General features: G+C 63.3%; 47 protein-coding genes, 2 tRNA genes and 1 pseudogene (1 of these 50 running past the window's edge). 24 read left to right on the top strand and 26 right to left on the bottom strand.

From position 1 onward, the window contains the following. From QQ658_RS00250 to QQ658_RS00235, 4 genes are all read left to right on the top strand, one after another. Positions 1-643, top strand: the 3' portion of a protein-coding gene (locus QQ658_RS00250) for an ABC transporter substrate-binding protein (RefSeq protein ID WP_286025689.1). 437 nt of this gene lie to the left of the window's left edge; 643 of the gene's 1,080 nt are visible here — the last part of the coding sequence; its start codon lies off the left edge, out of view; its stop codon occupies positions 641-643. Positions 644-836: 193 nt separating this feature from the next. After that, positions 837-1,412: a hypothetical protein gene (locus QQ658_RS00245; protein WP_286025688.1), complete on the top strand. Its 576-nt coding sequence runs from the start codon at positions 837-839 to the stop codon at positions 1,410-1,412. 393 nt (positions 1,413-1,805) lie between these two features. After that, complete coding sequence (locus tag QQ658_RS00240) at positions 1,806-2,990, top strand: cobaltochelatase subunit CobN (protein WP_286025687.1); 1,185 nt, start codon at positions 1,806-1,808, stop codon at positions 2,988-2,990. A 385-nt stretch (positions 2,991-3,375) separates the two neighbouring features. Beyond that, complete coding sequence (locus QQ658_RS00235) at positions 3,376-4,290, top strand: ABC transporter substrate-binding protein (RefSeq protein WP_286025686.1); 915 nt, start codon at positions 3,376-3,378, stop codon at positions 4,288-4,290. Between the two features lie 32 nt (positions 4,291-4,322). Here the strand turns inward: QQ658_RS00235 and QQ658_RS00230 are convergent, their stop codons facing one another. From QQ658_RS00230 to QQ658_RS00220, 3 genes are all read right to left on the bottom strand, one after another. Next, positions 4,323-5,123, bottom strand: a complete 801-nt coding sequence (locus QQ658_RS00230; RefSeq protein ID WP_286025685.1) for a hypothetical protein — start codon at positions 5,121-5,123, stop codon at positions 4,323-4,325. A gap of 236 nt (positions 5,124-5,359) precedes the next feature. Next, complete coding sequence (ppdK, locus tag QQ658_RS00225; protein WP_286025684.1) at positions 5,360-8,005, bottom strand: pyruvate, phosphate dikinase; 2,646 nt, start codon at positions 8,003-8,005, stop codon at positions 5,360-5,362. Between the two features lie 253 nt (positions 8,006-8,258). Then, positions 8,259-9,158: a pyruvate, water dikinase regulatory protein gene (locus QQ658_RS00220; RefSeq protein WP_286025683.1), complete on the bottom strand. Its 900-nt coding sequence runs from the start codon at positions 9,156-9,158 to the stop codon at positions 8,259-8,261. 25 nt (positions 9,159-9,183) lie between these two features. On the opposite strand from QQ658_RS00220, the gene QQ658_RS00215 reads away from it, so the two are divergent. The 6 genes and pseudogenes from QQ658_RS00215 to scpC form a co-directional block, all read left to right on the top strand. After that, positions 9,184-10,179, top strand: coding sequence for a class I SAM-dependent methyltransferase (locus QQ658_RS00215; protein WP_286025682.1), 996 nt, complete (start codon positions 9,184-9,186; stop codon positions 10,177-10,179). A 33-nt stretch (positions 10,180-10,212) separates the two neighbouring features. Next, positions 10,213-11,376 carry an alpha/beta hydrolase gene (locus QQ658_RS00210; RefSeq protein WP_286025681.1) on the top strand — a complete coding sequence of 388 codons (1,164 nt, stop codon included), beginning with the start codon at positions 10,213-10,215 and terminating at the stop codon, positions 11,374-11,376. After that, positions 11,373-14,702 carry a bifunctional lysylphosphatidylglycerol synthetase/lysine--tRNA ligase LysX gene (gene lysX, locus QQ658_RS00205; RefSeq protein ID WP_286025680.1) on the top strand — a complete coding sequence of 1,110 codons (3,330 nt, stop codon included), beginning with the start codon at positions 11,373-11,375 and terminating at the stop codon, positions 14,700-14,702. The genes QQ658_RS00210 and lysX overlap by 4 nt, the downstream gene beginning before the upstream one ends. 44 nt (positions 14,703-14,746) lie before the next feature. Beyond that, complete coding sequence (locus QQ658_RS00200) at positions 14,747-15,556, top strand: YwiC-like family protein (RefSeq protein ID WP_286025679.1); 810 nt, start codon at positions 14,747-14,749, stop codon at positions 15,554-15,556. A gap of 10 nt (positions 15,557-15,566) precedes the next feature. Next, positions 15,567-16,784 carry a DUF1015 family protein gene (locus tag QQ658_RS00195; protein ID WP_286025678.1) on the top strand — a complete coding sequence of 406 codons (1,218 nt, stop codon included), beginning with the start codon at positions 15,567-15,569 and terminating at the stop codon, positions 16,782-16,784. Between the two features lie 81 nt (positions 16,785-16,865). Further along, a pseudogene (scpC, locus tag QQ658_RS00190) lies at positions 16,866-18,371 on the top strand (succinyl-CoA:acetate CoA-transferase ScpC); the annotation flags it as partial. 360 nt (positions 18,372-18,731) lie between these two features. Here the strand turns inward: scpC and QQ658_RS00185 are convergent. Beyond that, positions 18,732-19,385, bottom strand: a complete 654-nt coding sequence (locus QQ658_RS00185; protein WP_286025677.1) for an HAD family hydrolase — start codon at positions 19,383-19,385, stop codon at positions 18,732-18,734. A gap of 283 nt (positions 19,386-19,668) precedes the next feature. Between QQ658_RS00185 and QQ658_RS00180 the strand changes: the two genes are divergently transcribed. The 3 genes from QQ658_RS00180 (at position 19,669) to QQ658_RS00170 (ending at position 21,328) form a co-directional block, all read left to right on the top strand. Further along, complete coding sequence (locus QQ658_RS00180) at positions 19,669-20,520, top strand: NfeD family protein (protein WP_286025676.1); 852 nt, start codon at positions 19,669-19,671, stop codon at positions 20,518-20,520. Further along, positions 20,520-21,194 (top strand): type II toxin-antitoxin system PemK/MazF family toxin, encoded by a 675-nt coding sequence (locus QQ658_RS00175; RefSeq protein ID WP_286025675.1) that lies wholly within the window; start codon positions 20,520-20,522, stop codon positions 21,192-21,194. The genes QQ658_RS00180 and QQ658_RS00175 overlap by 1 nt, the downstream gene beginning before the upstream one ends. 63 nt (positions 21,195-21,257) lie before the next feature. Next, positions 21,258-21,328 (top strand) — tRNA-Gly (locus QQ658_RS00170). A 4-nt stretch (positions 21,329-21,332) separates the two neighbouring features. Here the strand turns inward: QQ658_RS00170 and QQ658_RS00165 are convergent. Next, on the bottom strand, positions 21,333-21,845 hold the full coding sequence (locus QQ658_RS00165) for a hypothetical protein (RefSeq protein ID WP_286025674.1): 513 nt from the start codon (positions 21,843-21,845) through the stop codon (positions 21,333-21,335). 144 nt (positions 21,846-21,989) lie between these two features. Here QQ658_RS00165 and QQ658_RS00160 point away from each other — a divergent pair, with 144 nt between their 5' ends. From QQ658_RS00160 to QQ658_RS00135, 6 genes are all read left to right on the top strand, one after another. Continuing rightward, positions 21,990-22,304 (top strand): type II toxin-antitoxin system RelE/ParE family toxin, encoded by a 315-nt coding sequence (locus QQ658_RS00160; RefSeq protein WP_286025673.1) that lies wholly within the window; start codon positions 21,990-21,992, stop codon positions 22,302-22,304. Then, entirely contained in the window at positions 22,295-22,588 is a 294-nt protein-coding gene (locus QQ658_RS00155) for an addiction module antidote protein (protein ID WP_286025672.1), read from the top strand. The genes QQ658_RS00160 and QQ658_RS00155 overlap by 10 nt, the downstream gene beginning before the upstream one ends. 73 nt (positions 22,589-22,661) lie before the next feature. After that, the gene (tpx, locus tag QQ658_RS00150; RefSeq protein ID WP_286025671.1) at positions 22,662-23,159 is read left to right on the top strand and encodes a thiol peroxidase; all 498 of its coding nucleotides are present in this window, start codon (positions 22,662-22,664) and stop codon (positions 23,157-23,159) included. Positions 23,160-23,195: 36 nt separating this feature from the next. Then, positions 23,196-23,705, top strand: a complete 510-nt coding sequence (locus tag QQ658_RS00145) for a LiaF domain-containing protein (protein ID WP_286025670.1) — start codon at positions 23,196-23,198, stop codon at positions 23,703-23,705. Further along, positions 23,706-24,245 carry a PH domain-containing protein gene (locus QQ658_RS00140; protein WP_286025669.1) on the top strand — a complete coding sequence of 180 codons (540 nt, stop codon included), beginning with the start codon at positions 23,706-23,708 and terminating at the stop codon, positions 24,243-24,245. It abuts the gene before it with no gap. 158 nt (positions 24,246-24,403) lie between these two features. Further along, positions 24,404-25,837 carry a PH domain-containing protein gene (locus QQ658_RS00135; protein ID WP_286025668.1) on the top strand — a complete coding sequence of 478 codons (1,434 nt, stop codon included), beginning with the start codon at positions 24,404-24,406 and terminating at the stop codon, positions 25,835-25,837. Here the strand turns inward: QQ658_RS00135 and QQ658_RS00130 are convergent. The 6 genes from QQ658_RS00130 to QQ658_RS00105 form a co-directional block, all read right to left on the bottom strand. Continuing rightward, on the bottom strand, positions 25,797-26,348 hold the full coding sequence (locus tag QQ658_RS00130; RefSeq protein ID WP_286025667.1) for a hypothetical protein: 552 nt from the start codon (positions 26,346-26,348) through the stop codon (positions 25,797-25,799). The genes QQ658_RS00135 and QQ658_RS00130 overlap by 41 nt on opposite strands. Then, positions 26,345-26,791 carry a heat shock protein transcriptional repressor HspR gene (locus QQ658_RS00125; protein WP_286025666.1) on the bottom strand — a complete coding sequence of 149 codons (447 nt, stop codon included), beginning with the start codon at positions 26,789-26,791 and terminating at the stop codon, positions 26,345-26,347. Before QQ658_RS00125 ends, QQ658_RS00130 begins: the two co-directional genes overlap by 4 nt. Then, on the bottom strand, positions 26,788-27,954 hold the full coding sequence (dnaJ, locus tag QQ658_RS00120) for a molecular chaperone DnaJ (RefSeq protein WP_286025665.1): 1,167 nt from the start codon (positions 27,952-27,954) through the stop codon (positions 26,788-26,790). The genes QQ658_RS00125 and dnaJ overlap by 4 nt, the downstream gene beginning before the upstream one ends. A gap of 30 nt (positions 27,955-27,984) precedes the next feature. Next, positions 27,985-28,644, bottom strand: a complete 660-nt coding sequence (locus QQ658_RS00115; protein WP_353057931.1) for a nucleotide exchange factor GrpE — start codon at positions 28,642-28,644, stop codon at positions 27,985-27,987. A gap of 6 nt (positions 28,645-28,650) precedes the next feature. Further along, entirely contained in the window at positions 28,651-30,510 is a 1,860-nt protein-coding gene (gene dnaK / locus QQ658_RS00110) for a molecular chaperone DnaK (protein WP_286025664.1), read from the bottom strand. 646 nt (positions 30,511-31,156) lie between these two features. Continuing rightward, complete coding sequence (locus tag QQ658_RS00105; RefSeq protein WP_286025663.1) at positions 31,157-32,593, bottom strand: MFS transporter; 1,437 nt, start codon at positions 32,591-32,593, stop codon at positions 31,157-31,159. A gap of 285 nt (positions 32,594-32,878) precedes the next feature. Here QQ658_RS00105 and QQ658_RS00100 point away from each other — a divergent pair, with 285 nt between their 5' ends. Next, positions 32,879-33,934: a CPBP family intramembrane glutamic endopeptidase gene (locus tag QQ658_RS00100; protein WP_286027136.1), complete on the top strand. Its 1,056-nt coding sequence runs from the start codon at positions 32,879-32,881 to the stop codon at positions 33,932-33,934. Between the two features lie 52 nt (positions 33,935-33,986). Here QQ658_RS00100 and QQ658_RS00095 read toward each other — a convergent pair whose 3' ends face one another. From QQ658_RS00095 to QQ658_RS00075, 5 genes are all read right to left on the bottom strand, one after another. Then, positions 33,987-34,964 (bottom strand): tripartite tricarboxylate transporter substrate binding protein, encoded by a 978-nt coding sequence (locus tag QQ658_RS00095; protein ID WP_286025662.1) that lies wholly within the window; start codon positions 34,962-34,964, stop codon positions 33,987-33,989. Positions 34,965-35,003: 39 nt separating this feature from the next. Then, positions 35,004-36,464, bottom strand: coding sequence for a tripartite tricarboxylate transporter permease (locus QQ658_RS00090; RefSeq protein ID WP_286025661.1), 1,461 nt, complete (start codon positions 36,462-36,464; stop codon positions 35,004-35,006). Positions 36,465-36,512: 48 nt separating this feature from the next. Beyond that, positions 36,513-37,064, bottom strand: coding sequence for a tripartite tricarboxylate transporter TctB family protein (locus QQ658_RS00085; protein WP_286025660.1), 552 nt, complete (start codon positions 37,062-37,064; stop codon positions 36,513-36,515). Then, a complete protein-coding gene (locus QQ658_RS00080; RefSeq protein WP_286025659.1) occupies positions 37,057-38,037 on the bottom strand; it encodes a 4-hydroxythreonine-4-phosphate dehydrogenase PdxA in 981 nt (326 codons plus the stop codon). The genes QQ658_RS00085 and QQ658_RS00080 overlap by 8 nt, the downstream gene beginning before the upstream one ends. Positions 38,038-38,354: 317 nt before the next feature. Next, complete coding sequence (locus QQ658_RS00075; protein WP_286025658.1) at positions 38,355-39,047, bottom strand: GntR family transcriptional regulator; 693 nt, start codon at positions 39,045-39,047, stop codon at positions 38,355-38,357. Positions 39,048-39,346: 299 nt separating this feature from the next. Here QQ658_RS00075 and ppgK point away from each other — a divergent pair, with 299 nt between their 5' ends. Next, the gene (gene ppgK, locus QQ658_RS00070; protein WP_286025657.1) at positions 39,347-40,114 is read left to right on the top strand and encodes a polyphosphate--glucose phosphotransferase; all 768 of its coding nucleotides are present in this window, start codon (positions 39,347-39,349) and stop codon (positions 40,112-40,114) included. Positions 40,115-40,279: 165 nt separating this feature from the next. Here ppgK and argS read toward each other — a convergent pair whose 3' ends face one another. From argS to QQ658_RS00030, 8 genes are all read right to left on the bottom strand, one after another. After that, positions 40,280-41,923, bottom strand: coding sequence for an arginine--tRNA ligase (argS, locus tag QQ658_RS00065; RefSeq protein ID WP_286025656.1), 1,644 nt, complete (start codon positions 41,921-41,923; stop codon positions 40,280-40,282). Between the two features lie 214 nt (positions 41,924-42,137). Further along, complete coding sequence (locus QQ658_RS00060; protein WP_286025655.1) at positions 42,138-42,782, bottom strand: SanA/YdcF family protein; 645 nt, start codon at positions 42,780-42,782, stop codon at positions 42,138-42,140. A gap of 110 nt (positions 42,783-42,892) precedes the next feature. Beyond that, positions 42,893-44,563, bottom strand: coding sequence for a glucose-6-phosphate isomerase (gene pgi / locus QQ658_RS00055; RefSeq protein ID WP_286025654.1), 1,671 nt, complete (start codon positions 44,561-44,563; stop codon positions 42,893-42,895). Positions 44,564-44,702: 139 nt separating this feature from the next. Then, positions 44,703-45,758 (bottom strand): C40 family peptidase, encoded by a 1,056-nt coding sequence (locus QQ658_RS00050; protein WP_286025653.1) that lies wholly within the window; start codon positions 45,756-45,758, stop codon positions 44,703-44,705. Between the two features lie 32 nt (positions 45,759-45,790). Next, a complete protein-coding gene (locus tag QQ658_RS00045; RefSeq protein WP_286025652.1) occupies positions 45,791-46,783 on the bottom strand; it encodes a VldE C-terminal domain-containing protein in 993 nt (330 codons plus the stop codon). Positions 46,784-47,050: 267 nt separating this feature from the next. Then, on the bottom strand, positions 47,051-47,731 hold the full coding sequence (locus QQ658_RS00040; protein WP_286025651.1) for a beta/alpha barrel domain-containing protein: 681 nt from the start codon (positions 47,729-47,731) through the stop codon (positions 47,051-47,053). A gap of 396 nt (positions 47,732-48,127) precedes the next feature. Continuing rightward, on the bottom strand, positions 48,128-49,231 hold the full coding sequence (locus tag QQ658_RS00035; RefSeq protein ID WP_286025650.1) for a YeiH family protein: 1,104 nt from the start codon (positions 49,229-49,231) through the stop codon (positions 48,128-48,130). Positions 49,232-49,413: 182 nt separating this feature from the next. Further along, positions 49,414-49,563 (bottom strand): hypothetical protein, encoded by a 150-nt coding sequence (locus QQ658_RS00030; RefSeq protein WP_286025649.1) that lies wholly within the window; start codon positions 49,561-49,563, stop codon positions 49,414-49,416. A gap of 386 nt (positions 49,564-49,949) precedes the next feature. On the opposite strand from QQ658_RS00030, the gene QQ658_RS00025 reads away from it, so the two are divergent. From QQ658_RS00025 to QQ658_RS00015, 3 genes are all read left to right on the top strand, one after another. Beyond that, the gene (locus QQ658_RS00025; RefSeq protein WP_286025648.1) at positions 49,950-52,529 is read left to right on the top strand and encodes a DEAD/DEAH box helicase; all 2,580 of its coding nucleotides are present in this window, start codon (positions 49,950-49,952) and stop codon (positions 52,527-52,529) included. 426 nt (positions 52,530-52,955) lie between these two features. After that, positions 52,956-53,888 carry a type IV toxin-antitoxin system AbiEi family antitoxin domain-containing protein gene (locus QQ658_RS00020; RefSeq protein ID WP_286025647.1) on the top strand — a complete coding sequence of 311 codons (933 nt, stop codon included), beginning with the start codon at positions 52,956-52,958 and terminating at the stop codon, positions 53,886-53,888. A 590-nt stretch (positions 53,889-54,478) separates the two neighbouring features. Beyond that, positions 54,479-54,562, top strand: a tRNA-Leu gene (locus QQ658_RS00015). Positions 54,563-55,356: 794 nt separating this feature from the next. On the opposite strand, the gene QQ658_RS00010 is transcribed toward QQ658_RS00015, so the two are convergent. Continuing rightward, a complete protein-coding gene (locus QQ658_RS00010; protein ID WP_286025646.1) occupies positions 55,357-56,118 on the bottom strand; it encodes an enoyl-CoA hydratase/isomerase family protein in 762 nt (253 codons plus the stop codon). Next, positions 56,115-57,671, bottom strand: a complete 1,557-nt coding sequence (locus tag QQ658_RS00005) for a CaiB/BaiF CoA transferase family protein (protein WP_286025645.1) — start codon at positions 57,669-57,671, stop codon at positions 56,115-56,117. The genes QQ658_RS00010 and QQ658_RS00005 overlap by 4 nt, the downstream gene beginning before the upstream one ends.

The following is a 57,671-nucleotide window of genomic DNA, read 5'->3' as shown; positions in this document are numbered from 1 at the left end:
CATCACCATGGCGGGCTCCCAAGACACCCAGCTGAAGGCAATGCAGGGCCTCGACATGACGACGCTGTCGGTCAAGGTGCGCTCTTTCGAGGATCTCGTCACCACCTACCAGCTCTTCGGAGCCATCAACGGCACTCAAGATATCGTCGATCAGCGAATATCCGACATCTCGTCCCAGCGCGACGAGGTCATAGCGAAGTGGCCGGGCGACGACATATCGGTGGCAATTCTCTATGTCACGGCCCAGTCCCTGGCCGTGAAACTCGACAATTCGATTGCCGGAGAAATGGCCACCACCCTCGGCGTCACGAATATCGCCTCTGAGCTGGCGCCGGATAATCCGGGTTCGGAGACCACCAATCTCGACATCGAAGCGATAGTCGCGGCCCAGCCCGATTATGTGCTGGTGACCTCCATGATCGAGAACAACGATGAGGCCAAACAGAAACTGGACGAGCAGTTCGCCTCCAACCAGGCCTGGCAGGCAGTCGATGCGGTACGCGACGGCAAGGTGATCTACCTGCCGCAGCAGTACTTCTTGTTCAACGCCGGGCCTTACTATGCGGACGCCCTGGAGTATTTCGCAGCCAGTCTGCGTCCGGATGTCTACGGGCAGCCGGTTGATCCCACGGACGCAAAGTAGATGCTCTGTTCAGTACCTCGAACAGACGTGCATCGAGTGCCGGGGTTCAGCAGAAAAAGAGGGGGCAACAGACGCCCTCTCAAAACCGATCCTGTTCACAACCAAGCCGCGATTGGTCGGCGTCGCAGATCAGCCGATAAGGGTCGGTTGCGGTCATTCACGATGTTCCACAAACAACAAGGAGAAAAGAAGAATGAAGCGCACTATCGCCATTGTCGCTGCGGCAGTACTCGGCCTGGGCATGGCCGGATGCTCGTCCGATAGCACGGAGACCGCCGCCGGCACTCCCGAGACGCCGGCCAGCAGCGCACCCGCTGCCTCCGCAAGCGCGAATGCTCCCGCGGCAGAGCACACCCTGACCAGCCAGGACGGCATGCTGACCGACACCGATAAGGACGCCACCGCCGTCGAGGATTCCGGTTTCGAGATCACCATCGATCAGCAGGCCAAGACCGCCACCTTCCAGTTCATCGATCCGGCCAGCGGCGAGGCCTTCCAAAACTACGGCGAGTTCAACTACGCCGACAACACCTACCTGCGCCATCTGGTCAGCTCGGCGATGGGCAAGACCTACAACTACACCTACGACCTGACCAGCAATGCCTTGGTTTCGGTATTCGATGACGAGGGCAACGACCTCAGCCAGTCGACCAAGGACAATGGACGCTGGGAGAAGGCCGAGACCGAGACCGGCGACCAGGTTCAAGCGATCCAGGACTACTTCCAGACCCGCTACGGCATGAGCATCGAGGACGCCACGCTCGGCTGACCACGCCGTGCAAAAGCCACGCCTTTAAAACGAAGGCGTCAGAAGGCGCAACTGGCTGCATCGTCCTCCGGCGAGCCGTTCACCATGCCACGCGGCCGCGCAGAGTATCGTCAAGCCTGTCGCTTCGAGCGGCGAGCCCGGCTGGTGCAGGCCTAGCCGAGACGGGCAAATGTGATAAAGTATCACATGCCACAGCAAGGAAGCCTGTGCGTACCTGTTGGTATCAGCGAAATCCGGTGTGACTCCGGTGCTGGCCCGCAACGGTAATGCCTCAGGCCTGGTTTCAGGCCCAAGGATGAGCCCGGTCGACTGCAGCAGGTACGCGCCGTTCTCGTTGGACAGGACCGGGGCAGTGACTGCTGTCTCCGCTCCCAAGGAAGGGATTGCGTAGTCGTGGCTACTATCTGCTATTACTCCGCTGCCGGAGATGATCTTGCGCTGCTCGCCGAAGCCGCCGGACGCCTGAGTCATGCGTCCCATACGGTCGTCGGCCGATCGGGAAACCAGCTGAACGATCCCGCCGAGGCGGCCTGGTTCGCCTCGACAGCTGCTCGCGCCAGCGCGATCATCTGGCATGGCGAGACCGCGGACGCCTACGCATGGCAACTCATCGAGCGGACCCTGGACGATCGCCGCGCACAACATCTGCCGCTGCCGTGGGTCCACCTGCAACCGGCTTCCGGCGCTGCCTGCGTCCCGCCCGCCGGCAACCCCTACGCCAGTGGCGTGACCGATGGCAGTTGGGCCCGGTTAGCAGAACTCTTGGCCACCGGAGGTTTGGAGAACCTCATCACCGCGCTCGCCATCATCGTCAACCGCGCCAACGACGGCTGCTGGCCCGTCCCCCTTCCGCTTCCCATGCCCGCCTGGGCTCTCAGCCATCCGGACGCCGGGACTTTCACTTCACTCGCCGGGTACCGCCCTCGCCTGCTTCCGGAGCGTCCGACCGTGGCCGTCGCCTACCCTCGAAGCCACTGGCTCAGCCACAACACCGCCCACATCGATTCGCTCGTCCACGAATTGGAGTATCGGGGCGCCAATGTGCTGCCGTTCTTCTATCCCGGCGAGCCACAAAGCGGCCGAGATCAGCAGAACATTCAGCAGGCTTTCGACCGGCTCTGTTCCGATCACGATCAGCCGGTCGCCGATGCCATGATCAGCGTCAACGATACGGTCGATCCCACCGATGATGACTGGGCAAGCCTGCCGTACCCGCAGATCGGCGTCCCGGTGTTGCGTGCCGTCACCAGCACGATTCCACGCGAGAAGCTGAGCTCGACCTCAGCGGACGGCCCGTTGGCCGACAGCGTTCCGTGGGGTGTATCCGCCTGGCCCGGACGCGACGGCCGGCTGGCCACCCCGGTCATTGCCTGCCAGGAGACGATCGACGCCGACGCGCTGACCGGCGCTCGCGTGCCCCGGCTCGTGCCGATCACCGGCAGCGCCCAGGCTTTGGCGGTCTCCGCGCTGAGTTGGGTGGGTATGTCCCAGTCCGGACGCCGCCTTCGCGCGCTGCACCCGGCGTCCGGCCCGCAAACCGACCATACGTACTCGCGAACCGAGCAGCTGGCCGGATGAAAGCTTTGGCCGGCAGGTCGCTCGCCCAGGGTAGCGACTCCTCCGGTTACCAACCTCTGCGGTGACCTGCCGGCTGAAGGTGCCTTCGCTCAGAAACCTGTAGCGCTGACCCTGATCCATCGGGCTTCAACTCCGCCGGCACGGGCTGGAAGCCACGTCTGGCGGACAGCCGTGTATCGTTCGCGATACGAAATCTTTTCAACCCGTCCGTTCAAACCCGGACTTAGGAAGAGCTACGTTGAAGAACAGGGCCCTTGCTGTCGTCACTCGCGTCATGGGTGTCTTGACAGCACTCACATTGATTACCGGCTGTGGTGCATCTAGTGAGGCACCCGGCCCCTCGGGTGGCATTTCTTCGGCCACTCCTTCATCAAATACGCAGGCTGTGGCCAGCACTTCCGGAACCGGCTTCCCGATGACCGTCACGGATTTCACCGGACACAGCGAGACCTTCGAAGAAGCTCCGCAGCGTATTGCGGTCGTTTCGGGGACTCCGCTCAATATCTTCTACGATGCCGGCGGCACAGCGATCGCCGCGTCCGATCTGACAGAGAACATCCGGCTGGTCGAAGACCGCGCAACTGAGATGCAGCAGCTGCCGCAGCTCGGGCTGCCCCGCGGCATCGACTCCGAAGCGCTCATCGGTCTCAACCCTGACCTGGTCATCACTCAGGCCCGCGCCCAAACCGAACTCACCGCCCAGTTGCAGAAGATGGGCATCCCGACCTTCACCACCGAGGTCAAGAACCTGGACGATCTGGCTGCGGCCTATCAGATCTTCGGAGCTATCTCGGGCACCAGCGACCGGGCGTCCGAACGCATCACCGAGATCACCTCGGGCACTCAGGCCGTCGTCGACAAGTGGCCCGCGGACGACGACACCTCCGCGGTGATCCTTTTCGCGAGCTCGCAAGCGCTCAGCGTCAAGCTCGATAATTCGATCGCCGGCCAGATGCTCACCCAACTGGGTATCGAGAACATCGCCGAGGGCTCGGTGCCCGACAACCCGGGTTCTGAGACCACCACCCTCGACGTCGAGGCCATCGTCGCCGCCCAGCCCGACTACGTGCTGGTGACAAGCATGTTCGACAGCAACGACGAGGCAAAGACCAACATGGACGAGCAGTTCGCGTCAAATGCGGCCTGGCAGGCCGTGGACGCCGTTCGCGAAGGCCGGATCATCTATCTGCCTCAGCAGTACTTCCTGTACAACCCCGGCCCCTACTACGCGGACGCCACCCAGTACCTGGCTGCGAGCCTTCGTCCGGACATCTATGGGACGCCGCAGGAGTTCGCCTGACGGCTCGCCCATGGTGATGCCTGTCAGCATCTTTAGGGAAGGAAATGACCGGACGCCGCGAGCAATACGGCATCAACGAGCAGCAATGCGGCAACGATGACGATCAGCGTCGTGCCGGCGACCCAGAGCGGACGACGAGACTGCGATATCCAGTTCGTGAGTAAGGCGCTCGCCTTGCTGGTGGCCCCGCAACCGGACGCCACGCACAATAACACCAGCGGCGACATGGCGATCAGATACCAGAGAGTCAGTCCTATCACCTGCCACGACACCGGCCGGGAACCTGCCGCCAGCACGGCCCCTGTATAGCCGGGGTCGGCGAACGCCGCTACCGCGATTCCGGCGGAGATGACGATCAGCAGCCACCAATGCGGCGTCCGGATTGTTGGTCCAACTGCAGAACCTGCCTCGGCCGATGGCCCAGGGCTCCCATGCTTCAAATCGCCAAGGTCACCACAGCCCGGCGACGGAGGTCGCGTCACCCAGGCATCGCGGGGATGAAGACGCTGGCCGACACTGTGATGGCTGGAGGCCCCGGTCCGCATCCGCACAACCGCCCATGTCGTCAATGCAACCGCGCATACGATCTCGGCCACGATCCAGGCCCATCGGGGCACCAGTTGCAGCCAGTGCGGTAGCTCGGCGATGACTGGCACGAGGGCGGTGCCCGCGGTGACACCCAGCACGACGATCAGCACCCAGTTCAGTACGGTGAAAACGACCGTATGAACAAACCGTGCTCCGCCGGCGATGAAGCTGAGCATGATGATCGCGCCCAGCGGATCGAAGCCGACCAGACCCAACCCGGCCATCTCCGACAAGTACACGAACACAAGACCATTCTCATCCGTGCCGCACGTTGCAGCGAGAACCAACTATCGAAGAGATAGATCTGACCGCAGAACCCAAGCAGGGACCGTAGGGATTGGCGGCCCCTACCTCAACGACCTCACCGCCATCGATCCAGTGACCTCCAATAAGAACGTGAAGGAAGAGGCCCCGGACCGTGATGGGACCGGGGCCTCTTCGCCTATTCAGACAAGCTAAATCGACAGCAGTGATCAGCGCATCACTTCTGGTCCATGGCAGCCTTGGCGGCCGCGAAGCGGGCGATCGGCACCCGGAACGGCGAGCAGGACACGTAGTTCAGCCCGACGGTCTGCAGGAACTCGATCGAATCCGGATCGCCACCGTGCTCGCCACACACCCCGCACTTCAGCTTCGGGTTGTGGCTGCGGCCCTTGTCGACACCCATGCGCACCAGCTGGCCGACACCGTCGGCGTCGATGGTCTGGAACGGGTTGCGCGGCAGCACTCCGTCGGCAACATAGGCACCGAGGAAACCGTTCTCGGCGTCGTCACGACTGATGCCCAAGGTGGTCTGGGTCAGGTCGTTGGTGCCGAAGCTGAAGAAGTCGGCATGCTCGGCGATCTTGTCGGCGATCAGGGCGGCACGCGGCAGCTCGATCATGGTGCCGATGGTGTAGTCGAGCTGCTTGCCGGCTGCCTCCAACTCGGCCTTCACGGTGCGGTCGACAATGTCGCGCTGGGTGACGATCTCGGTCTCCAGCCCGACCAGCGGGATCATGATCTCGACACCGACGGTCTCGCCCTCGCGCTCCAGCACCGCAAGAGCCGCACGGATGATGGCGCGAGTCTGCATCTCGGGGATCTCCGGGTACAGCATCGCCAACCGGCAGCCACGGGTGCCGAGCATCGGGTTCTGCTCGTGCAGCTTCTTGACCTGGGCGAGAGTCTGACGCTCACGCGCCAGTTCGTCCGCGTTGCCGCCGGTGAGCTCGAGCTCTTGCACCTTGAGCGCCTGGTCGAGGTAGTTCGGCAGGAACTCGTGCAGCGGCGGGTCGAGCAGCCGGACGGTGACCGGCAGTCCCTTCATCGCGGTGAAGATGCCCTCGAAGTCGGCCTGCTGCATCGGCAGGATCTTCTCCAGCGCGGTGGCCCGCTGTTCGGGGGTCTCGGCGAGGATCATCTCGCGCACGGCCGGCAGCCGGTCGGAGGCCATGAACATGTGTTCGGTGCGGCACAGCCCGATGCCCTCGGCGCCCAGCTCGCGGGCCTTCGAGGCGTCCTCGAAGTTGTCGGCGTTGGCGCGCACGCCCATCGTCCGCACCTCGTCGGCCCAGGTGACCACACGCTGGAAGTCCTCGTTGATCTGCGGCGGGATGAGCTTGAGAGCTTCGCCGAAGACCTCACCGGTCGAACCGTTCAGGGTGACCACGTCGCCCTCGTTGAAGGTCTGGCCCTCGATCGTCAGCGTCTTGTTCTCGAGATCGATCTTGATGGTGGTGGCGCCGGCGACACAGGGCTTGCCGAAGCCACGCGCCACAACCGCCGCGTGGCTGGTCATGCCGCCATGGGCGGTCAGCACGCCCTGGGCCTGCAGCACGCCGTGGATGTCGTCCGGAGTGGTCTCGAAACGAACCAGGACGACGGCCTCGCCCTTCTCGCCCTTCGCGGCGGCGGTGTCGGCGTCGAAGACCAGGCCACCGACGGCAGCACCCGGAGATGCCGGGAGGCCCTTGGTGATCGGCTTGGCGGTGTTCGACGGGTCGATGGCCGGGTGCAGCAGCTGGTCGAGCTGTGCGGGTTCGATACGGCTCAACGCCTCGTTCTTGTCGATGACCCCTTCGTCCACCAGATCGGACGCGATCTTCAGCGCGGCGGCAGCGGTGCGCTTGCCGTTGCGGGTCTGCAGCATGAACAGCTTGCCGTTCTCGATGGTGAACTCGAGATCCTGCATGTCCTTGTAGTGGCCCTCGAGCCGGGACATCGTGTCGAGCAGTTCATGGTAGGCCTCGGGGAGAACGTCTTCCATTTCCGAGAGGTGACGCGGGGTGCGGATACCGGCGACGACATCCTCGCCCTGAGCGTTGGTCAGGAACTCGCCGTAGACGCCCTGCTCGCCGGTCGATGGGTTGCGGGTGAAGCAGACGCCGGTTGCCGAGGTGTCGCCACGGTTGCCGAAGACCATCTGCATGACGTTGACCGCGGTACCCAGCTCGCGCGAGATGTTGTTCGCCTTGCGGTAGACCTCGGCGCGCGGGTTGCCCCAGCTGCGGAACACGGCGTCCACTGCACGGTGCAGTTGCTCGACCGGATCGGAGGTCCAGTCGCCGCCCAATGCCTCGTTGGAGATCTGTTTGAACTCGGCGACCAGTTCCTTCAGATCGTCGGAGGTGAGGTCGGTGTCCTGTTCGACGCCCTTGGCGGCCTTCTTGGCGGTCAGCGCGTCCTCATAGAGATGCGAGGAAACGCCCTCGACGACCTCGCCGTACATCTGGATGAAGCGGCGGTAGCAGTCCCAGGCGAAACGCTCATTGTTGGCTTCGGCGGCGACGGCCTCGACGGTGTCGTCGCTGATGCCGAGGTTGAGGATGGTGTCCATCATGCCGGGCATCGACACGACGGCACCCGAGCGAACCGACACCAGCAGCGGCTTGTCCTTGCCGCCCAGTGTGCGTCCGGTGCGTTCCTCGAAGCGGCGCAGACCTTCGGTGATCTGATCGCGCAGACCATCGGGCCAGTGGCCGTCGTTGTGCATGGTCTCGACACATGCGGTCGTCGTGACGGTGAACCCGTCGGGGACCGGAACACCAAGCCGCATCATTTCCGCGACGCCGGCGCCCTTACCACCGAGGATGGGCTTCATCGACGCGTCGCCCTCGGAAATGTCGTAGATGTACTTTTCAGTCACTGCTGAGTTCTCCTTTGACTAGCAAACTCGTGCGGGACGGGGGTCCATGACACGCGATCGGTGCACCATCTGTGGTGAACGCACCCCTCTATTGTGCATGGTCGATGCGACAACCGGAAACCGGGTCCTATATTTTTCGAGCGCCCTAACCGGCCCGGACAAGGCGGAGTATTGTGCCAACTCGGTATGCCGGTTTCGGCCGGCGTCCGATTCCCCCGTTCGGCACGGTCGAAACCCTTCGGCACGTGCACGATCACGGCTTCAGCCGCAGGCTCCCCGGCACCTGTCGCAGCCGGGCACCGGCTTTGCGGGCGCGTTCCTCGACGATGTCGGTGACTCTGGCGGCGGCCTCTTCCAGCGCCAGGCCGGTGGTGTCGATCACCGGGCAGCCCAGCTGCCGCTGGATGCGTCCGACCTCATCGAGCTCGTCGTAGATCTTCGCCAGATCGGCGTATCCGCCGTCCTTGGTGCCATAACCGCCCAGAGTCCGCACCCGGCGGCTGCGGATCTGCAGCAACCTTTCGGCGTCGATCGTCAGCCCGACGATGCGCCAGCGGTCGATCTGAAAGAGTTCGTCGGGCGGTTTGATGCCGGGCACCAGCGGCACGTTCACCGTCTTGTAGCCGACATAGCCCAGATATAGGGACAGCGGGGTCTTGCCAGAGCGCGACGCCCCGACCAGGCAGATATCGCATTCGCCCAGTGCGGTCGGCATGATGCCGTCGTCGTTGCGCACAGCAAATTCCATCGCCGAGATCCGGTCGAAATAGTCGGCCTCGACCGCAACCGGACGCATCACGACCTCATCTGCCTCCGACCCGGTGGTCTGGCCGATGGCCCGCAGGGTCTCGCTCATCAGATCGGCGCAGTGCAGCTGCTTGTCGTCGCAGTAGCGCTTGACCATGCCCGCCATTTCCTGTTTGACCAGGGTGAACAAGATGACGATCGGCAGTTTCGGATCGTCGGTGTGGGCAGCAGTGATGCGGTCGAAGACGCGCAGCAGGGCGTCCGCGTCCTTGACCCTGGGGTGCCGCACGATCGAAAAATGCGTCTGGGGGAACTGTGCCTGGGCCGCTCTGGCGAGCCTGGCCGCAGTCTCTCCCGAGCTGTCGGCAATGACGTGGATGCTCAAGCTCTGCTGGTTGTCCGGCATGGCCGACACGTTATCGTACAAAGATATGGACTCCGTCGACCGCATCATCGCAGCCAACTCCCCCGACCATTGCTCTCACCTGCTCATCGTCGACGCTCCCGAGCTGGTCGCCGATGCCGGGCGGCGGGCGGACCGAGTGAGCGTGTGGTGCGATGACATTCGCGACCGTGCGCTGGTCCCTGATGAGCTTCTTGTTTCACAGTTGGACGCCGCGACGCTCGCCGGTGCCGATCTGGTCTGGATGCGGCTGCCTCGCTCACTGGGTGCCCTGGACGAATACGCCGAACTGGTCGCCAGTTTCGCGTCCGAGCAGGTCAAGGTCGTGGCGGCCGGACGAGAGAAGCATCTGAATCGCTCGATGAACACCACCTTGGCCAAGCATTTCTCGCATGTCTCGGCATCGCTCGGCCAGCAGAAATCGCGTGCGTTGATGGCCCGCGGGCCACTCGCCCCCGCCAGGCTGAGCTGGCCGAAGCACAAGATCTTCGACATCGGCGGTGAGCGAATCGAACTGGCCTGGCACGGTGACACCTTCGCCGCCGGACGCCTGGACGACGGCACTCGGCTTTTGGTCGACCACCTCGATCAGGTGGCCGACGCCGACCGCTACCTCGACCTCGGCTGCGGGTCCGGGATTCTCGCCACCTTGGTGGCCCGCATGCACACCGATTCCACGGTGCACGCGGTGGATTCCAGTTGGTCGGCTGTCGACGCCACCCGGCGCACCGCCGCCGGAACCCAGGTGCAGACGCACTGGGCGTCCGATCTCGATGATTTCGGCGATGGCGAGATCGATGTGATCGTCTGCAACCCGCCCTTCCACCGCGGCAACGCCAAGGACTCCGATTCGGCGCTCGAGATGTTCACCGAAGCCGCGCGGGTGCTGGGCGAAGGCGGCGAGTTCTGGTGCGTCTTCAACTCGCATCTGCCCTGGAAGGCACGGTTGTCCGGGCTGATCGGACCGACCAGACTGGTCGCCCAGAATCGTAGCTTTACGCTTACCCGCAGCAGGCGGGGCTGAGGGCCCACCAGAATCAAGGAGCATCATTGATTCATGCCATCTTGGATTCAGCCGGTTTCGCCCGTGGTCGTCGGCGCAACCGGTGTTCTTCTGCTCGCAGCACTGGGCTGGACGCTGATCTGGGTGCCCACCCACCGGGCAAACCGGCGAATCAAGGCAATCGCCCAGCAGGCGGCCTCGGTCGTCCTGAGCATTGTTTTGTCGTTGGCGCTGGTCTTTCTCGTCCTCAACATGAAAAGCCTGTGGTACGCCACGTGGTCGAGCATGCGCGGAACCGGCGCAATCACCGAGACCGATTCTGCGGGCGCCCAACTCGATCCGGACCAGCCGGCCAGCGGATGGCAGACCGGCACACCAACCAGCCTGCAGGCAGATCCCCGGGCCAATCCGGCCTTCGGTGACCAAGACTGGAGCACCACCACCTCGGGGGGCCACTACCTCACGGTATCGATTCCAGGAACGGCCAGCGGCCAGGCCGAGTCGGCCGGGGTCTGGCTGCCCAGCTCGTACCTCGATCATCCCGAACGGTTCTATCCCGTGCTTGTCGGATTCTCCGGAGTGCCAGGCTCCATCCAGGCCATGTTCGACGGCATCCACCCAGATCAGGCACTGGTTTCAGGAAACATCAATCACCAGGTCCGTGAGGCCATCATCGTGATCCCCGACGCCTACCCCGACAATCTCGACACTGAATGCGTAGACGCCACCGACGGCTCCGTCAAAATGGAGACCTTCATCACCTCCGATGTCGTGAACTGGATCACCGCCAATCTGCGGGCCGACCCTGATCACAGCGCTTGGGCGACTTTCGGGTACAGCGCCGGCGGGTTTTGCTCGACCATGATCACTATGCGCAACCCCGATAAGTTCGCCGCGTCCATCAACCTTTCCGGATACTTCACCGCCGACTTCGAAGGCCCGAAACTGCGTCCCGATGGCGACACCACCTATGACATGGCCGTGCTCGCCCAAGCTGCCCCGCCCGATGTCGATTTGTGGTTCCTTACTGCAAAGGACGATCCGATGCCCTACCAGGCATGGCAGCAATTCAATCCCTTGGTAACCGCTCCCACCTCCCTGACCAGCCAGCTCGTTGACACCGGCGGGCACACCAATCCGGTGTGGATCCCCGGGCTCGTCGCCGCGTTCGCCTGGCTGGGACAGACCCAGCCACGATTCGGATGGGTGACGCCATGAGCACACCGCTGGCGGGCGGCCGCCACGCAGACCGTTCCACCGGCCCGAACATCACCCAGCGCCGGATGGGGCGCATCATCATCTGGACCTATGCGATCGCCACCTTGGTTGCGGTGCTGCTGTGGCTGAGCCGGCGAGTCTTCGCAAGTCACCTGCACATCAGCTGGGCCGAATCGTTCTTCTGGATCATCAACGTGCCGGTATCGCCCTCGTTGGTCTCCATCGCGGGGATGGCGCTGCTCACCCTGGGGTTGATCTATCACAAGCGCATCGCCTTGTGGATCGTCACATTGATGCAGATTCTCGGTGGACTGTGGGCCTGTTGGGCGATCGTGGCCTATCTCGTGGCGAACAATCCTCAGATCGAAGCCCGGCGCGGCGAGCAGCTGCCGGCGTCCATCGTCTCGGCCGTCTTCGCCGGGCTGGCGGTCTGGACGCTCATCAGGGTGCGGCAGATCTTTCCGGCGAAGGTTCCGCCCGGATCCTGGGCGGCGGCCATCGGTGTGTTGGCCGGCGGTGTGCTCGTCGCCATCGGGGTGAGTGCGCTACTCGTCCACATTCAGCCCGATAACGACGGGCCGGCCTGGCAGCAGACATTGTTCGTGATGCTGCACGCGCTGGGCATCGCTCCCCCACGCGATTGGCATTCGCAAACCAGTCATCTGGTCTCGCAAGGGGTATCGCTCATCATCGCGCTGGCGTTGATCGCCGCCGCGCTGATCTTTCTGCGTTCCCGTCCGTCTCAGGACGCCTGGCATCCGGCGTCCGCTCTTGATGCCCGGCGATTGCTCGCCAACTTCGGCGGCAATGATTCGCTCGGCTACTTCAACACCCGAGCCGACAAGCTGCTGCACTTCTCGGACGACGGCAAGGCCGCCGTCGCCTACCGCGTCGTCGCCGGTGTCTGCCTGGCGTCGGGCGATCCGCTCGGCGACCCTCACTCGTGGCCGGCGGCGATCACCGGCTGGGACGCCGAGGCCCGCCGCTACGGCTGGATTCCCGCGGTGCTGGCGTGCAGCGAGGCCGGAGCCCGCAGCTTTAACAAAGTGCTGGGATACGGTGTGCTGCGGCTCGGCGACGAGTCGGTGCTGGCACCGCAGCGTTTCCGTCTCGATTCGACATCGATGACCGAGGTCAGAAAGGACGTCAACCGAGCACGCCGCGACGGGCTCACCGCCGAGATCCGCCGATCGGATGAGCTGAACGAGAAGCAACTGGACACCATCGCGCAGGCCGCCGACCGTTGGCGCGAGGGCGACGAACGCGGCTTCTCCATGGCACTGGGGCGCCGCCCGGGCGACCCGGCCGACGGCAAGATCGTGGTCGCCACCGTGCACGATGCCGCCGGCACCATGGTGGCCTTGCAAAGCTTCGTGCCGTGGGGCAGGCGTGGTCTGTCGCTCGATCTGATGCGGCGCAGCCCCGATGCGCCGAACGGTACCAACGAGTTCTTGACCAGCGAGCTGATGGCCTGGTGCCGCGACCATGGCATCGAGCGGGTCTCGCTGAACTTCGCCTTCTTCCGTCAGGTTTTCGCCGAGGCCGAGGACGTCGCCGCGCCTGTCTACCGCAAGATGAACTCGCAGGTGCTCGGCATGCTCGACCGCTTCTGGCAGATTCAGAGCCTGTACCGTGCGAACGCGAAGTACGGGCCCAGCTGGTCGCCCCGCTATGTGGCCTTGGCCAGCCCGCTGACTGTGCTGCAGGTGGGGCTGGCATGCCTGATCGCCGAGGGCTTCCTGCATCTGCCCTTCAGGCCGGGCATCGCCGATCACGGGTGGCTCGAGTTCACCGGCGATCAGCTCGCCGAGTTGGCCGTTATCGACGCGCCACCTGTTCCGGCAGACGAGCCACATTCGCGGGGTTCCGATCAGGCCCGGCAGCGGCTGATTCATCTGGAGGCGCTGAAAGCCGCCGGACGCCCCGGGTACCCGGTGGGCCATCGCGATGCCGTCCGGTTGTCGGAGCTCGGAGTGGGCCTTGAACTGGCAACGAATGCCGGGCGTCCGATAGTTGGCAGGTTGCGCCGCACCCGCAACTTCGGCGGGGTTTGCTTCGCCGACCTCACCGACCGAAGCGGGAGCATCCAGTTACTGCTCGACGCAGCGACGCTTGGCCGCGATCAGGTTCACCAATTCGCCCGGCTCACCGACTCCGGCGACCTGCTCGAAGTCACGGGCGAGCCCGGCCGATCCCGCAACGGGACGCCATCACTGCTCGTCAGCAACTGGACGATGCTCGCCAAGGCCGTGCGTCCGGTGCCCTGGCAAGGATTGAACGATCCGCAGACCAGAACCCGCAACCGCTCGTTGGATCTGCTGATCAACCCTGGTGAGCTCGACATCTTGCGGGCGCGCAGCCAGGCCATCGCGGCAGTACGGCAGACCTTCCTGGACGAAGGCTTTCTCGAGGTGGAGACACCGATTCTCGGCACCACCAATGGGGGCGCGACCGCCCGGCCGTTCCGCACCCACATCAACGCCTACGACACCGATCTGGTGCTGCGGATCGCTCCGGAATTGCAACTGAAGCGGCTGCTCGTGCCCAGCCTGGACCCGATCTTCGAGCTCGGACGCAACTTCCGCAACGAGGGCGCCGACAACACCCACAATCCGGAGTTCACCGTGGTCGAGGCCTATCTGCCGCTGGCCGACTACAACGACATGCGGCTGCTGACCCAGCGAGTCATCCAGAACGCCGCGACCGCGATTCATGGCCGCCCGGTTCTGCCGCTGCCCGATGCGTCCGGTCGCCTCGTGCTGACCGACATCGGCGGTGACTGGCCGGTGGTCGACGTCACCTCCGCGGTCTCCGAGAAGCTCGGACGCGAGGTGAGTATTCACACCGATACCGACGAACTGATCGAGATCGCCCGTGACCTCGGTATCGAGCTCAAGGAGGGCATGGGGCCGGGCGCGGTGCTGGAGGAACTCTACGGCGAGCTGGTCGAGTCGTCGACCGTGCTGCCCACGTTCTACTGCGACTTCCCAGAGGAGAGCTCGCCGCTGACCGCGCCGCACCGGACGAAGCCCGGCCTGGTCGAACGCTGGGATCTGGTGTCGAACGGCACCGAGCTGGGCACCGCCTATTCGGAGCTGGCTGATCCGATGATTCAGCGCAAGCGGCTCGTCGAGCAGTCCTGGCGGGCCGCTCAGGGCGACCCGGAGGCGATGGAGGTCGACAACGATTTCCTCAACGCCCTCGAACTGGGCATGCCGCCCACCGGTGGACTCGGCATCGGGCTGGACAGGCTGATCATGGCGATCACCGGCACGAACATCCGCCAGGTGCTGACTTTCCCGTTCGTGAAACCGATCGGTAAATAGGGCCGGCCATTTCACACCGTTTAGGCAGCCCTAAAGTAGAGGCGATGACTGGGCAACACAAGAAGAAGTCTCTGGCGGCGCGGGGTTGGCTGCCCAACCAGCACGGTGCGTGGGCAATGTTGACCGTGCCGCTGGTTGTCGGAGCGGTACTGGCCGGCCGATCGTCCGTGGGCCCGGCGGCCTGGCTGATTCCGCTGGCCATTGCCGAGTTCGCTGGATACTTCGCCTTCAATGCGTTGGGGCTGTGGCTGCATGCCAGGCCCGGACGCAGAGCAGTGTTTCGTCCGCCCATGATGGTCTATGGCGTGCTCACCGGGCTGGCGGCGATCGCTGTGTTGGCGCTCGGCGGCATGCCGCTGCTCGGCTGGCTTCCGGCGGCTGTCGTGCTCGCCGGATCGGCGATCTGGCTGTCGTCCCGGAAGCAGGATCGTTCGGCGGCGAGCGGGCTGATCACCACGGCCATGGCCGTGGGGGTCGGCCTGGTCGTGCGGTTCCCTGCACCTGCGTTGATCGTCGGGGACCGGCTCGCCACAGGTGCCGATCTCGCGAGCTTCATCGCCCTGTTCGGCTACTACGGGGGCACCGTGTGGCATGTGAAGTCGCTGATCAGGAAGTGGGGAGATCCGGTGGCCAGACGGAATTCGACGCTTTGGCATCTGGTCTTTCTGGTGCTGGCGGTCGCCGCGTCCATCACGCACCTGCTGAGCGTCGGGTGGCCGGCCTTCTTCGCGCTCTGCCTTGCCCGCACCTGGTGGTTGTCGTCGCCGAACCGGATGAAACGTCCCAGGCCGCTTCAGATCGGACTCCTCGAGATGGGGATGAGCGTCCTCGCGTTGGTCATCGCCATCGTCTAGCGTAGGGGACGTGCCACGCTTCGAACCGTTCAACGCCATTCGCTACGCCTCGGACGCCAATTGGGACGAGGTGATTGCGCCGCCTTACGACGTGCTCTCCGACGACGACGTCACAGAGCTGGGAAACCGCAGTCCCCACAACATCACCTGGATCGATGTGCCCCGCGGCGGCGACGACCGCTACGAGATCGCCGCCTATCTGCTGCATGAGTGGCTTGACAAGGGGGTCCTCCTCCACGAACAGGTGCCTTCGTTCACCATCTACCGGATGGACCTTACTGATGCGTCCGGCACACCCCGCACCATCTCGGGTGTGCTCGGCGGGCTCGAAGTCGTTGACGAGGGCGCCGGCGGCGTACTGCCGCACGAACGCACGACCAAGAAGGCCAGCACCGACCGGCTCGACCTGACCATCGCCACCGCAGCGAATCTGTCGCCGGTGTGGGGACTGTCGCTGGCCAAGGGCCTCACCGCGGCCTTGGCCGAACCGGGTGAGCCGATCGGCGAGTTGACCACAGAAGGCGTCACCCACCGGGTCGAACGCGTCACCGACCCGGACCGCATTGCGCAGATCGCCAAGATCATCGGCTCCGACGACGTGTTGATCGCCGACGGGCACCACCGCTACGGCGTCTCCCGCAGCTACCGCGACAGGGTACGCAAGGCCACCGGACGCGAAGACAGCGCCGCCGAGCTCACCTTGACCTTCGTCAATGAGTTGGTGGACGACCAACTCTCCATCGAGGCCATTCACCGTATCTACGACGGGATCTCCTTCGACCAGCTCGCGAAGGACCTATCCGGCAGTTTCACCATTGAAAAGATGACCGAACCACTTGGTCCCGCAACGCTCGCGGAGATGGTCCGCAGCGACCGGCTGGTGCTGCTGGATCCGAAGGGCGAGCCGAGCTGGCTGATTCCTCGTCCGGGCGCTTTCGACGGCGTGCGGGCACTCGACGGCGCCTGGCTCGAGCACGCCCTGTCGGGCAGCGACGCCCAGGTGAGCTACCAGCACGGCCTGGATGAAGTGCTCGCCGAACTGGATTCGGCAGGTGTCGGGCCGCTCGGCAAGCACGCCGGCGCGGTACTGATTCGTCCGACCTCACTGGAAGAGATCGAACGCACCGCGCGCGAGGGCCTCTTGATGCCGCCGAAGTCGACCTTCTTCTCTCCGAAGCTGCGCACCGGATTGGTGATTCGTCCGACCACTAAGCTGCCAGAAGACTGAGCGAACAACACCTACCCCGGCGGTCTGACCAAAGCGACCTGCCGCTACGCTTTTGACGTCACACTTCATTGAGGAGGAATCATGTCAGGCCGCATTCAGCACCCGGCATTTGCAAACAAGGTCATGAGCGCCGAGGACGCCGCGGCGCTCGTCCAGCCCGGTGCGTCCATCGGTTTCTCTGGTTTCACCGGCGCGGGATATCCCAAGGAGTTTCCCAAGGCACTGGCGGCCCGGATCACCGAGGCCCGCAACCGTGGCGAGGACTTCACCATCCGCATGTTCACCGGCGCATCCACTGCTCCCGAGCTCGACGGCGTGCTCGCGGACACCGGTGGCGTCGCGTTCCGCGCCCCTTACCAGTCCGATCCTTCCATGCGCAAGAGCATGAACACCGGCATCACCGCCTACACCGACGTTCACCTGTCGCACACCTCCAAGCTGGTGAGCATGGGCTTCTACGGCAAGCTCGACTTCGCCGTTGTCGAGGCCACCTCGGTCACTCCCGACGGTGAGCTCGTGCCGTCATCGTCGGTCGGTGCGAACCGTACCTATCTGGACGAGGCCGAGAAGATCATCATCGAGGTCAACTCCTGGCAGACCGAGGATCTCTACGGCCTGCACGACATCTACTACGGCATGGAGATCAAGCCGCGCCGCGAGCCGATTCCGATCAACCATCCCGGCGACATCGTCGGCCAGAAGACCTTCAAGGTCGACCCGAGCAAGATCGTCGCGGTCATCGAGACCAACGATCCCGACCGCAACACCCCGTTCAAGCCGCTGGACGACGACTCGCTGGCGATCGCCGGCCACCTGTTGGAGTTCTTGGAGCACGAGGTCAAGCTCGGACGCATGCCCGAGAACCTGTGGCCGCTGCAGTCGGGTGTCGGCAATATCGCGAACGCGGTGCTCGCGGGCCTGAAAGAGGCTCCGTTCGAGCACATGACCAGCTACACCGAGGTCATTCAGGACGGCATGATCGACCTGATCGATTCGGGCAAGGTCGATGTGGCGTCGGCTACCGCGTTCTCGCTGTCGCCGGAGATGGCGCATCACATGAACACGAACGCCAAGGATTACCACGGCAAGATCGTGCTGCGTCCGCAAGATGTCTCGAACCACCCTGAGGTGATTCGCCGCCAGTTCGTGATCGCCTGCAACGGCATGATCGAGGCCGACATCTACGGCAATGTGAACTCGACCCACATCATGGGCACCAAGATGATGAACGGCATCGGCGGTTCGGGTGACTACGCACGCAACGCCGGCTACTCGATCTTCGTCAGCCCGTCGACGGCCAAGGGCGGCAAGATCTCGGCGATCGTCCCGATGGTGAGCCACACCGATCACACCGAGCACGACACGATGGTGATCATCACCGAACATGGTCTGGCCGATCTTCGTGGCCTGGCGCCGCGCCAGCGGGTCAAGGCCGTCATCGAGAACTGCGCGCATCCGGATTACCGCGAGCAGTTGTGGGACTACTACAACGAGGCCCTGCAGGTCAGCAACGGCATTCACACTCCGCATGTGCTGACCAAGGCGCTCAGCTGGCACCAGAACTTCTTGGAGAACGGGACCATGAAGTTCGAGCACGTTGCCGGTGGCGCCGGTGCTGCTCGCGCGCAGAGCGCCCCGCAAGAGGCCGCCGATCGTGCCGAGGCCGCCGCCGAGGAAGCCAAGAAGGCTGCCGCCCAGGCATCGGACGCCGCCGACCGCGCGGTTGCCGCCGCTGCCGAGGCGAAGGGCGCCGTCAAGTAAGTCTGACCGACTAGCAAGACAGCGGGTGGACGGGCAGATTGCCCAGCCACCCGCTGTTTCTCTGCCGCGCCCGACATGTGAAGGCGCGCCCGAAATACCTGGCGCGGGATCAAATTCTGGGCGCGCGATCCTGTGGACAGCCCGAGATGAGGCAGCACCGGCTGCCGATCTCGCGAGACCAGGGGCTCAGCCGAGCAACAACTCACGCAGCTGCGAGACCGTGTCGACAACGGCCACATGCGGCTGGGCGCACAGCTCTTCACGGTTCCCGGCTCCCCAGGTGACGCCGATGCCGTCCATGCCGGCAGCCGCTGCGGCCTGCAGATCAAAGATGGCGTCGCCCACGTAGAGGCTACCGGTCGATGGCGCGTCGTCCAATGCTGCGAGGCCGGTGAGCAGCGGAGTGGGGTCGGGTTTGTGGCGGTCCGTGTCGTCCGCAGCACACACCAGACCGGTCTCGGCCGGGATGGCCGCCAACTGCATGCCGGCAAGCACCATCTCGCGGCGCTTCGAGGTCACCACCCCGGTGCGGATTCCTGCGTTGGTCATGTCTTGCAGCAGCTCGGAGATTCCGTCATAGCCCTTCGATGCCGCGGCGATGGTGGCCCGGTTGTGTTCCAGGTAGACGTGCTCGAGTCGGGCTGCGTTGACTGCGTCCTCTTCGGCGAAGACGTCGCCCAGTGTGCGTCCGATCCACGGCAAGATCTCGGCACGCAACACCTCGCGGTGGGCGACGGTCTGCCAGGCGTAGATGAAGCTGGCCACGATTCCGTCGATCGTGTTGAACAGGGTGCCATCAAAATCAAAGAGGACGACGGGCCATCGTGGAACAGAACGCATATAGAGCAGTTTATCGTTCAACCGAGAACGCATAGTGGGGCGTCCGCTCCATCCAGTCCCCGTCTGCAGACCGTGTCGGCCTGATACCCGTCATTGTGAGTGACTATCGCCCCATGCGACCAAAACCACTCCCGATGACGGTCAGAGCAACAGATGCGCCCTGACATTGGCGGCACATCGCACCACTAATGCGTCTCGGCGCAGCTTGCCGACGAGGTGGAAGCCGGTAGCGGCTAGTCTGGGGGCTGGTTGTGCAGAGCGGACGCGGGCAGGAGAACAGTCGATGACCGATCAATACGGCGATTATCGTCCAAGTCGCGGCGACCCGACCGATTCCGGTTTCGACGATGACGCCACCCGCGATCCGCAGCGCGCGAGCCGCGCCGAATCCCAGGGGGCTCCCGGCTCACCGGCGCCTGACGGCTCACGACCCCGGCAACTGCCAGATTCTCAGCCACTATCCCAACAGCCGTCTAGCCCGGCGTATTCAGTGAACCCGCGACCCGACGATCGACCCGCTTCCGCCGCCCCGGACGATCCGCACGCAGTCGACGGTCTCGGCGATGCCCCTGCGCAGCCGATAGTTTCGCTGCCCCCGGTGGCCGCCGAGGTCGCCGGATACCCGGTCAGCGACCGCACCGGCGAACCGAAGCGTCCTGGTCTCGTTGTCGGCGCGACTGCTGCGTTCGCCGCGTCGGCGCTGGTCGCCGTGGCGACCTATTGGTGGTACTGGTGGGCGGCCATCAACATCGAGAACTTCGCCACCAGTTCGAAGCTGATCGAGCTGTTCAACCCGCGTCCGGGCTCGGGGAGCTCGGTCGTGCTGGTCTGCGTGATGGCGATCATCGGCGTGGTCATGACCGCTGCGCCCGCTGTTGCAGGGTACAACGCCTGGCATGGCGCCGCGTGGAGCAGGGTCGCGGGCATCGTTTCGTGCGTGACCGGTCTGCTGGCCTTCTTCGTGATTCCGTGGACCTGGCTCGCCCTGGTTTTCGCCGCCATCGGGACGGTCTTGATCTGGTTGCCCTCGGTCAAGCCCTTTTTCGAGGCATCCGAGCTGTTCGCCAATCCACCACGTCCGGCCGTCGTGCCCAAGAAGAATGTCGCCTATGGTCCCGCCCCGAGGTTCCGCTGATGCAGTGGAAGGACCTTCGTCCGCTGGCCCGGCTCGCGGGCAAAGTGCTGCGCGACTCTTCGTCCAGTAAGCCCGGCAGCGGCACAGAATCGCGGACGACGACCCGCACTCGCACCAGGTCCGGCGTGGCCGGGCAGCCCGGTGTCGGATACGAATCCCGTGAATCGACCGGCCCGAATCCGGCGTCCAAACCGGGCGGCTCTGCAAGGCAGCGCAGCATGTCGAGGCCTGGCTCCGGGGTTGGACGGGCTCCGGTGGCGACCGGTCAACCGCTGACAGATTTCGACGGATTGCCCGAGATGCGTTACCAGGCCAAGGGCCCGGGCGGATACGAATCCGGGCAGATGGTGTGGACCTGGGTGGCCTACGAAGAGGACGCCAGCCAGGGCAAGGATCGTCCGGTCTTGCTGATCGGCACGGACGCCGGTTGGTTGCTGGGCACTCCTGCCACCAGCAAGGATCACGACCGCGACAAGGACCAAGAAAGCCGCGCCGGGCGGTTCTGGGTCGAGATCGGCCGCGGCGAGTGGGACAAGAAACAGCGGATCAGCGAGGTGCGTACTGACCGGGTCATCCGGATCGATCCGACCAAGGTCAGGCGTCCGGCCGGATACGTATCCAACGAGGCATTCCAAAAGGTGGTCGCCGGCATCACCAAGCACTGGGACGACTGAGCCCGGTCAGCAGCACCGGTATCGATACGCTAGACTCTCATCGCGTCGTTGCTTCAACGATCTGCGGGCGTAGCTCAATGGTAGAGCGCCAGCTTCCCAAGCTGGACACGCGGGTTCGATTCCCGTCGCCCGCTCTCATTATGAAGTTCCGGATCGGCGACCAAGATCTAGGCTGCGGGCCACATTCAGTTCTTTCCCATACGGAATCCTGCTTACTCTCAAACGCCCGAACTGCACCACTGTGCGGCCGACCGGCTCCAAGGTCTCAGCCGAAGGTTCGGGCGCGTTGGTCGGGCAATGTCGCTCGCAAGCGCTCCCCGGCTTCGCTTCATAAAGGCCATCGAGCAAGTTTTCCGCTCGTTCCTTATCCAAGTACCAAGGCATCTTCTTTAGCTCTTTAAGAGTTATCAGCACCACGATGACCAATAGCAGGGCGGCCATTATCGGGAGCCAGATCAAAAGTTGCCCGTGACCAAACAGCACAACCAATATTGCCGTGAACCAGCCGAGTGGGCTCATCATCATCGTCACCGGATCGGGCCCGCTGGCAGCAGTCAAATGCCCAATCTCCAACGCCGCTACATCACGACAGACCGGGCACGAATAGTCATATATCAAGCCGGACGTGATCCGTGTTTTCTTGCGCGCCACGCAGCTGATCCTAGATCCGACGTACGACAGTAGACGCTCGTACACTTCCAAGCGGCGTAGCCACCGCGGCAAGGGTCCGACGACCACTGGCCTCCTTGTGTTAGCACCCTTGCATCCATGTATCTCGCAGGATACACTGCACCAATGAGGATACTTCGAACGGAGGTCTACGAGCGGTGGTTCCGCCGTTTGAAGGATGCTCAAGGAAAGGCGCGAATCGACATCGCGTTACGCCGCTGCACCCTGGTCGGAAGTGTTGTCGGCGATATCAAGCCGGTAGGTGACGGTGTTCAGGAAATGCGGATCCACTCGGGGCCGGGATATCGGGTCTACTTCCTGCACCGTCCGAATGAGCTAATGCTCCTGGTAATCGGCGGAGACAAATCCAGTCAGTCCCGAGACATAGAGAAAGCAAAAGCCATCGCGAAACAGCTGAAGGAGGAAGGACAATGGCGCTAACGATAGAAGCATGGGACCCGAGCGAGCATCTTGAGACCCAGGATGACGTGGTGGCATATCTGAATGCGGCACTTGAAGACGGCGACCCGGCACTCCTGCAAGCTGCACTCGGCGACATCGCGAAGGCTCGGGGAATGAGCAGCATTGCTCGCGAGGCAGGGGTTGGACGCGAGTCTCTCTACAAGTCATTGCGCATTGACGGCAACCCTTCGTGGCAAACCATCACCAAAGTCCTCGCCGCCCTCGATATCCGGCTCGAAGCCAAGGCACCGGCTAACGCGTAGTCGGGAACAGCGCTTCCCTATGCCGAGGGTGAAACTTCTCGTCCGGATAGTTCGCGCCCGCAAGAATTGGCCCATGGCCACTATTACGTTTGATTCTCAACCCATCTCGACCGTCGGCGAGCTGCCCGCCGTTGGGACGCCCGCTCCTGCCTTCGAACTCGTCGGCGGCGATCTCGCCCCGGTGACGCTCGCTGACTATGCGGGCAAGCGCGTAGTGCTGAACATCTTCCCCAGCCTCGACACCGGCATCTGCGCGATGAGCGTCCGCAAGTTCAACGAGGTCGCCGCAGGCCTCGACAACACGGTCGTGCTCGCCGTCAGCAAGGATCTGCCCTTCGCAGCCGGACGCTTCTGCTCCGCCGAAGGCATCGAAAACGTCGTGACCGCCTCGGCCTTCCGCTCCAGCTTCGGCGACGACTACGGCGTCACCATGACCGAGGGCCCGCTCACCGGTTTGCTCTCCCGCGCCGTTGTCATCATCGACGAGAACGGAAACGTCGCCTACACCCAGCAGGTGCCCGAGATCAAGACCGAGCCCGACTACGACGCCGCGGTTGCCGCGCTTAAGTAATTGAATGCGTCCCCCTCCACCTGGGACTATGGAGGCATGACCGGTCAGCCGGCGGACGACGAGCCGCAGTTCCATCAGCCCAACGTGGGTGAGCCGAATATTCAGGACGCCCACCACGCCGACGACATCGTCTTGCCCGCAAACAACCGTGCAGGTGTCGTCCCGACCCGGTATTCCTCGAATTCGGTGAGCGCGATCTTCAGCACCAAGCAGCGCAGCGGGGCCTGGGTCGTGCCGCCGAACCTCGATGCGAACGCCACGCTCGGCACGATCAAGCTCGACCTACGCGAGGCAACCTTCGAGTCGGCTGAGACGACCATCGACGTGGGCTGCTTCATGGGCGAGGTGAAGATCTGGGTGCCCGAGGGAACCCAGATCGTCGACGAGACCCACGCCATCGCAGCGGAGGTCAAGGTCAAGAAGCTCGGCCCGCCCTCACCGATCGGACCACGGATCACGCTCACCGGCACGGTCGTGTTTGCAGAAGTGACGGTCATCGGCAGCCGGAACATCACCTTGGTCGACCGGATCAAAGGCAGCTTCTAGATGAACCAGCAGCAATCGGCCCTTTTCGCCCCGCCAACGGAGGCCTGGACGCCGGTGTCCCGGCGCTACGCCGGGCTTCGCCGGCTATCATCTGCGACCAGCTGGGTATTCCTGGCTCTGATCATCGTGGGGCCGCAAGCATTCATGGTGTTCTTCCTGCAGGGTTTTCCGGGCTCGGCCATCCGAACACTCAGGTGGACGCTCGCGGCCAGCGCCGCCGTCCTGCTCGTCCTGGCGATCTGGCGACTGTGGCGGCAGGGCGCGATCGCCCGATCCTGGGCCTACGCAGAACGCGACTCCGACCTGTACATCAAATCGGGGATCTTCAACCGCCGGCTGACGGTCATTCCCTATGGACGCATGCAGGCCGTTAACATCTCGGCGGGCCCGATCGAGCGGGCGTTCAAGGTAGCCACCGTCAAGTTGGTGACCGCATCCGCGCAATCGGACGCGGTCATTCCGGGCCTCGACCCCGAGGCTGCGGCTGCCCTTCGTGACCGGCTCACCGAGCGCGGCGAGATACAGGCGACCGGGCTGTGAGCGAGTTTCCTCCCCCACCTCCCCGACCGCCACAACCAGGGCGGGACGACTTCTCTACTGAAAGCTCAGCCGGTGCCCCCGGTGAACAGTTGAGGTCAGAGGACACGGCAGGATCCGGGCCTTCTGGTAGCTCGCGGCCGCCCGAGGGCCCTGGGACCGTGCTTCCCGATGACCCCCGGGCCGCCTACGAGCCCGTCCTGGAGCATCCCCATCCACTGACCCCGATCGCGAAAAGCTGGATCGCGCTCGTCGCGGTCGGCTATTTCATCCTGCGCGATGCACCGGACATCTTGCAGGACACCCCGAGCGGCGGCTGGGGGACGATCGCCGAATTCTGGTACGTGCCGATCGGATTGCTGGTCGCGGTGCTCGCCGTATCCCTGATCGCCGGATACCTGACCTGGCGGTTCACCAGCTTCATCATCGACGACGAGCAGGTGCGCATCGAACGCAACTTCATTTCGCACCGTTCGGAGCGGATCGCCTTCACCAAGATCCAGTCGGTCGATGTCACTCAGCCTCTGGTGGCCCGGTTGCTCGGGCTTGCCGCGCTGCGCGTCGATGTCGGCGGCGGAGGCTCCAACGCGTCCATCGAATACCTCTCCCGCAAGCGGGCCTATCAGCTACGCGACTACCTGATCACTCGGGCGCACGGTACCAAGGCAACCGTCGCCGCGTCCGCCCAGACCCCTATCGGCACGGTGTTCTCGGACGCCTCGGCCGCCGATCGGCGGGTTGTCTCGGTGCCTCCGTCCCGGCTGGTCGCGTCCATGATCGTCACCAACTCGACCGTGGTTTTTCTGATCGTGATCGCGGCGCTGGTGGTCTACGGGATCATCGCCGATCAACCGCTGGCCTGGCTGTCCACCTCGTTCCTGATCCCCTGGGCACTGGCCATGGGCGCGATGATCCTCAACCGAATCCGCAACGAATGGAACTTCGTCCTGACGATGACACCCGACGGCGGGCTGCGCACTGCGTCCGGACTCACGTCGCTGACCAGCCAGACGATCCCGCGCAATCGTGTGCAGGCCGTCGACATCAGCCAGCCGCTGCTGTGGCGCATCGTCGGCTGGCAGCGCGTCCGCATCGACGTGCTCGGCCTGCCCACCGAGTCCAGCTCGAGCGTGCCCGCGAATCTGCTGCTGCCGGTCGGCTCAGCGCAAGACGTTGCAATCGTCCTGCATGCCTTGTGGCCGAATCTGAGATTGGACGCCATAGCGATGCGTCCGATACCCAAGAGTGCACGCTGGCTGCGCTGGTTGGACGCCCAAACCTACTCGTGGGGTTACGACGAGTACGTGCTGGTTGCCTCGGGCGGGCTGCTGCGTAAACGCACCTCGATCGTGCCGCACGCCAGGGTGCAGTCGGTGCGGCTGCGACAAGGAGTTATTCAGCGCAAGCTCCGGCTTGCCGATGTGCAGGCGCACACCACGCCCGGCCCGGTCGACGTGGTCTGCCAACATCTGGACGAGACGGATGCCCGCGCCCTTGCGATGAGCGAACTCGACAGAATGCGCGCCGCCCGGTCCCGTCCCGAGCTGTCGCTACTCAGCACTCCCCCGCAGCCGGATCGGCCGCCCAATAGCTGAAGATGCCGGTGTCGTTGAGCGAATCCAGGTAACTCTCGTCTGTGGACGGATCGATCCAGATCACATTTCCGCCGATCGCCGGATAATCCGTATGCGGTGCGTAACTCGACCTCACCAGCACGAGCGGGACGACCGGCAGCCAGTCGGCGGGCTCCCCCGGCTTGTCGGGCAGTTCCAAGGTCAGGGCCAGCGCCTTGTCGGTCGTCAAGATCTGGGCCAGCCCGGCGAGCTCCGGGTCGTCCGGGTCGAAGGCACCGTCGAACTTGGCCCGGTCGATAAGAATCTGTTGGACGACGGACGCGGTGCGCGCCGCGTGGCGAACTCTCGCGTCCTGTTTTGCCTGGTCGTCGAGGCCCTCGTAGCCGGGGATCATCTCCTCGACGATCTCCGCCGGTGTATCGGCGTAGACGGTGCTGCCATCGTGCAGCACCATGGCGTGTGTCCATTCGCCCCCATCGTCGCGTACTGGATTCGAGCCGTGACAGGAGTCATGATGATCGCGGAACTTCACCCGTTCAGCCTAGTTGGTCGGCGTCCCGGCAACGCCAACGGCTGGTGATAGACGCGCCCCTGGGCAACGTACCCGGACGACGCGGCGGAGAAGACCCTTGGGCCCCGCATGCCGCGGTCGTCGGCGATCCGGCGCAGCAAATCGCCCATCTCGTCCAACCGGCGCTGGGCGTCGTCCAACTCGGACTGCAAGCTGAGGATCCGGCGGATGCCGGTCAGATTGATGCCCTCGTCCTGCGACAGCCGCTGGATCAACCGCAGCCGCTGAATGTCGCGGGGCGAATACCTTCTGCCGCCGCCCTTGGCGCGGCTGGCGATCACCAGGCCCAGCCGGTCGTATTGCCGCAGGGTCTGGGGATGCATCTCGGCCAGGGATGCTGCCACCGAAATGCTGAAGATGGCAGCATCCGGATCCATGATCTCCGGCAGCATCCCGGCGCTCATCGGTTGCTCGCCAGCAAATCAGCGCGCGGATTCTGCTGCCCGGAGACCTCGGTGAAGGTCCGCAATGCGTCACGGGCCTGATCGGTCAGCCGATCAGGTACCTGCACGTCGATCGTGGCGAGCAGGTCGCCCTTGGTGCCCGAGCCCTTGGCGATGCCGCGGCCACGCACCCGGAAGGTGCGTCCGTTGGGGGTGCCGGCGGGCACTCGCAACTTGACCGAACCGCCGCCGAGGGTGGGTACCTCAATCTCGGCACCCAGCGCGGCCTCGGTGAACGTCACTGGGACGGTGACCGTCAGGTTGTCGCCGTTGCGCCCGAAAATGGGGTGCGGACGCACATGCACGAGCACATACAGATCACCGCGCGGGCCACCGTTTTCGCCCGGCGACCCTTTGCCCTTGATCCGGATCTTCTGGCCATCCGAGACGCCGGCCGGAATCCGCACCTGCATGGTGTGCCGGCTCTCGGCGCGTCCGGACCCGTGACAGGTGTCGCAGGGATCGTCCACGATCAGACCGCGCCCGTGGCATTCGCTACAGGTTTCGGTCATCGAGAACAATCCGCCGGCGCTCGCCTGCTGGACGCCGGAGCCTTGACAGGTCGGGCAGACTCTGGGCGAGGTGCCGGGTTTCGCTCCGGTGCCGTGGCAGACCGGGCAGGCGTCCTCACTCATCATCTGGACGCCGACGGTCGCGCCTTCGACGGCTTGGTTGAAGCCGATGGTGACTTCGCCTTCGACATCGGAACCACGGCGAGCGGCCCTGGTCTGGGTGCGCCTGGCGGAGGCGCCGCCAGCGGTCTGGCCGAAGAGGTTACCCAGCAGATCACCGAGCCCCGCGTCCCCCATGGTGGTGTGGAAGACGTTCTCTCCGCCGGCTCCGGACGCCGTGCCGGCGCCCGGGCGCTGGAAGCGGAAGCCTCCCGATCCGAACAAGTTGCGCTGTTCGTCGTACTCGGCGCGCTTGCCCGGATCGCTCAGCACATCGTGCGCCTCGGAGGCCTCCTTGAAACGCTGCTCGGCCTTCTTGTCGCCGGGATGCTGGTCAGGATGGTTCTCGCGGGCGATCTTGCGGAATGCCTTCTTGATCTGGTCGGGCTTGGCGTCCTTGGGGACACCGAGGACCTTGTAGTAGTCCTTCTCCATCCAATCCTTCTGGCTCATCGCCGCTCCCTCCTTTCCAGACTCTCCAGATTATTCGGCCGGTTCGGCCGGTACCGCAACGATCACCCGGGCCGGACGCACAACAGAATCGTTGATGCGGTAGCCCTGCTGCATGACGTCGCGCAAGACGATGTCGCTCACGTCGGGATCGGGCATCTGCATCAACGCCTCATGCAGCCTGGGGTCGAACTCGTCGCCCGGCGTACCGAACGACTCCAGTCCATAGCTCTTGGTGACCTTGGCCAACTCGTCGGCGGTCAGCTTGAAGCCACCGTTCAGGTCGTCGGCCTCGGCTGCTGCGGTGATCGAATCGAAGACCGGCAGCAGGTCGCGCAGCACCGCTTCGACGCCGCCCTGGCGGGCCAGCGAACGATCGCGGTCGACGCGCTTCTTGTAGTTGATGTACTCGGCATGGACGCGCTGCAGGTCTTCGGTGCGCTCGGCCACCAAAGCCTTCAGTTGATCGATCTCGTCGGCTGGGCCGGGCTCGGTTGTCTCGGTCGCCTCGTCGGTCTCGGTCGCGGCCTCGTCCGAGGCTGCCTCGCCCACTCCGGGTTCGGCGCCGGGAGCGGCCCCGGCTTTATCAGCCGGAGCCGCCGCGTCAGCGTCATCCGAGGTCAGGTCCGCCTGCCCGATCACTTCGCCTTGCGGCTCGTCGGGCATGGCTTCCTGGTCCACGGGTTCGGTCATGAATGATCAGTCCTTCTTCTCTTCGTCGTCGACGATCTCGGCGTCCACCACGTCATCGTCGCCGGAGGTGGCATCCTCGGCGGACGACTCGGTGCCGGCCTGGGCCTGGGCAGCTTGCTCGGCCTGAGCGGCCTGGTAAACAGCCTGCCCCATGGCAGCCGACTTCTGGTTCAGATCGTCCATAGCGGAACGAACCTCATCATCATTGTCGGTGCCCTTCAGGGCCTCCTTCAAGGTATCCAGGGCCTCGGTGACCGGGGTCTTCACGTCCTCAGGAATCTTGTCGCCGTTCTCCTCGAGGAGCTTCTCGGTGCGGAACGTCAGGCCGTCGGCCTCGTTACGCATGTCGACACTCTCGCGGCGCTTCTTGTCGGCCTCTTCGTTGGCCTCGGCTTCCTTGACCATCTTGTCGATCTCGTCCTTGCCGAGGGCCGAGCCACCGGTGACGGTCATCGACTGTTCCTTGCCGGTCGCCATGTCCTTCGCATACACGTGGACGATGCCGTTCGCGTCGATGTCGAAGGTGACCTCGATCTGCGGCAGGCCACGCGGCGCGGGCATCAGTCCGGTCAACTCGAAGTTGCCCAGCGACTTGTTGTCACGGGCGAACTGGCGCTCGCCTTGGTAGACCTGAATCATCACCGAAGGCTGGTTGTCTTCGGCCGTGGTGAAGATCTCGGACCGCTTGGTCGGGATCGTGGTGTTCCGCTCGATGATGCGGGTCATCACGCCGCCCTTGGTCTCGATACCGAGGCTCAGCGGGGTGACGTCCAACAGCAGAACGTCCTTGACCTCGCCCTTCAGCACACCGGCCTGCAGGGACGCGCCGAGCGCGACGACCTCGTCCGGGTTCACGGTCTTGTTCGGCTCCTTGCCACCGGCCAGCTCGCGGACGAGCTCCTGCACGGCGGGCATCCGGGTCGAGCCGCCGACCAGAATGATCTGATCGATCTGCGAAACCGATGCCTTGGCGTCCGAGAGGACCGAATTGAACGGGCCCTTACAACGATCCAGCAGATCCTGGGTGATGCGCTGGAACTCGACGCGGGTCAGCTTCTCTTCGAGGTGCAGTGGACCCTCGGGACCGGCGGTGATGTAAGCGATGTTGATATCGGTGCTCTGCACCTGGCTCAACTCGATCTTGGCGCGCTCGGCGGCTTCCTTCAGACGCTGAACGGCCATCTTGTCCTTGGACAGGTCGACGCCGGTCTTGTTCTTGAACTGGGTGACCAGCCAGTCGATGATGCGCTGATCCCAGTCGTCGCCGCCCAGCCTCGGGTCGCCCTTGGTCGCCTTGACCTCGAAAACGCCCTCGCTGATATCCAGCAGCGAAACGTCGAAGGTGCCACCGCCGAGGTCGAAGACCAAGACGGTTTGCTCCTGCTCCGACTTGTCGAGGCCGTAGGCCAACGCCGCCGCGGTGGGCTCATTGATGATGCGGTCGACGGTCAGTCCGGCGATCTCGCCGGCCTCCTTGGTCGCCTGGCGCTCGGCATCGCCGAAGTAGGCGGGCACGGTGATCACCGCGTTGGTGATGGGCTCACCGAGATAGGCCTCGGCGTCCCTCTTCAGCTTCTGCAGCACGTAGCCGCTGATCTGCTGCGGACGATAGTCCTTGCCGTCGATGGTGGTCTTCCAGTCGGTGCCCATGTGGCGCTTGACCGAAAGAACAGTGCGATCGGGGATGGTCACGGCCTGACGCTTGGCGATCTCGCCGACCATGACCTCACCGCCCTTGGCGAAAGCCACCACTGACGGCGTGGTGCGCGAACCTTCGGCGTTCGGGATGACGGTGGGTTCGCCACCTTCCAGCACCGCGACAACCGAGTTCGTGGTGCCGAGGTCGATGCCAACTGCACGAGCCATGTTGTGTTTCCTCCTTGCATCCCTGGTGGGACGCTCTGCTTGTTCTTGCTAAGTTCAGTTGCGATTCACGTCTCAGCGAGCCGCGCTGGATTGAGTCTAGCGCACTCAACTCTGAAACTTGAGTCCACCTGACTCAACTACATGGCCAGGCGGGTTATTCCGGGGTTGGCTTGTTTTCCGGAGGTCATTTCCCGACCTACCCCGGTGCGCGCAAGAGCCTCCGCGATTGCCGTGGCCTCACCTTGACATGCCAAGAAGCCAACACGCCTCTTACGCGACCCCTTCATGCGAAGACTCGAGATCAGCACGCCGCTGACGCCACTTCCGGCAGTGTTCCCAATACCGCGTGCAAATCCTTCCGCAATCACTGCACAACCCACCCCGACACGCCGCTGTTACCGCATGCCAGAGCCGACTTGCGGAAGGTTTTACACAAAGACATCCCGCCACGGAGAAAGGCTCAGAACTCCGTGACGGGATGAACCGGGGTTGCGGCATTCGTGCTCAGCAAGCCACGTCCCAGGGACCTACTCGGCTGCGAATCCGGCCATCGGCGGCGCCGTGCTTCACCGGTCGCCCCGATCAGGGACGTCCGTGTGAAGCCGGCTCACCGCGAACTGCACAGATACGCAAGCTCGACCAGGGTTTAGATTGCTCGCTTCACATCGTCAGTGGATGGCGAAAGCGAAGGATCGATGCCCTCGATATGTCCGGCCTCGATGTCGTTGGCCTTCTTGAAGAATTTCGTCACTCCGAACAGCACACCGGCGACGATGGAGGCGATACCCAAGGTGATGACACCAGCGGAATCCCCCCACAGGCCCTCGGCCCAGGTACGCAGGTTCGGCGCCACGAAACCACCGAGGTTGCCGATTGAGTTGACCAATCCGATGCCGGTCGCCGCGGCGACGCCGGTCAGATACTCGGTGGGCAGCGACCAGAAGATCGCCTGCATGCCCACGAACCCGATGGCGGCGAAGGATAGGCCGGCAATCGCCATCACGGGATGGGCGGCGAAGATTCCGGAGCAGCCCAGCCCGATGCCGGCGACCACCAACAGCGAGGTGCCGATCAGATGCTGCTTACGCGTCCGGTCGGCCAGCCCCGGGAAGTAGAGCACCGAGATGAGACCGAAGATCCACGGAATGGCGGTGACCAGGGACGACGCGAACCCAAGGCTCTGGCCGGTGATGCTGGCGACCTGAGTGGGCAGGAAGAACGTCATGCCGTAGACGGCGATCTGGATGCCGAAGTAGATCAGGCAGAAGTACCACACGCGCCAGTCGACGAGAGCTGCGGAGATCTTGTGCGGTGCTTGACCTTCGGCCTTGCTGACAGATTCGCTCTCGATGGTGTCGTTCAGCGCCTGGCGCTCTTCGGGCTCGAGCCACTTGTGTGCATCGAGCGGCTTGTCGGTGAGGTAGTGGTATGACCAGAAACCGACAAGGGTGGCGACGATGCCCTCGATGAGGAACATCCACTGGATGCCGCGCCAGCCCCAGATGCCGTCCATCTGCAGCAGGGCCCCGGAGATCGGGTTGCCGATGATGCCGGCAAGGGCGAGGCCCATATAGAACATGCCGCGGGCCCGGTTGAGGTGACGCGCAGGCACCCAGTAGGTCAAATACAAAATGACGCCGGGGAAGAAGCCTGCCTCGGCCACGCCGAGCAGGAACCGCAAGATGTAGAAGCTGACCGGACCGCTGACGAAGAAGAACGCGGCGGCCACCAGGCCCCAGGAGATCATGATCCTGGCCATCCACCATTTGGCGCCGACCCTGTGCATCATGATGTTGCTGGGGACCTCGAAGACGGCATAGCCGATGAAGAACAGACCGGCTCCGAATGCATAAGCGCCGGCAGAAATGCCGAAGTCAACCTCGAATTCGGTCTTGGCGAAGCCGACATTGCTGCGATCGAGGAAGGCGATGACATACATCAGCAGCAAGAAGGGGATGAGGTGCTTGAAGACCTTCTTGGTGGCGCTTTCCGACAGGTCGTAGCGCCGAGCGTGATCGTAAGGGATCGGCTCCGCTATTGGTTCCGCCTCTTTCGATACTGCCTTTTTTGGATCTGCGGACATCAATGTCTCGATTCAGTGTGCGTGGTTCTTTTGGATATCAACGCCGGCCATCGGCGGTCAGCTTCCTACATCGTATATCATCCATCGGCTGATTGGTACCGTGTGATATTCGATACCGGTGATTTTCCCAGGCGTTGGGCGGGTACTGATGGCCACGTCGCGCGCGGTGCCCGATTGACGATGTGACGCACAGCAGGCCGTCCGAAATGCGACACGCCATCAAAGAATCCGGCGATGAAACCGCTGGTCGGCTCATGAGCTGATGGGATGCTCTGTGTGAATGACATGCCTGTTGCTTCGTCGGCGCGGACTCCCTCGGATGGACGCCGAGCCGGTATTCTCGACCGGATCTTCGGCGCTCCATCCGCGGTTCGTGACGCGGACCTGCTTCCTGTTGACCAGCCGTTGCGTCCGACCGATCAACGGGCAGGGCGGACGGCCCTGCAATACAACGGCTTCGTCCGCCTGTTGGTGTTCGGTGCGATCGTGGCGGCCGCAATGGTTGCGATCGTCTTCGTCGCAACCATGGTGAACAATTCGCTCGGGTTCTCGTCCGACTCGATGTGGACGACGCTGCAGGTCTGGGTTCAGGCCGCCGCAGTCGTGGCAATTGTGGTTGCCTACTGGGTGGTCGGGCGTTTCGTCGAACGGCGCAGGCCCTTGTATGAGCTTGCCCCCAGGCGGGCAGTTCGGGGATTGGCCTCAGGTATCGCGCTCGGAGTCGTGCTGATGGCGATATGTGCCGGCTGTTTGGGGCTGCTCGGGGTGTTTCGGATCGAAGGCGTGAATTTCGGCTACTCGTGGTGGTCGGCGCTGCTGACCGTCGGATTGTCCGCCGCCGTCACCGAGGAGATCTTGTTTCGTGGAATCCTGTTCCGGTTCGTGGAAGCCGGCTTCGGCACCTGGGCGGCGATCGCCGTCAGCGCGGTCTTCTTCGGAGCAGGGCATCTCGGTAACCCGCAAGCCACGTTGCTCGGTGCCGTCGGCATCGCCTTCGAGGCAGGCATCTTGTTCGCCGCCTTGTATGCATTCACCCGCAGCTTGTGGACGGTGATGGGGCTGCACTTTGCCTGGAACGTGGTGCAGGGGCCGGTACTGGGCATCGTCGTATCGGGCACTTCCACATCGGGCAACGGCTTCCTGCGGTCGTCGTTGACGGGACCCGAGTGGCTGAGCGGTGGATCATTCGGCATCGAGGCCTCGACCCTGACAATCGTTGTGCTCACCGCGGTGGGCATCTGGCTGCTGGTCGCGGTCGCCCGCCGGGGCTTGATCGTCCGACCCTTCTGGGTTCGGCGCCGTCGGTTGGCGACATCGAGCGACAGAATCTGGGTGCGGTAAGACCCGGCTCCTACCGCACCCAGAAGTGCTTCATTGAGGGCTGCCAGCTGGATCAGGCGTCCAAACCGGCCTTCAAGTCAGCCTCGTAGTCACTGAGATAGTCAGCGAATTCATCGCCGTACAGCGGTGCGGTCTGCATGTAGTTGTCCTCCATGTACGTCGTGAACTCATCCGTCTCGGCGTACTGCTTTGAGGCGTCGATCCAGTACTGCTTCGCCTCGTCGCTCAGCCCACCCGGAGCAATAATTCCGCGGAACTGAGAGAAGGTCACGTTGATACCTTCTTCGATGGTCGTCGGGATGTCTTTCAAGTCGTCATAGGAGTAGCGCTCATCAGAAATCGCACAGAGCGCTTTCATGTCGCCCGATTCCAGCTGACCGACGATCTCGCTCGGATTCGCGACCGCGATGTCGACATGGCCGCCCATGGCAGCCGCGATCGCTTCGCCACCCGATTCATAGGGCACCTGCTGGAAGGTGATTCCTTGATCCTTTTGAATCAAGTTCAGCTGAATCGCATCATTGCCAGTCGGGCCTCCGGACGCGGCCGCTTTCACTGTTGAAGTCCTGGCGGCCTCGACGACCTCCGCGCAACTGGTGTACGCCGAGTCCTTTGAGACCACGACCATTGCCGAGTCCTGACCCACTTTCATGATCGGGGTGAAGGACTGCCAGGTGAACGGCACATCTTGTGTCAGAGGCAGGTTCACCATCGCAGTCTCGGTACCGAGCAGATATGAAGCATCTCCCTCATGCGTCATGAACTCCGCATATCCGACCGCGCCGCCACCGCCCTGCAGGTTTTCCACCGAGATCGTCTTATCCGTGACGCCTTCGAGCCCGGACGCGATGGCGCGACCCGAAACATCGGATCCACCTCCGGGACCCATCGGCACGATCATTGTGATGCGATCACCGGGATCGAAGCCATCTCCCGAGCCAGAGCCGGAGTCGCCTCCCGAGCAACCTGCCAGCGCCAATGTCAGGGCTGCTGTCCCAGCAACGGCGCATGCGAGCTTGCTTTTAGTCATGTCGTCTCTCCTTTGAGTGTGGTGTTTACGGTTAGTTGCCTATTGCGTGACCGGGACGGCAGCCTTCGGCTTGCGTCCCACGCGCTTGGCCACATTGGGGATCACCATGATGACGACGGTGATCAGCAGAATCGCCAGCGCGAGCGGCTCTTTGAACAGCACGGTGAGATCCCCATTCGAATAGGAGGAGGTCTGGACGAGTGCCTTCTCGACCATTGGGCCGAGCACCAGGCCAAGGATCAGCGGAGCCGTGGGGTAGTCGTATTTCTTCAAGAAGAACCCGGCAACGCCTGCCGCGAACAAGACGGTCAGCGCGAACAGGTTATTGCCGACGGCGAAGGCGCCGATCATGGAGAAGAACAGGATCAGTGGATACAGGTACGAATAGTTCAAGCGGAGTGCCTGAGCGAAAACCGGTGCCAGCGGCAAGTTCAGGACAAGCAGGATGACATTGCCAATGAAGAACGACGTCAGCAGGCCCCACACCAGCGACGGCTGACTCTGGAATAGCAAGGGGCCCGGTTGCACGCCATACATCACGAATGCGCCCAGCAGCACAGCAGTCGTCGTACCGCCGGGAATTCCGAGGGCCAGGGTCGGAATGAAGTTGGCATTGGCAGCGTTGTTGGCGGATTCGGCAGCGGCCACGCCTTGAATGGCGCCTTTACCAAAGTTCCTACGGAAAGGACTGACCTGCTTCTCGACGCCGTACGCGACCAAGGCGGCGAGAGTCGATCCCGCCCCCGGCAGTGTGCCGAGCGCAAAGCCGACGCCGCTGCCACGCAGAATCGACGGCATCGATTGCTTGACATCATTGCGCTTGATTCTCATGTCACGCATGCGAGTCGTGATCGGCTCGACACCACCGGTGCCGATCTGGCTCACGACTTCACCGATTGCGAAGACTCCGATCATCACGACAACGAAATCGATACCGCCGAGCAACTGGATATTGCCGAACGTGAAGCGCGCCTGAGCGAAGCCGGTCGACATGCCCACGGCGGACAGGAAGAGGCCGAGCCCCGCCATCATCAGACCCTTGGCGAGATTGTCACCTGAGAAAGAGATGATCGTGAGCAAACCCATGATCATGATGGCCAGCATTTCGGCCGGACCGAACCGCAGGGCAAAAGTCGCGATCGGAGCCGCTATCAGCATGAGCAGAACCAGCGAGATGACCGCCGCAACGAACGATCCGATTGCGGCAATGGCAAGAGCCTTGCCCGCCTGCCCTTTTCTGGCCAGTGCATACCCGTCGATCACGGTAGCGACCGCGTTTGCGTCTCCCGGGGTTGCAATCAGCACGGCAGCGATTGTGCCCCCATATTGGCAGCCATAGTAGATGCCGGCGAGCATGATGAGGGCAGTCACCGGCTCCATCGACAAGGTGAGTGGCAACAATACCGCCACGCCTGTCGTCGCACCGAGTCCGGGCAACATACCGATCACTGTGCCCAGCACGACGCCGATCAGGCACCACAACAGATTCTCGGGTGTCAACGAAGTTGAAAAGCCTAAGAGGATGTTCTCAAGCATGATTCACCATCCCTAGATCAGACCGAGCATGCCGGTAGGCAACGGAACGTTGAGCACGAGCCCGAAGACCACCCAGCCGAACACGAACGACCCGACACCAGCGATCAACGCGATCCACCAGGGTTTACGCTCGACGAACGCGATCAGCCCGAATACCATCAGGCTGAGTGAGATCAGGAGTCCGATGATCCTAGTGAGCAGGACGGTCAGCAGGATCGCCCCGAAAACCAAAACAACTGCCCGATTCCGCTGGGCGGCGGTGCGTCCAAGATTATCGACATCGTCGGCGTCCGCTATCGCGTTCGCTTCTTCTGTCCCCTCGGCTCCGGCGCGCTGCTTGCGCAGTGCATTCAGGCACTCAACAAGCGTCGCCAGCACCATGACCACGGACGCGAGGAACGGCACCATGCCCGGACCGACAAGCCCGTCGGCCGTCTCAAGCCCGTAACCGATCGAGCCGACCAATACCGCGATGCCGATTCCCAGAAATATCAGCCGAACGATCCATGGTCCCAACTCGACACGCTTGTGTGCTCCCGCCTCATGAGCCACTGATTCACTCATGCTGCTGCCCAGCCCGCTTCGCGACGGTCCTGCGGCCGAGGGCAACCGCGATGTCGAATGCCTGCTGGGCGGGACCGATGCTTGCCTTGTTCTGGCCGACGATGTTGTAGGCCGTGCCATGGGCAGGGGTCGCGATCGGAACCGGCAGCCCACCTTGCACGGTGACGCCGCCGTCGAAGCCCATCAGCTTCATGGCGATCTGGCCTTGGTCGTGATACATCGTCACGACGCCGTCATACTGTCTGTCGCGGGCCGCGATGAAGATCGTGTCGCAGGGGAAGGGCCCCTTCGCATCGATCCCTTCATTGACTGCCAGCTTGATACCGGGAGCGATGTGGTCGATTTCCTCGCGCCCGAACTGGCCCGATTCGCCGGCATGCGGGTTCAGCGCGCAAACCGCCAGCCGAGGCTTCTCGATGCCGTTGGCGCTGATCACCTCGTTGAGCAGCCGAATCGCCTCATAAACCGAACGTGCATTGATGCGTCTGGAGACGTCGCTGATCGGACAGTGCGAGGTCACCCGCGAGGTCGTCAGATGCCCGGAGAAGTTCAACTCCGACGTGGTGCCGGTGAAGCCGAGTTCTTTGGCGAACCAGCGAAGCTCGTCCTCCTCGTGCATTCCCGCATCGTGCAGCGCCGACTTGTTGAGCGGCAGGAACTGGATCGAGTCGATCTTGTTCTGTTTGAACAGCTCCAGGCAGTCCAGCAGGTCGCTCATCACTCGCTTGCCTCCCGCGACGGACGCCACCCCACGCTCGACAGGCACGTCCGCGAGCTTCGAACCCACCAAAACGACCTTGCCGTGCTCAGCCTGATCAGCGACAGGGATTGCGACGCCGACTTCATCGGCGAACCGTTTCAGTTCTGCGGGCGAGGCCAGCAAATGGATATCTGCCTTGTTACGGTTCTCCTCATTGGCCAGGAGCTTCACCGCCAATTCAGGCCCCACCCCCGACAAGTCGCCTAAAGTCATCGCCAATCTGGGTCGAATAGACTCAGTATCAATCAGATCACGCATTGCAGTCTCCCATCGATGACGTGGATGACAGGCTCTCGGTGTTGCTACCGCGAGCCCCGATTTGGCTCACTTCAACGTGCTGACGAAATCAAGTACCTGAACGCAGCTGGGAATTATCACCTTGTCTGGCCCCTTCGCCGGATATCCGATTCCGCTTACCTGCGTCAGTATTGTATATATTTCGTGGTCAGTCAACCCAGGTCGGCTGCGCACAATTGCTTTTCCTTCCAGGGGCCGGACACGTCCGGTGGGTCCGGCAGAGCGCCTTTCTATCAGCTCTCGCGTTCTTTGCGGACGCGCATCCTCAGGTTTGCCAGGTGCAGCCGCATCGCAGCTTGGGCGGCGTCCGGATTGCGGTTGGCCAGCGCCTCGATGATGGCACGATGCTCGGTAAGAGTCTGCGCCTGATCGGCCACGACCTCTTCATCGAAGGATCGATAGCGCTGGACATGGCTGCCCATCACCTCCAGCGCCGAGGCGAGGTAGTGGTTGCCTGCGGCTCTCGCGATGTGGGCATGGAAGTCATGGTCGGCGTCCAAGAAGCCGCGGAATCCTTCGAAGCTGTCCGCCGCATCCCAGGCCTGCTGATAATGCCAGGTGGCTTCGAGGTTTGCCAGCAACTCGGCATTCACGTGGGAGGCGGCCAACCATGCGGTCTTCTCCTCGATAGTCATTCTGGCCTCGAAGAGGTCGTCCAGTTCGGTAGCGCCGGGGCGTGGGGACACCCGAAAGCCTTTGTTGTTCTCGCGCACCACCAGGCCACTGGCGCTGGCCCGGACCAACGCTTCGCGTACCGGTGTCGCAGAAACCCCCATGCTCTTGGCCAATGAATGGATGCGCAATGGCTGCATCGGCCTCAATTCACCCTGAAGTATCAGATCGACGAGACTGTCATAGGCCTGACCGGCCAGTCCAAGCGGATGCTCGCTGAGCACTTCGGCGAGATCATCATCTTCGATGGCCACGGCAGGCCCTCCTCGGTCTAAAGGATTTGGCAGAATTATATGCAATGTTGTAGCACAGGCGGGCGACCGATCTGGTCCTGTCATCAATGATCCGGGCCCTCGTCCAAGCCGAAGGCGCGGCCCCACCTCACGTTTTGACGAACGAACGGATCACTTCGAAGACTACTCACGGCGCTCGGACGCCACACTGTCCGCGTAGTCTCCTACCGGTCGATGCGTCAAACTCCTGAGCCTGAGAGGGTCCACAAGCACAAATGAACCAGTAGCTCTCGTCCGGCTTCGCCCGATAGCATTACCGCATGACTTCGCGATCGCAGCTCGTGCTCGGCATCGACATCGGTGGATCGGGCATCAAAGGCGCACCCGTTGACCTCACGACCGGCGAGTTCGCTGCAGAGCGCATCCGAATCGCGACCCCGAAGAAGGCAACCCCCAAAGCCTGTGCCGATGTGGTGGCCAAGATAGCCGAGAAATTCTCCGACCAGTTCGGCAATGAACCGATCGGCATCGCCCTTCCGGCACCGGTCGTGCACGGCACTGTGACGATGATGGCCAACCTGCATTCTTCTTGGGAAGGTGTGAATGCAGAACAGCTCTTCACCGAGCGTCTCGGACGCAAGACCGTCCTGGTCAATGATGCGGACGCTGCAGGCCTCGCCGAAGTGTATTTCGGCGCAGCCAAAGGCCATCCCGGTCTGGTGATCATGACAACACTCGGAACCGGCATCGGCACCGCCTTGATCATGAACGGCGTCCTGGTGCCCAATACCGAACTCGGCCATATCGAGATCAACGGGCATGATGCAGAGACCAAGGCGTCCGCGCACGCCAAGGCAAACGAGCACCTCAGCTATAAGCGCTGGTCAAAGCGGCTTCAGAAGTACTACCGCCGCCTGGAGAAGTACTTCTGGCCCGATCTTTTCGTCGTCGGAGGCGGGGTCTCCCGTAGTCACGAGAAGTTTCTGCCGTTACTCGAGTTGAGCACCCCGATCGTGCCGGCCACCTTGTTCAATCGCGCCGGTATCGTCGGCGCAGCGATCGCCGCATCCGATCAGATCCCCAGCTGAGCAAGGACGAGTGAGCCCGCGTACCCGCCGCGCGCGCTCTCCTCGCCAGCGTCCCACAACTGCCCGACCCAATTGAGTAGACCGGCACAGATCGCGTCAGACCATTAAGGTTCCTAACTGACCGCTCGCACCGGGAGCGCTCCCAGATTTGCCGGGCAACCAGACTCACATACGGTCGGGAGCGATGATCCCGAGCAGATCCAGACCGGTGGCCAGCACCTGCTTCGTCGCGGCAACCAGGGCCAGCCTGGAGCTGCGCACGTCGCCGTCGCTCTTGAGCACCGGGCACTTCTCGTAGAACGCCGAGAACTTGGTGGCGAGCTCGAACAGGTACGTGCACAGTTTGTGCGGGGTCAGCTCATCGGCAACCACCTGCACCATCTCGCCGAAGCGCGTGAGCCACAAGGCGAGTTCCTGCTCGGCGGGCTCATCCAGCACCGTGATGGTGGTGGCATCAGACGACACGAGCGATCTGGCCGCGGCCTCACGCAAGATGCCGGCGCAACGCGAATGGGCGTACTGCAGATAGGGGCCTGTGTCGCCGGTGGTCTGGGTCATCCGTTCGGCATCGAACACGTAGTCCTTCTGCAGGCTGTTCGACAGGTCCGCGTACTTGATAGCGGCCAGCGCGATCTGCGGGGACGCATGCTCCTCGGCTTCGTCCAGCAGACTTTCGAGGGTGACGGTGCCGCCATCCCGAGTCTTGATCGGCGTGCCTCCCGGGCCCAGCACCATGCCGAAGCCAACGTGCTGCACCTGCACGTCATCGGGTAGGTAACCGGCCCGGCGCGCGATGGAGAAGACCAACTTGAAATGGTTCGCCTGCCGGGCGTCGGTGACGTAGACGATGCGGTCGGCGTCCAGATCGTCTATCCGATGCCTGATAGCCGCGAGATCAGTGGCGTCGTAGCCGTAGCCGCCCGCAGAGTTACGGATGATCGCAGGCGCATCGAAGCCGTCGACGAAAACCACCAACGCTCCCGAATCGTGCACCGCTATGCCACGGGATTCGAGATCATCGGCCACAGCGGCAAGCATGTCGTTGTAGGTCGACTCCCCCGCCACGTCCTTATCAGATAGCAGCACATTCATCCGCCGGTAGGTGCGGTTGAAACCTGCCAGCGAAATCGAGATGAGTTGTTGCCACTGCGCCTTGGTCTCCGGATCGCCTGATTGCAGCTTCACCACGCGTTCTCGCGCGCGCTCAGCGAACGCTTCGTCCTCGTTCAGGTGTGCGTTGGCGCGACGATAGAGCGCCTCTGCGCCGGGCAGGTCGAGGGTGTCGAGATCGAGTTTCTCATCGTTGATCTGCTCGATCAGCATGCCGAACTGGCGTCCCCAGTCACCGATGTGGTTCTGCGCGATGACGGTGTGGCCTTGCGCGCTCAACACTCGCCTGAAGCAGTCGCCGATGATGGTGGAGCGCAGGTGCCCGACGTGCATCTGCTTGGCGACATTCGGGGACGAATAGTCGATCACGATCCGCTTGGGCTCGGTGGTCTGCGCAATGCCTGCCTTGGGATCGGCGAGTTGATCGCTGACGGTGCGGGCCAGCACGTCGGAACGCAACCGGAAGTTGATGAAGCCGGGCCCGGCGATCTCGGGGGTCTCACACAGATCGTCCAGATCGAGGGCGTCGACGATGCGCTGAGCGACATCGCGCGGCTTGGCGCCTTCCTGCTTGGCCAGCCGCAGCGCGACATTCGACTGAAAGTGTCCGAATTGCGGTTTGGTGGCCGGACGCAGTTCGGGGTCTGCCCCGGCAACTGCTTGGACCCGCTGCGAGAGAAGAGACGGCAGTGAAGACATGCTGACCATTCTCTCACCTCGCACCGGTTGGGCCGGAATCGGCTCAATCAGCGATGCTTCTCGCTCTCGCTCGTTCAACAGGTTCAATCGGCTCGGAAAAGAACGCAAGCGTTCTTTTCTCTCGTCTCAATCACCTGTGTTTCTCACTCTGTTCGTCAATCGCTTTCAATCGGCTCGGCAGAAACGAGCAAGCTCGTTTCTGCTCTCGCCTCAATCAGCGATGACGGGCAAGGGCGTCCTGCACGGACGGGTCGTAGGTCAGGGTGCCGACATCGGTTTTCGTCAGGACGTCGTAGATCATCTTCATGTTGGCGGCGAGCTCGCGGCGCTTATAGCTGCGCAGGGCGTCGTTGTCTTCGCGCTCGTCATCGCCGACCCCAATCGCATCGACACCGACCATCCGGCAGGTGGCGACGGTGCGCGGAACGTGGTAGCTCTGCGAGATCACTGTCAGCTGATCGACGCCGAAAACTTCTTTCGCCCGGACGCAGGACGAATACGAGGACAGGCCTCCCTCGTCCTCAATGACGTCCAGCGGATCAACGCCGTTCTGGACGAGATAGTCGCGCATCACGGCGGGCTCGTTGTCGCTGGTGCTGCCGGTCACGATGAACACCGTGATCTTGCCCTGCTTCCATAGCTCGAGCGCCACGTCGAGCCGGGCCTGCAAGTACCCGGAAGGAGAGAGTCCGCCGATCGTTGCCGCGCCCATCACGAGGCCGACGTCGCGCGCGGGAGCCTCGTCCGCATCCGTCCAGGTGCGGTCGATCGACATGACCTGAACGGCAGCCCACGGCCCGCCCACCACGAGCAGGGCAAGAATCAGAAGTGCGACCAGCGCCCGCCCGAGTATGCGCATGAGCCCACCTTACGTGAATCGGCAAGATGGAGGCACGCCAACACAGTCGATCTGCGCCGACGTGCCCCTCGGCCAAACTCGTTGCCGACGATCAGGCCCGAGCTGCACAACTAGATGCGGTGCTCCCGGTAGAAATCGATCAGGTTCTTGGTCGAGGCATCCTGCTTGTCGAGGGCCCCATCGTCCCCGGTAACGGCGGGAGCGATCTCGAGCGCGAGCTTCTTGCCGAGCTCGACACCCCACTGATCGAACGAGTTGACGCCCCATACGGCACCTTCGACGAAGGTGATGTGCTCGTACAGCGCAATCAGCTCGCCGAGGATCCGCGGGCTGAGCTCTGGCACCATGATCGAGGTCGTCGGCTTGTTGCCCGGGAAGACCCGAGCCTCCACGATCTCCTCCGCCGTCCCTTCCGCGCGCACCTCGTCGGCCGTCTTGCCGAACGCTAGCGCGGCCGTCTGCGCGAAGAAATTCGACAAGAAGAGCGCGTGCACGTCGGTGCCGCCCTCACGAAGCGCGTGGCCCGGATTCACTGGCGCGATGAAGTCGGCCGGAATCACCTTGGTGCCCTGATGAATCAGCTGGTAGAACGCGTGCTGGCCGTTGGTGCCGGGCTCGCCCCAGAAGACCTCCCCGGTCTGCAGATTGACCGGGGACGCATCCCAGCGCGTCCGCTTGCCGTTGGATTCCATCGTCAGCTGCTGCAGATAGGCCGGGAAGCGGTGCAGATACTGCGCATAAGGCAGCACGGCATGCGACTGGGCATCGTAGAAGTTGTTGTACCAAACGTTCAGCATGCCCATCATGACCGGGAGGTTCTCGGCCAGCGGCGCGGTGCGGAAATGCTCGTCCATCGCGTGGAAACCGGCCAAGAAGCTCTGCCAGTTCTCCGGACCGATGGCGATGATGTCGGATAGCCCGACCGCCGAATCGACCGAATAGCGTCCACCGACCCAATCCCAGAAGCCAAATGCGTTCTCGGGATCGATGCCGAACTCCGCGACCTTTTCGAGATTCGTCGACACCGCGACGAAGTGGCGCTTGATGGTCTCCTCGCGCTGCGCATCATCGGTGATGACGCCCGCGGTGCTGAGCGAATTCAGCAGCCAGTTCTTCGCCATCCGGGCGTTGGTCATCGTCTCCAAAGTGGTGAAGGTCTTGGACGCGACGATGAACAGCGTGGTTTCGGGATCGGCGTCATGGGTCGTTTCATAGACGTCGGCAGGGTCGATATTGCTGATGTACCGGCACTCGATGCCATCGTGGTGGTAGGGCTTCAGTGCCTCGTAGACCATCACCGGACCAAGATCGGATCCGCCGATCCCGATGTTGATGACGGTGCGAATGGGCTTGCCGGTGACGCCTACCCACTCGCCTGAGCGGATCTTCTCGGCAAAGGCATACATCCGGTCGAGCACCTCATGCACCTGCTCGACAACGTTGACCCCGTCTACCACGACCTCGGCATCGCGAGGCTGCCGCAGCGCGGTATGTAGTACTGAGCGGTCCTCAGTAGTGTTGATCCGCTCGCCCGCGAACATCGCGTCCCGGTGCCCGGGCACGTCGACCTGCTCGGCCAGCCGGACGAGGGCATCCCTGATCTCGTCGGTCAGATAGTTCTTGGAAAGGTCGGCATAGAGATCGGCAGCGGCCAGAGACAGCCGCTGGGCGCGGCCCGGATCGTCAGCGAACCAGGCGCGGAAATCGACATTCAGGCTGCCATAGAGACTGGCGAGTTCGGCCCAAGCGGGAGTGGCAGTCGCATCAACCGGAGTACGCATGGGGCCAGCTTAGGGGTTTCACTCATATGGAGCGAGGTCCGCCCGAAAATTGCGCGCTGCTCCTCGAATATGAGGCGAGAAAGCTCATGCACCCCGCGAAACGCGAGGTGCATGAAGCAACATGCTAGTGAGGCCGCGACTAGCCGATGTGACGCATCGCGGTGGCACCGCCCATTGAGGAAATAGAAGCAATCGTCACGGTTTGTCCCGAAGTCGGCGCGTGCACAACATTCCCGCCGCCGATATACATGCCAACGTGGCTGCCACCGTAGAAGAAGACCAAATCGCCTGGCTGTAAGGCATCGGCAGAAGACACAGCGGTGCCCGCGCCCATCTGACCATAGGTATCTCTCGGAATACTGACACCCTGCTGCGCATAGGCCCACATCATCAAGCCCGAGCAGTCGAACCCGCTCGGCGTGGTACCGCCCCAAGCGTAGGGGACGCCGATCATGCTCAGTGCGGCGTCCGCGGCGGCACTACCGGTAGCAGTGGGATAAGACGTGGTCGTCGTCGTACCGCTGCTATTGCCCGAGCCGGTTGTAGAAGTGTCCTGAGTGGACTGGGTGGCCGTCTGAGCAGCAGCCGCAGCTTCGTCCGCTTCGGCCTGACGAGCAGCTTCAGCGGCCTCGGCTTGGCGCTGGGCCTCGGCCTCTGCTTCGGCAGCAGCCTTCGCGTCAACCGCGGCCTTCAGGTCGCTGCCGCGCGCGTCCGCCACCGCGTCATCGCCACGGGACGCCTGCGAGACCCGGTCCTGAGCCTCGTCCTGGGTGAGCGGGACGGCCAGGTCGCTGCTCTGCGGGTTGTAGTTGATGGTGCTTCCCGGCAACGCAGGTTCAGCAGCCGTGACAGTGCTCGAAAGATTCGGGACGATGAGGGCCGCGCTCGCGGTGGCCACCGCTGCCGCACCCATCAGGCCCCGCTGCAGCCGTGAATGCAGGCCGCGAGACTTCGGCTTGGCAGTGCTGATCGCAGCGAGCTTGCGGGTACTGGTGAGCGGCTCGTCCGGCTCGAAGCCGATCGGCGCATCAATCGCGAGCTTCGCCCGGCGGGCAGCGGAAACACTGAGCAGCGTGTCGTCCACGAGCTCCAGCCGGGGGGCCGGCATGGCGCGCTTCGCACAGGACTGCGGTATGACGTCGGTAACCTCGGAGGCGGAATCAACCGGCTCGAGAAGTGCCCTTCGTGCGCTCATTTATCAATCCTTAGTGTTGCGATGTGCCTGGGTCAGAGTACCGTGACGTGCACGTGGTCGTAGTGATTTTGGGTCACAGAGCCGCGGTCTTCCATTCCGACGAAGCCGGCGCCCGGCGCCCAACTCCCCCACATGCTCTGTTCATAGATGACGTATTCAACGTTCAGCGTGCCAGCGTTCGCCACCAGCCAGTTGGCGATCTGCCAACCGTCGGGTCCGCTGATCATGATGTCGACGGCGCGTCCCTCACCGTGGTCGTCGGCGGATGGCCGCTGGCCACCGTACGAGGTGACATTCGGGAACTGTGCGCACACCGCCTGGAAGGTCGCGTAGGCGTTGGACGTCAGCCCGAGGCGCGAGCCATCGAAGGCGCATGAACCGCCGGTGACGCCGGTCCCGGTCGCCGTGCTTGGCTGGCCTTGGGGCTGAGCTGCCTGCGCTGCCTCGTCAGCCGCTGCCTGTTCCGCTGCGGCCGCCTCTTCAGCGGCGATCCGGGCAGCTTCCGCCTCCGCGGCAGCCTTAGCCTGCGCCGCCAGATCGATGACAGATGAGCGCTCGTCCTCGGCACCCCGTGACGCCTGGGAGGCGCGTTCCTCGGCTGCGGCCTGAGTCAGGGGAATAACCAGATCGGACGATCCGGTGCTGCTGCTCGCGATGGTCCCGGTGGATAGCGCCGATTGCGCGGTGGCGGTGCTGGCCGCGGTTGGCACGATCAATACTGCGGACGCCGCGGCCACAGTTGCGACACCGAAGAGTCCGCGGCGAAGCCTGGGCGATTTGCCGGTGGACTTCGGCGAGGCCGAGGTGATCTTCGGGAGAGGACGAGTGCTGCTGAGCTCCTCGTCCGGTTCGAAGCTGATCGGGGCAGCGATCGCGCGGCGGGCGGCAAAGACGGTAACAGGCGATTCATCAATGATGTCTGCGTCTTCGATCAACCCCCTGCGTGCACCCGTGCGAACCGAAGCAAAGATGGTGGGGTCGTCGAAATCAGTGTCGAGGTCGAGGCTTGCTCGGCGTGCTGTCACTGAAAACTCCCAGCTAAATTGGCGACTTCCTGAGAAGAAGCTTAAGGATCTTCTCAGGCAAACTCAAGTCATCGCGGAAACCTGTGAAGAAAAACTCCCCGTCCGGCGTGTCGCCGCCTAAGAGGCGTCTTCAGGTATTCTCAGGGATCCTCTCTGAGGACGCAAATCGGTTGGCGTTACGATCTCGTTTGACCGGCGTCCAAACCCGCCCGGCGGTGTTCTCGTGCCGACGGTGATCACCGGTGATTGCCCGTTGACTCGTACGAGTCACCTTCTTGGCTGCCGAAGGGCGTCCACGACCGGATGGATACGTGACCGGAAGGAGCTCAGATTGCCGCGGCGGAACGCATCGGCGGTCAGCCTCTCGCCCAGGCACACGGCCACCGCGCCGGCCGCCAGCCAGGCCTTGATCTCATGCACACTGTCGGCACCGCGACTTATTAATAAGGTATCGGCGGATATCAGCTCCGCCAGTTGGCCCGGATAGTTCGCCCCGAGTGCGCCTGCCGGATTAACCTGAACCGCCGCAGTCTCGATCCGTTTCCAGAGGGCTCTGACCTCGGTGGGGGTGAGGGCGTCCGGGCATTCCGGAATCCGGGCATCGAAAAGAATGGAACTGCGGGCCGCGTCCTCACCCAGGCTGAGGGCAAAGGCCGCCTTCTCAGTTTTGGCCCACTCTGCGTCGTCCGCGGTTCGCAGATCGTGGACGCCGACCTCGATCCTTCCGCCGAAGGTGCGGCGTAACATCGCGGGAGTCAGCCGCGAGCCTGCGGGGATGCTCACCACCGGCAGCCCTTCTTCAAGCAGGATCTCGACCGGGGCGACTGCTTCGTCCAAGGTGCAGGCGGGCAACAGGACGATCGATTTGGCCTCGAGGAGCCTCGCCGGCAGCGCAACACGGGTCTGCCGCCCGTTGGCGCCAGCGGCAGAATCGACCTGGTTACTCACGCATCCCATCATGGCGCATCAGTGCACGGGCAGGTCGATTCGCGCCTCGGCGAATGCTATTGGTCACCCATGATTCCCGTTCACTGCCTATCCCCTCCGAGCACACAGGCTGCGTCTCCCACGCGCAGCCATCTTCCAGGTTGCCCTCGTGCTATTCGACTTGTCATCGCGCCCACCCGGTACCGCTCGCTACGATGCCATCGGCGGATCTGGGCTAAGGGTATTGAGAAATGCCGCGATGAACATCCAGATATCGCTCATAACAAGGCCCGTCAATTGGTCTGGCGCAGGAGTGCGCTGGGCAAACGCCCCGCGTATGTTTCGTCCGATGCGCGTGGCTTGAGCAGACGGAACCCAGAAACCTGCTTCAGATCTATTCCGGCCCCTTGGAGCCCGCTAGAAGCTGAATCCGCTCCACAAGATCACGGCGAGCAGCAGCCCGACCAGCAGGTTCACTACGGTGGCGGCCGCGAAGACCAGCACCGGTTTCCAGCCGGCCTCCTTCAGCGAGCCAAAGCTGAACTCAAGCCCGATGCTGACGAACGCCAGGATCAAGAACCAGGTGCGCAGGTCATTGGCCACCCCGATCGCGGGTTCGGCGATGGCCGGGTCGACATTGGACGCGAAGACGGTGGCCGCGATCGAGGCGATCAGAAAACCGAGCACGAACTTCGGGAAGCTGCGCCACAAGGTGCCGAGCTTGGGAATGCCCGTGTTGCCCTGTGCCCGTTCGGACTTGACCGTGAAGTACATCGTCAACGCCACAGCGACCACACCGAGCAGGGCGTTCTGAGTGACCTTGACGATGGTGGCGATCTGCAGCGGCTGCTCCCCGGCCATGGTGCCCGCGGCCGTGACAGCCGCAGTGGTATCGATATTGCCGCCGATCCACGCGCCCGTCACCGCCGGGCTGAGCCCCAGCAGACCGGACGCCCAAGGCAGCAGGAAGATCATCGGTACCGCGAAGACGATGACCAGCGAGGCGGTGTAGGCCAGCTGCTCCTTCTTGGCCTGTACGGCGCCGGCGGCGGCGACCGCGGCCGAAACGCCACAGATCGAGATGGCCGAACTCAGCAGAGCGCGCAACTTGTCGTCCAGCCCGAGAAGGCCGGAGAACCACCAGGTGAACAAGAAGACCGCAGCGATCAGCAGGAAGGCCTGCGCGATCGCGGGCAGCGCGGCCTTGGCGATCACCGCGAAGTTGATGGACGCACCGAGCAGCACCAGCCCGGTCTTGATCAGGAACTCGGTGCGGAAGGCCTTCGACATCTTCTGCCGGACGCCGAGCACGGACAAAATGGCGTTGGCTGCGAATCCGACCAGGATCGCGTAGACGGGGAATTCGATCGACTTGGCGATCTGGCCGAAACCGGTTCCCTTGGTCGCGGCGGGCACCCATTCGGTCAGGGCGTGGACGGCGATCCCGAGGGCGAGCAGCACGACCACGCCGAGGGCGGTCCAGATGATCGTCGATTTTCCAGTCGGTTGCGCAGACTCCACGTTGGCCGACTCGCTCGACGCATCCCTGCGATCATTTACAGAATCCCGGCCTTGATTGGTGGCTTCAATGAAGGAATCCGAGCGGGATCGTGGCCCGGCTCCAGCTGGCCCGGCTGAGCCATTCTCCGCATCGTCAGAAGTCAGTAGTCGTCTGTCCGAGTCGCTTGGCTGGCTCTCTCCGTTCACGGGATCAACCCCTCGGGGATCACACCGGTCAGGCACAACGTGAGCAGGATGAGGCCGATGGCGAACGCCAACCAGTCCTCGCTGATCGAGAACTTGCCGTCTGAATCGGGTGCGTGCGTACGGGGTGCGGCGGGCTTGCTGGCCACGGGGACTCCTCAATCGCAGGTGCGGTCTCCGACAATCTTATGAGTTGGTCTCACGATTGCCGCCTCGCCGGAGATGGGGCACCACGTTTGTCATCTACTGTTCATTCGTTTCGAAGTGCTCGCTGTTCACTCGTTTCGAGGTGCTGGTGTCGGTTTCTGACCCTGCTGCCCACACAATCGCCGCGCGGTCGGCAGTCACCAAGCGCTCGGTTCCTGAGCCGGCCGCCCGCCAAGTTGATACTCGACTGTTCGCCGCGTCCACACGCTTCAGTGCGCTCCAGATGCTCACGCCTATCGAATCTCCGTGCCACCAGATGCGACTGGCGCCCACTCAAGCGCGCGACGGCCGCACCAAGTCGCCGCGAAACCGTGACAGAATCGTCCATATGCCCGAGCAACCAAGCCTTTCCCGACTCTTGGACGAACTGGGCCCCCGACCCGATCCGGACGATATCTACGAGAGTTTCGAGAACTGGGTCGCGGCGCAGGGAATGCAGATGTACCCGCACCAGGCGGAGGCGCTGCTGGCGACGGTGGCCGGCGCGAATACCATCATCACCACCCCAACAGGTTCCGGAAAGTCGCTGATCGCGACCGCCGCGCATGTCGCTACCTTGGCCAACCGCGGCCGCGTCTACTACACGGCACCGATCAAGGCGCTTGTCAGCGAGAAGTTCTTCAGCTGGGTCGACGACTTCGGGCCCGATCTGGTGGGCATGGTCACCGGGGACGCCTCGGTAAACCCGGACGCTCCGATCATCTGCTGCACCGCCGAGATCCTGGCGAACATCGCGTTGCGCGAAGGCCGCGAGGCCGACGTGCAGATGGTGGTCGCCGACGAATACCACTTCATCGCCGACCCCGATCGCGGCTGGGCCTGGCAGGTGGCGACCTCCGAGTTGCCGCAAGCGCAGTTCATGATCATGAGCGCCACCCTCGGCGACGTCACCGATCTCGCCCGGAAGCTCTCGGAGCGAACCGGACGAGACACCGAGGTCATCGCGCAAGCCGAGCGTCCAGTGCCATTGGTTTTCAAATGGTCACTGCAGCCGTTGACCGAGACGCTCACCGAGCTCGTGCACACCGGCAGCGCACCTATCTATCTGGTGCATCCGAGTCAGGCGGCGGCGACCGAGCAGGCGCAGGGCCTGATGAGCATGAAACTCGTCGACACCGCGGGCAGGCACGCCATCGTGGAGGCCATCGGCGGGTTCCGGTTCGCCCGTGGGTTCGGGGCGACGTTGTCGCGGATGCTGCGCTCGGGTATCGGCGTCCATCACGCGGGAATGCTGCCGAAATACCGGCGGCTGGTGGAGACGCTCACCCAGCAGGGGTTGCTGAAGGCGATCTGCGGCACCGACACGCTCGGGGTCGGCATCAATGTGCCGATCCGCACGGTGGTGTTCACCACGCTCACGAAGTTCGACGGCAGACGGCAGCGGGTGCTGCGGGCCAGGGAATTCCACCAGATCGCCGGGCGGGCCGGGCGTCCGGGATTCGACCCGGTCGGCAACGTCGTGGTGCAGGCCCCCGAGTACCAGATCGAGAACGCCCGGCTGATGGCCAAATTCGCCGGCGATGAGAAAAAGCTCAAGACGGTTCACCGCAAGAAACCCGCCCCCGGCGAGGTCAATTACACCGAGGCCACCTTCGAGAAGCTCGTTGCCTCCACCCCGGAGACTTTGCATGCGCATCTCGAGGTCACCCATTCGATGCTGCTCAATCTGCTGCACCGCGACGAGGAGACCGGCCAGGCGCTGGCCCGGATCGTCCGTGAGGCGGTGCCGTCTGCTGAGCAGCAGCGCAAGCAGTTACGGCGGGCGGTGGCTCTGGGCAGGTCACTGTTGGAGGCGGGGGTGGTCGTCCGAAGGGCCGAGCCGACCACGGGCGGCCGCCGCTACGATCTGGCACCTGGCTTGCAGGATGACTTCGCGTTGAACCAACCGTTGAGCGCGTTCGCGATGGCCGCGTTGGAGATGCTCGACGAGGATGCCGGCGATTACGCGCTCGATGTGGTGAGCGTGATCGAGGCCACGCTCGAGGATCCGATGGCGATCTTGATCGCGCAGGAGAAGAAGGTCAAGGGCGAGACGATCGCGGAGCTGAAGGCCGAGGGCTACGAGTACGAGCAGCGGCAGGCGATCCTCGACGAGGTGAGCTGGCCGAAGCCCCTGGACGCCGAGTTGGGCGCCGTGCATCAAGCGATGGCGAAGACTCATCCGTGGCTGGTCGAGCATCCACTGCGGCCCAAGTCGATCGTGCGCGATATGACCGAGCGCGCCATGACCTTCACCGAGTATGTGGCCTTCTACAAGCTGCAACGCAGCGAGGGTCTGGTGCTGCGCTATCTCTCGGACGCCTGGCGGGCGCTGCGGCAGACGGTTCCGGCCTCGTTTCACAGCGAGGAATTGGACGACCTGATCGCCTGGCTGGGTGAGGTGATTCGAGGCACCGATTCGAGCCTGGTGGACGAATGGGAGGCGCTGGCCAACCCTGCCGACGCCGAGGCACGCGAACAGCTGGTTGCGGAGCGGCCGCGTCCATTGACCGGGAACCTGCGGGCCTTCACGGCGCTGGTGCGCAATGCGATGTTCCGCCGGGTGCTGCTGGCCGCGGACGACGACGTGGACGGGCTTGCGGCGCTGGACACAGACGACCCCGATGTGACGTTCACGGCCGATGACTGGGACGATGCGCTCGGCGAATACTGGGATGAGCACGACGACATGCGCACCGGCGCCGATGCCCGGTCGCCGCAGCTGTTCCTCATCGCGGGTCGGGACACCAGGCGCTGGCAGGTGCGCCAGATCATCGATGACCCGGATGAGAATCATGACTGGCAGATCCGCGCGGAGGTTGATTTGGACGCCAGCGACGAGTCTGGGGAGCTGGCCCTGCACATCGTGAGCTTCGGACGCGTCGATGGGCCCTCGGATGGGCCGCTAAGTTTCCCGATCGAGGCCTGACAGGGCAGCTCGCCGATTGGTTTTGCGGGATTGTGAGTGATTTGGAGCGTCTCACACATCAAATCACTCACAATTCCGGCGCTACATTGAATCGTGTTTGATGGCAACCGCTCGTTGATGGGGCATTGATCGCCCCAGGATCTCGCTAACCCCGTGCTTGACGACGGAGTTACCCCGCTGTAGATGGGAAGCACACGGATGACACGTGGCCACAAATCGATGCTTTGGCCAAGCCCTCCCGTGCCAATCAGAAGGATTGTGAGTGATTTCGAGTGTCTCATACACCAAATCACTCACAATCCCGCGCCCAGCCTCGAACCCGGCTAATTGCGCCACGCTTTCCCTAACATCTCCGGATCGGACTCAAGTTATCCACACAAATCCGGATTAGGTTGCGTAAATCGCAGACTAATCCACACTGTGGGCATGAGCATCCGTCGTCGTCTGCCAGATGCATTACAGGAACTGGCTCGCGCCCAAGCAGGTGTGCTCACGCGGGAACAAGTGCTGAGTTGTGACGTATCCGCTACGCGAATCAAATGGCTGCTGGATGCCGGGATGTGGACACGGCTGAGCACAGGCATATACCTAACCCACGTCCTTCAACCGGATTGGCGCTCCCTGGCTTGGGCGGGAGTGTTCATGGGCGGACACGATTCAGCGGTCAGTGGGCGGGCCGCGTTGAAGCTACATGGCCTTGTCGATAAGGAACCAACGCCCATTGCTGTTCTTCATCCGTATTCTTCCAACCCACGCCCCGACTCGGGATGGTGGACGTTTACCCGCACCCGTGTGCCTTTTCGCACGACAGGCGAGTTACCGAGGGTCAGGGTGGAGCGGGCGGTTCTCGACCTATGCGCGGAAGAACCCGGTCGGGCGGTTCATTGGGTAACTCAGGCAATCGGCGGGCGGCGTACAACCGCCAAGGCCTTGCACTCAGCGCTCGACGAGATGCCGCGGCACCCGATTCGCAAAGAGTTGGAACTCCTACTCACCGACGCAGGTCAGGGTGCCGAAAGCCCGCTGGAGCTGGTTTATCTCCGTGATGTCGAGCGTGCCCACGGCATCACACCCGGCAAACGTCAATTCCGAAGTGGCGGTTACCGCTGCGATGTCAGATATGGCGAAGGGCTCATCGTCGAGCTCGATGGGCGCCGGGGACACGAAGGAGTCGGGTCCTTCCGAGACATGGATCGAGACAATTACCACATGGTTCGCGGCGCAGTGACTCTGCGATATGGCTGGCAACAATGCATCGAGCACCCATGTGCTGTGGCAACGCAGGTAGCTGAAGTGCGTCAGCAATTGGGATGGCGCGGCATGCCAAGAAAATGCACCAACTGCCGGCGGGTGATGTGAGGATGCGACTCGCGCACGACAGCGCCATAGCGGGCGGCCCGTTCCAGTTCGGGCCCAGGAGAACGTCATCCACATGACGACGCCTCCCGATTCTGCGTTCGTTCGGAGGCCTCGAACGTCCCAGCGATGTAGCAGCGCAGGTGGTCGAGGTGCGCGGGTCTCTTGGCTGGGGCCGGGTTTCCTAAGAATTGCTCCGGATATCGACGGACGGTCTGGCTCGATGACTGACGCCACTGATCCGCATATGGACCTGCCTGCGCTACGCAACCGGCTCTGCCCTGTTATTGGGTTCGGTTTTACACACTATGGCTGTAAAAGTGAACCCAATAACAGTTTTGGTGCCCATATAGACCTGCTACTCCACGCGAGCGGCCCCCCGGCTGTGAGGGCCCTATGGACGATGCGTCATCTCCCACAGCCTCGCTCCTCGATTGAGATGCATCCAAGAATGATCGCCAGAGAAGCCTGGCGGTGTTTCACCTTGCTGAGTGCGGAGCATTTTCTGGTCCATCTCGTTGACGCTCTCGATTTGTGGGTTCCCCGCGCTCGTGTGCTAAGCTTCCCAAGCTGGTTCCGCAAGGGATCAGGATGCGCGAGTGGCGGAATGGCAGACGCGCTGGCTTCAGGTGCCAGTGCCCGAATAGGGCGTGGAGGTTCAACTCCTCTCTCGCGCACATCACAGAACCCGGTGTTACTACGTACGACACCTAGTGAAAGCGGGTTTCTTCGTATCGGGACGTCTCCAGGAGTAGCCAGAGATAGGCCCAAATCTCGCGTCGTAGGCCCAAAACCAGCCCCAGAAAGTCTGGGCTTCACGGAGGCGTCGCGATACCCGGGAGTCTCACTAGTGGGCGTTCGGCCGGATTGAAGCCCGCCATTGAGGTTGCCGGTACGCAAACTCAGACATTCCCGCGACCCTTGCCGCAATCAAGAGGGTCGTCGAACGCTCCGAATAGCAGCCGCGCACCAGTTGCCCCAGCCGACTCGTCTGCCTGGAGCCCGGGATAAAATGCCCGCGAGCACGTGTCGGGTAGTCGTCCTTCTCATCGCTTCGACCGAACGAATGCAGACCCACGACCATGGCAGGAGTGGCATTGGCGAAGACCCTGCATGAAGTACCGCGGTGCCCGGTGGGGTGACACCGAGCACCGCGGTCAGGTGGGGTGGGTTGGCACTGCTATGCCGCCTCTCGGGGAACAATGTCCCAAAGGTGGCCGGGAGCATCGAACATGGTCCGCCATGCCCCGGGGACCGGCATCCAAGAGACGACCGTAGGCATCCACCGGGCCGACTATGCTGCCTGCCCGCGAAAGAGGTCCCAAAGATGGTGCATGTGTTCGAGCGTGACCGGTTACGCCGCTGCCCGCGGATGGCGTCCCAAAAAGAGCCGACGCGTCGAGCCTGGTGCTGTTATGCCGCCACTTCGCGAGAGGAAGTCCTAAAGCTGGCCGCCCCGCTCGCCGTCCGGTTATGCTGCCGCCTCAGACGTAGCACCGGAAGTCAGGCCCTTGATGCCTCGGGAGGCCGTCAGTACCGACTTGTCCTTGGTGGCCCGGGTCACGTTGGCCACCTGCTGGGCGCCCTCGACCGTCGAACGCTGGGTGTCGCGGTCGATCAGGGCCTTGAGAGCCCGCACGCAGTCGGCGCTGTTCGATGCGATCCGGTCCGCCAACTCACGAGCCTTGGCGAGGGCCTGCCCATCCGGCACGACCTCACTCACCAGCCCTGCGGCCAGCGCCCTCTCCGCCGGGTAGAAGCGGGACGTCAGCAGCAAATCGGTCACCACCTTGGTCGGCACCCGGGTGGTCAGCAGAGTGGCACCACCTCCGGTCACCCCGATACTCGCCTCCGGGTAGGCGAACTGCGCGCTCTGCCCCGCCACCGCAATGTCCGAGGTCTGGCTGAGCACGAATCCCGCGCCCACCGCGTATCCCTCGATCGCCGCAATCACCGGCTTGGTCAGCTTCACCCCGAAGTTCGGGTAGGCGGGGCCGTCGTCCAGCGGTGGGTTGTTGAAATCTGCGCCCGCACAAAATGCCTTGTCACCAGCACCCGAAATGATCAAAACCCGCCACGGGCCCTGCTCGAACCGTTCGTACAACTCACCCAGGGCATATGCCGTCTCCTGATTCAGCGCGTTGCGCTTGGCCGGACGATTGATCACTGCCTCCAGCACCAGGCCACGCTCGGCTACCAGGACGACGGGTTCAGCCTCCACATTCGCGTTCACGATGCTCGCCTTTCGGTTTCTGCGATTTCTTCTTCTGATGCTGTGATGTCCCGCGGCAAGGTGGATGGCTCTCCACCAGCACGGGCTGACTCGGATTCGCCCCATCGGCTGCCGGCTTCCGACGTCTCGCGCGGATCGGGTCTTGTGCTGAGCGACACAGATGCCTCCGAACCGAGACCGCCGCCTGCAAATGAGGTGGGAAGAGATGCGTCGGCAAGATCGGCGCCGTTTTCGACATCTTGAGCGTCTGCACTGTCGGCATCGGTGGCAGCCGAAGAAAACGACGTACCGTAACCGCGATGGTCCAGCCCCTGTTGTATTGGGTCCCCATCAGCTCTCGGCAGGTCCGCAACGTGTTGGGTGCCTGTATCAGCAGCGGACTGCGAGCCCCTGGTTCCCCACTCGCCGCGGGCCACCTCGGCCCGGACGATGTCGCCGTCCGCACCCAAGACCGGGGGCGCCGCCGACTTGCGGGGCCGATCGTCCCCTATCACGCGGTAGGGCGCATTAAAGACCTGGTACTGCGTCCCATTGGCGCGCGTGGCCACCGCCAACTGGCCGGATTCTTGCAGCAGGCCACCATCGAAGATGTCCTGGTAGCTGCCCACGACTCCGTGCGGAATCCGGATACCGTCGAACGCCTCGGACGCTTCGGCGACCGTCCAGCCCAACCGCTCCAGCGCGTCCTGAATCAGGCCGTGCAATTCAACCTGATTCGCCAGGCGCACCTCGTTGTTCACGAATCGCGGGTCGGCCACGAGCGCGTCCAAGCCGAGCAATCCGCACAACGCTTCCCAGTGCGGCGGCAGATAAGCCGACATGATCACGGTGCCGTCGGCCACCTTCAGAATCTCCGCCGCCGGGGCGACCGATGGCTCCAGGTTGCCGATCGGGTCGGGGCTCACACCCGACTGTAAGAAGTCGGCCCAGTAGGTTTGCTGCAGGTGCAGGCCGCCCTCGAAGAGTGACACTTCCACCTCTGAACCCTCCCCGGTGCGCAGCCGCTTGATCACGGCCGCCAGCACGGCCTGCAACAGGGCATCGCCGGTCACTGTGTCCACCGGCGAATACGGCAGCTTCAACGGCCCGGACTCCGCCGTCCCGTTCACCCAGAGCATGCCGGATTCGGCCTGGCCGATACCGTCAAACCCCTTGTCATGGGCCCTTCGGGTGTTGGACGGGAAGCCCCGCACCGATCCGTAGATGATCTGGGGATTCGCCGCTCGCACGCTCGCCCCGTCCAACCCGTGCCTGGCCAGGGACGCAGCAGACATGTTGTGGATCACGATGTCGGCGCCACTCGCCAGCGAGAAGGCGAGCGCCTCGTCGTCCGGGTCATTCAGATCGAGGACGATCGACCGCTTGCCCCGGTTGTAGGTCTCGAAGATCGCCGACCCCGCCCGGCCTTCCGGACGCGTCGGATCGCCGGCGGGCGGCTCGATCTTCGTCACCTCGGCACCGAGTTCGGCGAGCCGCTGGCCGACGCTCGGCGCCGCGATGAAGTGGCTGAACTCGACCACCCTGAATCCTGCCAAAGGGCCTGTGCCGTTCAT

This window comes from Propionimicrobium sp. PCR01-08-3 (assembly GCF_030286045.1).
In the GTDB taxonomy this organism is placed as follows: Bacteria; Actinomycetota; Actinomycetes; order Propionibacteriales; family Propionibacteriaceae; genus Brooklawnia.
This window is presented reverse-complemented; position numbering and strand designations above follow the sequence as displayed.

What these genes read in the sequence shown, in the direction of transcription:
- QQ658_RS00200 (WP_286025679.1), top strand. Translation starts at nt 14,747, where the DNA reads ATGACTGGGCAACACAAGAAGAAGTCTCTGGCGGCGCGGGGTTGGCTG.
- argS (WP_286025656.1), bottom strand. Translation starts at nt 41,923, where the DNA reads ATGTCTTCACTGCCGTCTCTTCTCTCGCAGCGGGTCCAAGCAGTTGCC.
- QQ658_RS00050 (WP_286025653.1), bottom strand. Translation starts at nt 45,758, where the DNA reads ATGAGCGCACGAAGGGCACTTCTCGAGCCGGTTGATTCCGCCTCCGAG.
- dnaJ (WP_286025665.1), bottom strand. Translation starts at nt 27,954, where the DNA reads ATGAGCCAGAAGGATTGGATGGAGAAGGACTACTACAAGGTCCTCGGT.
- QQ658_RS00210 (WP_286025681.1), top strand. Translation starts at nt 10,213, where the DNA reads ATGCCATCTTGGATTCAGCCGGTTTCGCCCGTGGTCGTCGGCGCAACC.
- QQ658_RS00085 (WP_286025660.1), bottom strand. Translation starts at nt 37,064, where the DNA reads ATGAGTGAATCAGTGGCTCATGAGGCGGGAGCACACAAGCGTGTCGAG.
- QQ658_RS00180 (WP_286025676.1), top strand. Translation starts at nt 19,669, where the DNA reads ATGACCGATCAATACGGCGATTATCGTCCAAGTCGCGGCGACCCGACC.
- QQ658_RS00005 (WP_286025645.1), bottom strand. Translation starts at nt 57,671, where the DNA reads ATGAACGGCACAGGCCCTTTGGCAGGATTCAGGGTGGTCGAGTTCAGC.
- QQ658_RS00025 (WP_286025648.1), top strand. Translation starts at nt 49,950, where the DNA reads ATGCCCGAGCAACCAAGCCTTTCCCGACTCTTGGACGAACTGGGCCCC.
- dnaK (WP_286025664.1), bottom strand. Translation starts at nt 30,510, where the DNA reads ATGGCTCGTGCAGTTGGCATCGACCTCGGCACCACGAACTCGGTTGTC.
- QQ658_RS00105 (WP_286025663.1), bottom strand. Translation starts at nt 32,593, where the DNA reads ATGTCCGCAGATCCAAAAAAGGCAGTATCGAAAGAGGCGGAACCAATA.
- QQ658_RS00245 (WP_286025688.1), top strand. Translation starts at nt 837, where the DNA reads ATGAAGCGCACTATCGCCATTGTCGCTGCGGCAGTACTCGGCCTGGGC.
- QQ658_RS00185 (WP_286025677.1), bottom strand. Translation starts at nt 19,385, where the DNA reads ATGCGTTCTGTTCCACGATGGCCCGTCGTCCTCTTTGATTTTGATGGC.
- QQ658_RS00095 (WP_286025662.1), bottom strand. Translation starts at nt 34,964, where the DNA reads ATGACTAAAAGCAAGCTCGCATGCGCCGTTGCTGGGACAGCAGCCCTG.
- pgi (WP_286025654.1), bottom strand. Translation starts at nt 44,563, where the DNA reads ATGCGTACTCCGGTTGATGCGACTGCCACTCCCGCTTGGGCCGAACTC.
- QQ658_RS00125 (WP_286025666.1), bottom strand. Translation starts at nt 26,791, where the DNA reads ATGAGCGCCGGGATGCTGCCGGAGATCATGGATCCGGATGCTGCCATC.
- QQ658_RS00100 (WP_286027136.1), top strand. Translation starts at nt 32,879, where the DNA reads ATGCCTGTTGCTTCGTCGGCGCGGACTCCCTCGGATGGACGCCGAGCC.
- QQ658_RS00175 (WP_286025675.1), top strand. Translation starts at nt 20,520, where the DNA reads ATGCAGTGGAAGGACCTTCGTCCGCTGGCCCGGCTCGCGGGCAAAGTG.
- QQ658_RS00115 (WP_353057931.1), bottom strand. Translation starts at nt 28,644, where the DNA reads ATGACCGAACCCGTGGACCAGGAAGCCATGCCCGACGAGCCGCAAGGC.
- ppgK (WP_286025657.1), top strand. Translation starts at nt 39,347, where the DNA reads ATGACTTCGCGATCGCAGCTCGTGCTCGGCATCGACATCGGTGGATCG.
- QQ658_RS00155 (WP_286025672.1), top strand. Translation starts at nt 22,295, where the DNA reads ATGGCGCTAACGATAGAAGCATGGGACCCGAGCGAGCATCTTGAGACC.
- QQ658_RS00060 (WP_286025655.1), bottom strand. Translation starts at nt 42,782, where the DNA reads ATGCGCATACTCGGGCGGGCGCTGGTCGCACTTCTGATTCTTGCCCTG.
- tpx (WP_286025671.1), top strand. Translation starts at nt 22,662, where the DNA reads ATGGCCACTATTACGTTTGATTCTCAACCCATCTCGACCGTCGGCGAG.
- QQ658_RS00220 (WP_286025683.1), bottom strand. Translation starts at nt 9,158, where the DNA reads ATGCCGGACAACCAGCAGAGCTTGAGCATCCACGTCATTGCCGACAGC.
- lysX (WP_286025680.1), top strand. Translation starts at nt 11,373, where the DNA reads ATGAGCACACCGCTGGCGGGCGGCCGCCACGCAGACCGTTCCACCGGC.
- QQ658_RS00215 (WP_286025682.1), top strand. Translation starts at nt 9,184, where the DNA reads ATGGACTCCGTCGACCGCATCATCGCAGCCAACTCCCCCGACCATTGC.
- QQ658_RS00145 (WP_286025670.1), top strand. Translation starts at nt 23,196, where the DNA reads ATGACCGGTCAGCCGGCGGACGACGAGCCGCAGTTCCATCAGCCCAAC.
- QQ658_RS00140 (WP_286025669.1), top strand. Translation starts at nt 23,706, where the DNA reads ATGAACCAGCAGCAATCGGCCCTTTTCGCCCCGCCAACGGAGGCCTGG.
- QQ658_RS00080 (WP_286025659.1), bottom strand. Translation starts at nt 38,037, where the DNA reads ATGACTTTAGGCGACTTGTCGGGGGTGGGGCCTGAATTGGCGGTGAAG.
- QQ658_RS00020 (WP_286025647.1), top strand. Translation starts at nt 52,956, where the DNA reads ATGAGCATCCGTCGTCGTCTGCCAGATGCATTACAGGAACTGGCTCGC.
- QQ658_RS00160 (WP_286025673.1), top strand. Translation starts at nt 21,990, where the DNA reads ATGAGGATACTTCGAACGGAGGTCTACGAGCGGTGGTTCCGCCGTTTG.